49 protein-coding genes, 1 tRNA gene, 2 pseudogenes and 1 riboswitch are annotated in these 43,265 nt (G+C 72.5%); of the genes and pseudogenes, 31 read left to right on the forward strand and 21 right to left on the reverse strand.

The annotated features are described in order from the left end of the window. A partial coding sequence (locus tag QSK00_RS29940; protein WP_285597223.1) for an integrase core domain-containing protein occupies positions 1 to 132 on the forward strand: 132 nt, incomplete at its 5' end. An 18-nt stretch (positions 133 to 150) separates the two neighbouring features. On the opposite strand, the gene QSK00_RS29945 is transcribed toward QSK00_RS29940, so the two are convergent. Beyond that, positions 151 to 1,119, reverse strand: coding sequence for a D-2-hydroxyacid dehydrogenase family protein (locus tag QSK00_RS29945; RefSeq protein ID WP_285597134.1), 969 nt, complete (start codon positions 1,117 to 1,119; stop codon positions 151 to 153). Positions 1,120 to 1,159: 40 nt separating this feature from the next. On the opposite strand from QSK00_RS29945, the gene QSK00_RS29950 reads away from it, so the two are divergent. From QSK00_RS29950 to QSK00_RS29965, 4 genes are all read left to right on the forward strand, one after another. Further along, positions 1,160 to 1,828 carry a hypothetical protein gene (locus QSK00_RS29950; RefSeq protein ID WP_285597136.1) on the forward strand — a complete coding sequence of 223 codons (669 nt, stop codon included), beginning with the start codon at positions 1,160 to 1,162 and terminating at the stop codon, positions 1,826 to 1,828. A gap of 134 nt (positions 1,829 to 1,962) precedes the next feature. Further along, the gene (locus QSK00_RS29955; RefSeq protein ID WP_502872099.1) at positions 1,963 to 3,237 is read left to right on the forward strand and encodes a cytochrome P450; all 1,275 of its coding nucleotides are present in this window, start codon (positions 1,963 to 1,965) and stop codon (positions 3,235 to 3,237) included. A gap of 74 nt (positions 3,238 to 3,311) precedes the next feature. After that, a complete protein-coding gene (locus QSK00_RS29960) occupies positions 3,312 to 3,752 on the forward strand; it encodes an SRPBCC family protein (RefSeq protein WP_285597141.1) in 441 nt (146 codons plus the stop codon). A 2-nt stretch (positions 3,753 to 3,754) separates the two neighbouring features. Continuing rightward, positions 3,755 to 4,510, forward strand: a complete 756-nt coding sequence (locus tag QSK00_RS29965; RefSeq protein WP_285597142.1) for an alpha/beta fold hydrolase — start codon at positions 3,755 to 3,757, stop codon at positions 4,508 to 4,510. Positions 4,511 to 4,738: 228 nt separating this feature from the next. Here QSK00_RS29965 and QSK00_RS29970 read toward each other — a convergent pair whose 3' ends face one another. From QSK00_RS29970 to thiO, 3 genes are all read right to left on the reverse strand, one after another. Next, a complete protein-coding gene (locus tag QSK00_RS29970; protein WP_285597145.1) occupies positions 4,739 to 5,494 on the reverse strand; it encodes a thiazole synthase in 756 nt (251 codons plus the stop codon). A 1-nt stretch (position 5,495) separates the two neighbouring features. Then, on the reverse strand, positions 5,496 to 5,696 hold the full coding sequence (thiS, locus tag QSK00_RS29975) for a sulfur carrier protein ThiS (RefSeq protein WP_285597147.1): 201 nt from the start codon (positions 5,694 to 5,696) through the stop codon (positions 5,496 to 5,498). Then, on the reverse strand, positions 5,693 to 6,799 hold the full coding sequence (gene thiO, locus QSK00_RS29980) for a glycine oxidase ThiO (protein WP_285597149.1): 1,107 nt from the start codon (positions 6,797 to 6,799) through the stop codon (positions 5,693 to 5,695). Before thiO ends, thiS begins: the two co-directional genes overlap by 4 nt. Next, a riboswitch (TPP riboswitch) is annotated at positions 6,793 to 6,902 on the reverse strand. Its footprint overlaps the gene before it by 7 nt. 32 nt (positions 6,903 to 6,934) lie before the next feature. Here thiO and thiE point away from each other — a divergent pair. Both thiE and QSK00_RS29990 read left to right on the forward strand, forming a co-directional pair. Continuing rightward, positions 6,935 to 7,573, forward strand: a complete 639-nt coding sequence (thiE, locus tag QSK00_RS29985) for a thiamine phosphate synthase (RefSeq protein ID WP_285597151.1) — start codon at positions 6,935 to 6,937, stop codon at positions 7,571 to 7,573. Positions 7,574 to 7,606: 33 nt separating this feature from the next. After that, positions 7,607 to 8,380 carry an alpha/beta fold hydrolase gene (locus tag QSK00_RS29990; protein WP_285597153.1) on the forward strand — a complete coding sequence of 258 codons (774 nt, stop codon included), beginning with the start codon at positions 7,607 to 7,609 and terminating at the stop codon, positions 8,378 to 8,380. Between the two features lie 73 nt (positions 8,381 to 8,453). On the opposite strand, the gene QSK00_RS29995 is transcribed toward QSK00_RS29990, so the two are convergent. After that, positions 8,454 to 9,620, reverse strand: a complete 1,167-nt coding sequence (locus QSK00_RS29995) for a hypothetical protein (RefSeq protein ID WP_285597155.1) — start codon at positions 9,618 to 9,620, stop codon at positions 8,454 to 8,456. Between the two features lie 207 nt (positions 9,621 to 9,827). Between QSK00_RS29995 and QSK00_RS30000 the strand changes: the two genes are divergently transcribed. Continuing rightward, positions 9,828 to 10,589, forward strand: coding sequence for an SGNH/GDSL hydrolase family protein (locus tag QSK00_RS30000; RefSeq protein WP_285597157.1), 762 nt, complete (start codon positions 9,828 to 9,830; stop codon positions 10,587 to 10,589). A gap of 68 nt (positions 10,590 to 10,657) precedes the next feature. On the opposite strand, the gene QSK00_RS30005 is transcribed toward QSK00_RS30000, so the two are convergent. After that, complete coding sequence (locus tag QSK00_RS30005; RefSeq protein WP_285597159.1) at positions 10,658 to 11,284, reverse strand: TetR/AcrR family transcriptional regulator; 627 nt, start codon at positions 11,282 to 11,284, stop codon at positions 10,658 to 10,660. 152 nt (positions 11,285 to 11,436) lie between these two features. Here QSK00_RS30005 and QSK00_RS30010 point away from each other — a divergent pair, with 152 nt between their 5' ends. Continuing rightward, positions 11,437 to 12,201, forward strand: coding sequence for an SDR family NAD(P)-dependent oxidoreductase (locus QSK00_RS30010; RefSeq protein WP_285597161.1), 765 nt, complete (start codon positions 11,437 to 11,439; stop codon positions 12,199 to 12,201). An 81-nt stretch (positions 12,202 to 12,282) separates the two neighbouring features. On the opposite strand, the gene QSK00_RS30015 is transcribed toward QSK00_RS30010, so the two are convergent. Genes QSK00_RS30015 through QSK00_RS30025 form a run of 3 tightly spaced genes read right to left on the reverse strand, consistent with a single transcriptional unit; the run spans position 12,283 to position 14,167 of the window. Further along, positions 12,283 to 13,002 (reverse strand): DUF3159 domain-containing protein, encoded by a 720-nt coding sequence (locus QSK00_RS30015; RefSeq protein ID WP_285597163.1) that lies wholly within the window; start codon positions 13,000 to 13,002, stop codon positions 12,283 to 12,285. 20 nt (positions 13,003 to 13,022) lie between these two features. Further along, positions 13,023 to 13,454, reverse strand: coding sequence for a VOC family protein (locus QSK00_RS30020; protein ID WP_285597165.1), 432 nt, complete (start codon positions 13,452 to 13,454; stop codon positions 13,023 to 13,025). 56 nt (positions 13,455 to 13,510) lie between these two features. Continuing rightward, positions 13,511 to 14,167, reverse strand: coding sequence for a TetR/AcrR family transcriptional regulator (locus QSK00_RS30025; protein WP_285597224.1), 657 nt, complete (start codon positions 14,165 to 14,167; stop codon positions 13,511 to 13,513). A 77-nt stretch (positions 14,168 to 14,244) separates the two neighbouring features. Here QSK00_RS30025 and QSK00_RS30030 point away from each other — a divergent pair, with 77 nt between their 5' ends. After that, complete coding sequence (locus QSK00_RS30030; RefSeq protein WP_285597167.1) at positions 14,245 to 15,129, forward strand: AurF N-oxygenase family protein; 885 nt, start codon at positions 14,245 to 14,247, stop codon at positions 15,127 to 15,129. A gap of 71 nt (positions 15,130 to 15,200) precedes the next feature. On the opposite strand, the gene QSK00_RS30035 is transcribed toward QSK00_RS30030, so the two are convergent. Beyond that, positions 15,201 to 16,163 (reverse strand): TauD/TfdA dioxygenase family protein, encoded by a 963-nt coding sequence (locus QSK00_RS30035; RefSeq protein WP_502872098.1) that lies wholly within the window; start codon positions 16,161 to 16,163, stop codon positions 15,201 to 15,203. 160 nt (positions 16,164 to 16,323) lie between these two features. On the opposite strand from QSK00_RS30035, the gene QSK00_RS30040 reads away from it, so the two are divergent. Continuing rightward, positions 16,324 to 17,415, forward strand: a complete 1,092-nt coding sequence (locus QSK00_RS30040; protein ID WP_285597169.1) for a glycosyltransferase family 4 protein — start codon at positions 16,324 to 16,326, stop codon at positions 17,413 to 17,415. Between the two features lie 32 nt (positions 17,416 to 17,447). Here QSK00_RS30040 and QSK00_RS30045 read toward each other — a convergent pair whose 3' ends face one another. Genes QSK00_RS30045 through QSK00_RS30055 form a run of 3 tightly spaced genes read right to left on the reverse strand, consistent with a single transcriptional unit; the run spans position 17,448 to position 19,053 of the window. Further along, positions 17,448 to 17,981 carry a DUF4334 domain-containing protein gene (locus tag QSK00_RS30045; RefSeq protein ID WP_285597172.1) on the reverse strand — a complete coding sequence of 178 codons (534 nt, stop codon included), beginning with the start codon at positions 17,979 to 17,981 and terminating at the stop codon, positions 17,448 to 17,450. Positions 17,982 to 18,003: 22 nt separating this feature from the next. After that, positions 18,004 to 18,285: a hypothetical protein gene (locus tag QSK00_RS30050; protein ID WP_285597176.1), complete on the reverse strand. Its 282-nt coding sequence runs from the start codon at positions 18,283 to 18,285 to the stop codon at positions 18,004 to 18,006. 51 nt (positions 18,286 to 18,336) lie between these two features. Continuing rightward, on the reverse strand, positions 18,337 to 19,053 hold the full coding sequence (locus QSK00_RS30055) for an alpha/beta fold hydrolase (RefSeq protein WP_285597227.1): 717 nt from the start codon (positions 19,051 to 19,053) through the stop codon (positions 18,337 to 18,339). Between the two features lie 315 nt (positions 19,054 to 19,368). On the opposite strand from QSK00_RS30055, the gene QSK00_RS30060 reads away from it, so the two are divergent. Continuing rightward, a complete protein-coding gene (locus tag QSK00_RS30060; RefSeq protein WP_285597178.1) occupies positions 19,369 to 20,457 on the forward strand; it encodes an SPL family radical SAM protein in 1,089 nt (362 codons plus the stop codon). A gap of 78 nt (positions 20,458 to 20,535) precedes the next feature. On the opposite strand, the gene QSK00_RS30065 is transcribed toward QSK00_RS30060, so the two are convergent. Then, positions 20,536 to 21,237, reverse strand: a complete 702-nt coding sequence (locus QSK00_RS30065) for a DUF4190 domain-containing protein (RefSeq protein WP_285597180.1) — start codon at positions 21,235 to 21,237, stop codon at positions 20,536 to 20,538. A 211-nt stretch (positions 21,238 to 21,448) separates the two neighbouring features. Here QSK00_RS30065 and QSK00_RS30070 point away from each other — a divergent pair, with 211 nt between their 5' ends. The 3 genes from QSK00_RS30070 to QSK00_RS30080 are packed head-to-tail and all read left to right on the forward strand — an operon-like array spanning position 21,449 to position 24,135. Further along, entirely contained in the window at positions 21,449 to 22,303 is an 855-nt protein-coding gene (locus QSK00_RS30070) for a hypothetical protein (protein ID WP_285597183.1), read from the forward strand. 39 nt (positions 22,304 to 22,342) lie between these two features. Further along, a complete protein-coding gene (locus QSK00_RS30075) occupies positions 22,343 to 22,972 on the forward strand; it encodes a TetR/AcrR family transcriptional regulator (RefSeq protein WP_285597185.1) in 630 nt (209 codons plus the stop codon). Further along, the gene (locus QSK00_RS30080; RefSeq protein WP_285597187.1) at positions 22,969 to 24,135 is read left to right on the forward strand and encodes an FAD-dependent monooxygenase; all 1,167 of its coding nucleotides are present in this window, start codon (positions 22,969 to 22,971) and stop codon (positions 24,133 to 24,135) included. Before QSK00_RS30075 ends, QSK00_RS30080 begins: the two co-directional genes overlap by 4 nt. On the opposite strand, the gene QSK00_RS30085 is transcribed toward QSK00_RS30080, so the two are convergent. The 3 genes from QSK00_RS30085 to QSK00_RS30095 form a co-directional block, all read right to left on the reverse strand. Next, positions 24,102 to 24,464 (reverse strand): nuclear transport factor 2 family protein, encoded by a 363-nt coding sequence (locus tag QSK00_RS30085; protein WP_285597189.1) that lies wholly within the window; start codon positions 24,462 to 24,464, stop codon positions 24,102 to 24,104. The two genes, QSK00_RS30080 and QSK00_RS30085, sit on opposite strands and share 34 nt — an antisense overlap. Positions 24,465 to 24,580: 116 nt before the next feature. Then, positions 24,581 to 24,862, reverse strand: coding sequence for a hypothetical protein (locus QSK00_RS30090; protein WP_285597190.1), 282 nt, complete (start codon positions 24,860 to 24,862; stop codon positions 24,581 to 24,583). Between the two features lie 286 nt (positions 24,863 to 25,148). Further along, positions 25,149 to 25,997: a DUF2127 domain-containing protein gene (locus tag QSK00_RS30095; protein ID WP_285597192.1), complete on the reverse strand. Its 849-nt coding sequence runs from the start codon at positions 25,995 to 25,997 to the stop codon at positions 25,149 to 25,151. 1,136 nt (positions 25,998 to 27,133) lie between these two features. Between QSK00_RS30095 and QSK00_RS30100 the strand changes: the two genes are divergently transcribed. The 3 genes from QSK00_RS30100 to QSK00_RS30110 are packed head-to-tail and all read left to right on the forward strand — an operon-like array spanning position 27,134 to position 30,128. Continuing rightward, complete coding sequence (locus QSK00_RS30100; RefSeq protein WP_285597194.1) at positions 27,134 to 28,402, forward strand: rolling circle replication-associated protein; 1,269 nt, start codon at positions 27,134 to 27,136, stop codon at positions 28,400 to 28,402. A gap of 14 nt (positions 28,403 to 28,416) precedes the next feature. Continuing rightward, complete coding sequence (locus QSK00_RS30105) at positions 28,417 to 29,313, forward strand: TRADD-N-associated membrane domain-containing protein (protein WP_285597196.1); 897 nt, start codon at positions 28,417 to 28,419, stop codon at positions 29,311 to 29,313. Further along, positions 29,310 to 30,128 (forward strand): trypsin-like peptidase domain-containing protein, encoded by an 819-nt coding sequence (locus QSK00_RS30110; protein WP_285597198.1) that lies wholly within the window; start codon positions 29,310 to 29,312, stop codon positions 30,126 to 30,128. The genes QSK00_RS30105 and QSK00_RS30110 overlap by 4 nt, the downstream gene beginning before the upstream one ends. A gap of 28 nt (positions 30,129 to 30,156) precedes the next feature. On the opposite strand, the gene QSK00_RS30115 is transcribed toward QSK00_RS30110, so the two are convergent. Beyond that, positions 30,157 to 30,579: an NUDIX hydrolase gene (locus QSK00_RS30115; RefSeq protein WP_285597199.1), complete on the reverse strand. Its 423-nt coding sequence runs from the start codon at positions 30,577 to 30,579 to the stop codon at positions 30,157 to 30,159. Positions 30,580 to 30,657: 78 nt separating this feature from the next. Between QSK00_RS30115 and QSK00_RS30120 the strand changes: the two genes are divergently transcribed. The 8 genes from QSK00_RS30120 to QSK00_RS30155 all read left to right on the forward strand — a co-directional run bounded on the left by QSK00_RS30120 (position 30,658) and on the right by QSK00_RS30155 (position 35,519). After that, positions 30,658 to 31,434 (forward strand): GntR family transcriptional regulator, encoded by a 777-nt coding sequence (locus QSK00_RS30120; RefSeq protein ID WP_285597201.1) that lies wholly within the window; start codon positions 30,658 to 30,660, stop codon positions 31,432 to 31,434. A 103-nt stretch (positions 31,435 to 31,537) separates the two neighbouring features. Beyond that, positions 31,538 to 31,948, forward strand: coding sequence for a hypothetical protein (locus QSK00_RS30125; protein WP_285597203.1), 411 nt, complete (start codon positions 31,538 to 31,540; stop codon positions 31,946 to 31,948). Further along, positions 31,945 to 32,304 carry a WhiB family transcriptional regulator gene (locus QSK00_RS30130; protein WP_285597204.1) on the forward strand — a complete coding sequence of 120 codons (360 nt, stop codon included), beginning with the start codon at positions 31,945 to 31,947 and terminating at the stop codon, positions 32,302 to 32,304. Before QSK00_RS30125 ends, QSK00_RS30130 begins: the two co-directional genes overlap by 4 nt. Continuing rightward, positions 32,301 to 33,539 (forward strand): hypothetical protein, encoded by a 1,239-nt coding sequence (locus QSK00_RS30135; RefSeq protein WP_285597206.1) that lies wholly within the window; start codon positions 32,301 to 32,303, stop codon positions 33,537 to 33,539. The genes QSK00_RS30130 and QSK00_RS30135 overlap by 4 nt, the downstream gene beginning before the upstream one ends. Next, positions 33,536 to 33,763 carry a hypothetical protein gene (locus QSK00_RS30140; RefSeq protein WP_285597207.1) on the forward strand — a complete coding sequence of 76 codons (228 nt, stop codon included), beginning with the start codon at positions 33,536 to 33,538 and terminating at the stop codon, positions 33,761 to 33,763. The genes QSK00_RS30135 and QSK00_RS30140 overlap by 4 nt, the downstream gene beginning before the upstream one ends. Further along, positions 33,760 to 34,107: a hypothetical protein gene (locus QSK00_RS30145; RefSeq protein WP_285597209.1), complete on the forward strand. Its 348-nt coding sequence runs from the start codon at positions 33,760 to 33,762 to the stop codon at positions 34,105 to 34,107. The genes QSK00_RS30140 and QSK00_RS30145 overlap by 4 nt, the downstream gene beginning before the upstream one ends. A gap of 3 nt (positions 34,108 to 34,110) precedes the next feature. After that, entirely contained in the window at positions 34,111 to 34,293 is a 183-nt protein-coding gene (locus tag QSK00_RS30150; RefSeq protein ID WP_285597211.1) for a helix-turn-helix domain-containing protein, read from the forward strand. Continuing rightward, positions 34,293 to 35,519, forward strand: coding sequence for a tyrosine-type recombinase/integrase (locus QSK00_RS30155; RefSeq protein ID WP_285597213.1), 1,227 nt, complete (start codon positions 34,293 to 34,295; stop codon positions 35,517 to 35,519). The genes QSK00_RS30150 and QSK00_RS30155 overlap by 1 nt, the downstream gene beginning before the upstream one ends. A 63-nt stretch (positions 35,520 to 35,582) precedes the next feature. Here QSK00_RS30155 and QSK00_RS30160 read toward each other — a convergent pair. Beyond that, positions 35,583 to 35,658, reverse strand: a tRNA-Thr gene (locus tag QSK00_RS30160). Positions 35,659 to 35,874: 216 nt separating this feature from the next. Here QSK00_RS30160 and QSK00_RS30165 point away from each other — a divergent pair. After that, positions 35,875 to 37,317: a threonine/serine exporter family protein gene (locus QSK00_RS30165; protein ID WP_285597215.1), complete on the forward strand. Its 1,443-nt coding sequence runs from the start codon at positions 35,875 to 35,877 to the stop codon at positions 37,315 to 37,317. 335 nt (positions 37,318 to 37,652) lie between these two features. Here the strand turns inward: QSK00_RS30165 and QSK00_RS30170 are convergent, their stop codons facing one another. Continuing rightward, positions 37,653 to 38,744, reverse strand: a complete 1,092-nt coding sequence (locus QSK00_RS30170) for a LacI family DNA-binding transcriptional regulator (RefSeq protein WP_285597217.1) — start codon at positions 38,742 to 38,744, stop codon at positions 37,653 to 37,655. 178 nt (positions 38,745 to 38,922) lie between these two features. Here QSK00_RS30170 and QSK00_RS30175 point away from each other — a divergent pair, with 178 nt between their 5' ends. Genes QSK00_RS30175 through QSK00_RS30185 form a run of 3 tightly spaced genes read left to right on the forward strand, consistent with a single transcriptional unit; the run spans position 38,923 to position 41,599 of the window. Next, positions 38,923 to 39,867: a metal ABC transporter solute-binding protein, Zn/Mn family gene (locus tag QSK00_RS30175; RefSeq protein ID WP_285597218.1), complete on the forward strand. Its 945-nt coding sequence runs from the start codon at positions 38,923 to 38,925 to the stop codon at positions 39,865 to 39,867. A gap of 11 nt (positions 39,868 to 39,878) precedes the next feature. Further along, positions 39,879 to 40,688 carry a metal ABC transporter ATP-binding protein gene (locus tag QSK00_RS30180; protein ID WP_285597220.1) on the forward strand — a complete coding sequence of 270 codons (810 nt, stop codon included), beginning with the start codon at positions 39,879 to 39,881 and terminating at the stop codon, positions 40,686 to 40,688. Beyond that, positions 40,685 to 41,599: a metal ABC transporter permease gene (locus tag QSK00_RS30185; RefSeq protein WP_285597222.1), complete on the forward strand. Its 915-nt coding sequence runs from the start codon at positions 40,685 to 40,687 to the stop codon at positions 41,597 to 41,599. The genes QSK00_RS30180 and QSK00_RS30185 overlap by 4 nt, the downstream gene beginning before the upstream one ends. Here the strand turns inward: QSK00_RS30185 and QSK00_RS30190 are convergent. Next, positions 41,569 to 42,402, reverse strand: a pseudogene (locus tag QSK00_RS30190) (MEDS domain-containing protein); the annotation flags it as partial. The gene QSK00_RS30185 and the pseudogene QSK00_RS30190 sit on opposite strands and share 31 nt — an antisense overlap. Before the next feature lie 76 nt (positions 42,403 to 42,478). Between QSK00_RS30190 and QSK00_RS30195 the strand changes: the two are divergent. Beyond that, positions 42,479 to 43,265, forward strand: a pseudogene (locus QSK00_RS30195) (adenylate/guanylate cyclase domain-containing protein); the annotation flags it as partial.

Genomic DNA, 43,265 nt, shown 5'->3' on the forward strand with positions numbered 1-43,265 from the left:
CTCAGCGAATCCCAGCGCCGCAAGGCGCTCCCGGGGTGGCTGCACGAGTACAACCACCACCGGCCCCACAGCGCCATCGGCAGGCAGGCCCCGATCACCCGCTTGACCAACCTGTCCGGTCAGTACAACTAGTCCGTGCTCTGACACGGATTAGTGCTCACCTGGCGGAGCCACAATCACCCGCGGCACCGGCCGCCCGGCCGCCCACTCCTCGATGTCCTCCAGGGCGTCGGCGTACATCGCGGTGTAGGTCTCGGCCGTGACGTAGCCGAGGTGCGGGGTGAGCACGGCGTTCGGGACCGAGCGCCAGGGCGAGTCGACGGGGAGCGGCTCGATGCCGTAGACGTCGAGCCCGGCGCCCCCGATGCGGCCCTCGGTCAGGGCGGAGAGCAGCGCGTCCTCGTCGACGATCGGGCCGCGCGAGGTGTTGACCAGGATCGCGTTCGCCGTCATGAGGTCGAGCTCGGCACGACCGACGAGGCCCCGGCTGCCCTCCGAGAGCTTCATGTGGATCGTGACCACGTCCGACGTCGCGAAGAGCTCCTCCTTGCCGACCGGCTCGACGCCGACCGAGCGCGCGTCGTCGGGGTCGAGGTGCCGGCTCCACCCGACGACGTCCATGCCGAACGCCTGCCCCACCGCGGCGACCGGCTTGCCGATCCCGCCGAGCCCGACGACGCCGAGCTGCCGGCCCTTGAGGTCGCGGCCGAGGGTCTGCTGCCACCCGCCGTCGCGGAGCCGTCGTTCCTCCGCGGGCAGGTGGCGCGCCGTGGCGAGGATGAGGGCCCAGGTCATCTCGACGGTCGGCGCGTTGTCGGACACCCCGCCGGTCCCGGCGAACACGATGCCACGTTCCGCGACGGCGTCGGTGTCGACGACCGCGTTCGCCGGCCCCGTCGTGACCAGCAGGCGCAGGTTCGGCAGGCGGCGCAGGACGTCGGCCGGGAACGCCGTCCGTTCGCGCATCGCGACGACGACGTCGAAGGGCTCCAGCGCCGCGACGACGCCGTCGGGGCCACCGAGGTGGTGGTCGAAGGACACGACCTCGGCGTCGAGGCGGGACCAGTCGGCCATCGAGCGGGCGAGACCCTGGTAGTCGTCGAGCAGCGCGACCTTCATGGTCGCGTATGCCCGGGCCGCGCAGGGCACACACCGGGACGTGAGCCTGTACCCGCCGCCGCGCCGCACCCTGCTGGTCTACGCCGAGCGTCCCCGCCGGCGGATGCTCCAGGTCCTGTCCGACATCGCGGTCCTCGTCTGGGCCGCGCTGGTCGTCTCCGCGGCGATCGCCCTGCACGACCTGGTGCTCACGCTGCAGGCGCCGGGCCGCGGCCTGACCGACGCGGGCGAGCGGGTCCGCGGCGTCTTCAGTGGCGCGGCCGAGGCGGCGGGCGGGGTCCCGTTCGTGGGCGACCGGCTGGCGGGCGCCTTCTCCCCGGGCACCGACGCGGGGACCTCGCTGGCGGACGCGGGCCGCGCGCAGGTCGAGGCGGTGGCGGCGATCGCGACCGGGCTCGCGTGGCTCGTCGTCGTGGTGGCGGCCTTCCCCGTCATCACGACGTGGTTCTGGCTGCGGCTGCGCTGGATCCTGCGGGCCCGGCACGCGGTGGCGGCGCGCTCGCTCGACGTCGACCTGCTCGCGCTGCGGGCCCTGACCCGCGGGTCGCCGGGGCGGATCCGGCGGGCGGCGGGCCCGTCCGGGGACGCGGCGGGCGCCTGGCGGCGCGGTGAGCTGCCGGTGTTGATCCGGCTGGCCGACGTCGAGCTGAAGCGGATGGGACTGCGGGGGGCGACCTCGGTGACGTCGGGTCTCCCACGAGACCAGTGACACGGTGACCCTCACCCGTGCGACACGCCGGGACGCCCTACCCTGCACCCCGACGTCCAGGTCGGACCGGTCCGTACGGGAAGGTAGGGGGCGTGGTGACCGTGAACAGGACGGGGACCGCGCTCACGCGCGGCCTGGACGCGGTGCGCTCACGGGCAACCGGTTTCGTCGCCCGGCACTACCTCGCCTGGCGTTCCCGCCGCGGGCTCGACCCGATGTCGTTGATCCCCGACTACGCCCTGATGCCGCTGCGCCGCGACGGGCTCGACCCGGTGCCCGACCTGCGCGAGGCCCGCGAGGACCATCCGGTCCGCGACTTCCCGCTGCCCTTCGGGGTCAAGGCGTGGCTGGTCACCGGGCACGAGGAGGCCCGCGAGGTCCTCGGCCGCACGCACGGCATGTCGACCGACTTCGGGAACCTCGTCGGCCGGGCCGGCATCGGCAGCGGGCAGAACCCCGGCGGCCTCGGCTTCACCGACCCGCCCGACCACACCCGCTTGCGTCGGCTCCTCACCCCCGAGTTCACCGGACGGCGGCTCTCCCGGCTCGGCCCGCGGATCGCCGAGATCGTCGACGGCCGGCTCGACGCGATGGCCGAGCTGGCGGCGCGCGGCGAGGAGGTGGACCTGGTCCGCGACTTCGCGACGCCCATCCCCTCGCTCACCATCTGCGAGCTCCTCGGCATCCCCTACGACGAGCGCGACGAGTTCCAGGCCCTCTCCACCGCCCGGTTCGACCTGCTCGCCGGGGCCACGGCCGCGTTCGACAAGATCTCCGAGTCGCTGGTCTACCTGCGCGGGGTCGTCGAGCGGCAGCGCGTCGAACCCGGCGACGGCCTGCTCGGGATGCTCATCCGCGAGCACGGCGACGAGCTCGACACCGACGAGCTGGCCGAGCTCGCCGACGGGCTGCTCACCGGCGGCCTGGAGACCTCGGCGTCGATGCTCGCGCTCGGCGCCGTGATCCTGCTCCGCGACCCGGAGGTCGCGGCGATGGTGCGCGACGAGCCCGAGTCCGTGCCCGGGTTCGTCGAGGAGCTGCTGCGCTACCTGACGGTGGTGCAGATCGCGTTCCCGCGGTTCGCCACCGAGGACATGACGATCGGCGGTGTCGACATCGCCGAGGGCGACGGCATCCTCGTCTCGCTCTCCGCCGCCGACCGCGACCCGAAGCTCACGCCGAACCCCGAGGTCTTCGACCCCCGGCGCCCGCCGTCACCGCACCTGGCGTTCGGCCACGGCATCCACCGCTGCATCGGCGCCGAGCTCGCCCGCATGGAACTGCGCACCGCCTACCCGGCCCTGCTGCGCCGTTTCCCCGAGCTCGCGATGGCCGTCGACGAGCGGACCCTGCCGCTGCGCGGCACGTCGATCGTGTACGGGGTGGACGCGTTGCCGGTGACGCTCTAGTCGCTCGTGGCAGGAAAGCGTCGTTGCCGGCATCCAGCGGCAGGAACGCCGCATCCTCACTAGGCTCGCCGCCCGTGAGCACCCGCCAGGTCAGCCGCGACATCGTCATCGACGCCCCGCCGTCCGCGGTCTTCGATCTCCTCGCCGACCCCCGCCGGCACGGCGAGTTCGACGGGTCCGGCACGGTGCGCTCCGCGATCACGGGCCCGGACCGGCTCTCGCTCGGCTCGTCGTTCGGCATGAGCATGAAGCTCGGGGTGCCCTACACCATGACCAACACGGTCGTGGAGTTCGAGCAGGACCGCCGGATCGCCTGGCGCCACGTCGGCCACCACCGCTGGCGCTACGAGCTCACGCCGGTCGGCGAGCACGCCACGAAGGTCACCGAGACCTTCGACTGGTCGGAGTCCCGCGCGCCGGTGGTCCTCGAGCTGCTGCGCTACCCGGCGGCCAACACCCGCGCCATCGAGAAGACGCTGCCCCGCCTCAAGGCCTACCTCGAGGGGCGTTCCTGACGATGCCCTTCGCGCCGCTCGGGCCCGTGGACCTCTACTACGAGGAGCACGGGTCCGGCGGTGTGCCGCTGGTGCTCGTGCCCGGCGGCCACCTGACGATCGACCTCAGCTTCTCGTCGGTGCTGGCTCCGCTCGCGTCCCGACGCCGGGTCGTGGCGCTCGAGCAGCAGGGCCACGGCCGGACCGCCGACGTCGACCGGGACCCGACGATCGACGCGCTCGCGGGCGACCTGCTCGGACTGCTCGACCACCTCGGGCTGGAGCAGGTCGACCTCTGCGGCTTCTCGCTCGGGGCGCTCTCGGCGCTGGAGCTCGCGATCCGGCATCCCGCCCGGGTGCGACGGCTGGTGTTCGCGTCCGGGTTCGTCCGTGCCGGCGGCTACCACCCCGACATCACCGACCCCGACCGCTGGGCCACCTCCACCCGCATGCCCACCGAGGCGGACTTCGCGGCCATGCGGCGCGAACACGAGCGGCTCGCCCCGGACGGTGCGGCCGACCTCGACGACGTCATGGCGAAGCTCGGGCCCGTCGTCATGGGCTCCGCAGGCTGGTCCGACGACGAGCTGCGACAGGTGACCGCGCGGGTGCTCGTGCTCATCGGCGACCACGACTTCGTGACCGTCGAGCACGCCGAACTCACCCGCGACCTGCTGCCCGACGCCACGCTCGCCGTCGTGCCGAACGCGACGCACAACGCCCTGATGCACCGCGCCGACATCGTGCTGCCGCTGATCGAGGACCACCTGGCGGGTTGACCCCCTCCCGGTGGCAGGAAAGCGTCGTTGCCGTCATCCGGTGACAGCAACGACGCTTTCCTGCCACGCAGAGCGGGCCCGGTCCACCGACGGCGAGACGTCACTGATCAGGCCGACGGGCCCCGCTCAGCCCGATGGGTGACGTCTCGCGGACCAGACCGGCCCGACGATGGGGCTTTCCTGCCACTGGATGACAGCAACGACGCTTTCCTGCCACGGAGGAGACGGTCAGTCCACCGCCGGCGACGACGCGTGCGCCCAGTACCGGCGCGGGATCCGACCGGCGCCCCGGGCGAGGCGGCCCGACTCGACGGCCAGGCGCATCGCCGTCGCCATCGCCTCCGGGTCGGACGCGCGGGTGACGGCGGTGGCCAGCAGCACGGCGTCGCAGCCCAGCTCCATCGCCTGCGCCGCCTCGGAGGCGGTCCCGATCCCGGCGTCGAGCACGACCGGGACCGACGCGGCGGCCACGATCATCTCGATGTTGTGCGGGTTGCGGATGCCGAGGCCGGTCCCGATTGGCGAGCCCAGGGGCATGACCGCGGCGCACCCGGCGTCGGCGAGCTTCGCCGCCAGCACCGGGTCGTCGTTGGTGTAGGGCAGCACGGTGAAGCCGTCGTCGACGAGCTGCTCGGCGGCGTCGAGCAGCTCGATCGGGTCGGGGAGCAGCGTGCGGTCGTCGGCGATGACCTCGAGCTTCACGAGGTCGGTCTCCAGCGCCTCGCGGGCGAGCCGCGCCGTCAGCACCGCCTCGGCCGCGGTGTGGCAGCCGGCCGTGTTCGGCAGCGCCTCGATGCCGAGCCGTTCCAGCAGCGCGAGCACCCCCGGCCCCCCACCCGCGTCGAGCCGCCGCATCGCGACCGTCGTCAGCGCCGTGCCCGACGCCACCAACGACCGCTCCAGCACGGCCAGGTTCGCCGCCCCGCCCGTGCCCATGATCAACCGCGAGCCGAACTTCCGTCCGCCGATCACGAGATCGTCCATCTCAGCCTCCCTGCACCGCGGTGAGCACCTCGACGACGCTCCCGTCGCGCAGCGCCGTCGAGCGCCACTGGGCACGCGGCACCACCTCGCCGGACACCGCGACGGCGACCCCGCGCTCGGGCACCCCGCGGGCGGCGAGCACGTCGGCCAGCGTCGCGCCCGGCACGATCTCGGTCACGTCCCCGTTGACCAGCACGTTCACGTCGTCACCTCCACGAGGGTCCGGACGTCGTCCGGGACCGGACGATCGGCCAGGACCGCCGCCATCACGTCCGCCGTCAGGGCGGTCAGCAGGATGCCGTTGCGCCCGTGCCCGAAGCACGCGACGAGTCCCGCCGGGCCGCCGGGCACCGGCCCGAACACCGGCAGGTTGTCCGCCGTCCCCGGGCGGAACGACGCGGCCGACTCCTCCAGCGCGTAGTCCCCGATCCCGGGCAGGACGCGTTCGGCGTCGGCCAGCAGGTCCCGGACGCCCGCGACGGTCACGTCCGGGTCGAACCCCACCTCGTACTGGGTCGCGCCCAGCACCAGACGGTCGTCGTCGCGCGGGACCGCGTAGACGGCCCGGCCGGACACCTGCGCCCGCACCGTGTGCCGCGGCGGCGGCAGGGACCCGGCGCGCGCCCGCAGCCGCAAAATCTCGCCCTTCACCGGGCGCACCAGGTCGGCCAGCGCGGGGTGCAGCGTCGCCGACCACGCGCCGGCCGCGACCACCACCCGGTCGGCCGCGAGCGGGCCCGACGCCAGCTCCACCCCGCCGTCGACCACGGCGTGCACGGTCTCCGCGCGCTCGACGACGCCCGCGCTCCGCGCCGCCTCGCGCAGGGCCGCGAGCAGGAGTCGGTTGTCGACGGCGAGGTCGTCCGGCACCGCGATCCCCGCCCGCACCGCCGGCCCCAACGCGGGTTCCCGACGACGGGTCTCGCGTCCGGTCAGGCGCTCGGCGGCGCGGCCCCAGTCGCGCAGGTGGGCGACGATGCGATCGAGGTCCTCCCGGTCGGCGGCGTCGACGACCACCGCGAGCGTGCCCTCGGTGCGCAACCCGACCCGTCGTCGGGACGCCCGTTCGACCTCCGCGGCGAAGGCGGGCCAGCGAGCGAGGGAGGCGGCGCCGAGCTCGAGCACCGCGCGCTCGCCGGGCCACGCCTCGGTGATCGGGGCGAGCATCCCGCCGGCGACCCACGAGGCCCCGGACCCGGACGCCGGGTCGACGAGCACGACCTCGGCGGCCGCGTGGTCGCGCGCCGCGACCCAGGCCGCCGTGGTGCCGACGACCCCGGCCCCGACGACGACGATGCGCTCCACCGACAACCCCTCCCTGCGCCGGCATGACCCGGATCAGGTTCGACGGTCGGGACCCTCGTGCGGTCCCCTCTCAGCCCGTGTCCGGGCTCCCGTGGTTCTTTGCGTCTTCACCCTACGCGCTAGCGTCGGGCCCCGATGGACACGCGCGCACGGCTGGCGGACGCCCGGCTCTACCTCTGCACCGACTCCAGGGCCGACCGCGGCGACCTCGCCGAGTTCGCCGACGCGGCGCTGCGCGGCGGGGTCGACGTCATCCAGTTGCGGGAGAAGGGCCTGGAGGCCCGCGACGAACTCGCGGCCCTCGAGGTCCTCGCGGACGCCGCCCACCGCCACGGCGCGCTGTTCGCGGTGAACGACCGCGCGGACGTGGCCCTGGCCGCCGGCGCCGACGTGCTGCACCTCGGCCAGGACGACCTGCCGGTCGACGTGGCGCGCCGGATCGTCGGCGACGAGGTGGTGATCGGGCGCTCCACGCACGACGTCGACCAGGCCCGCGCGGGCGCGGCGGAGCCCGGCGTCGACTACTTCTGCACCGGGCCGTGCTGGCCGACCCCGACGAAGCCCGGTCGCCCCGCCCCCGGCCTGGACCTGGTGCGCGAGACCGCCGCGTCGGGCACCGGGCGCCCGTGGTTCGCGATCGGCGGCATCGACCACGACCGGCTGCCCGAGGTCCGGGCCGCCGGCGCGACGCGCGTCGTGGTGGTCCGCGCGATCACCGGGGCGGACGACCCGGAGGCCGCGGCCCGCGCGCTGGCGGAGGCCCTGCGCTCGTAGCCGGGCTCACGGCCGATCGGGCAGCATGCGCACGTGACCGTCCACCTCGCCACGACCGTCGAGGGCTCCGGCCCGCCGCTCGTGCTGCTCCACGGCATCACCGAGGACGCCTCCTTCTGGGCGCCGGTGGTCCCGCTCCTCACGCCCTGGGCCACCGTGGTCTCCGTCGACCTCCGCGGGCACGGCGCCTCGCCGGACGCAGCGGACTACGACCTCGACGCGATGGCCGACGACGTCGCCGCCGCGCTCGACCTCGAGGAGCCGCCGCTGCTGGTCGGGCACTCCCTCGGCGGGCTGCTCGCCGTCGTGTTCGCCGCCCGCCACCCCGCCCGCGGCGTCGTCGACGTCGACCAGCCGCTCGCGCTCGCCGGCCTGCAGGCGGGGGTGCAGCAGGCCGCCCCGATGCTGCGGGGGTCGACCGAGCAGTTCGAGGCGTTCATGGCGGGCCTGTTCGAGTCCATGCGGGGCAGCACCCCCGACGACGAGGCCGCCGCCCTCGCGACCCGTCGTCGCCCCCGGCAGGAGGTGGTCACGGGCATCTGGTCACCGCTGCTCGACGGCACCCCCGAGGACCTGTCGGCGTACGTGGAGCGCACCGCGGCGGCCGTCCGGGTGCCGGTCCTCTCCCTGCACGGGCTCGACCCGGGCCCCGACTACGCGGACTGGCTGACCGCCCGCATCCCGACGGCCACCGTGGAGCACTGGACCGACGACGCCGGCGCCGACCTCGGCCACCACCCGCACCTGCGCGCGCCCGAGCGGTTCGCGGCCCGGGTCCGGGAGTTCGCGGCGACCCTCCCGGCATGAACGAACGGCACTCTCGCAGCATCGATGTGCGCGAGAGTGCCGTTCGCTCGGGACGGCGGTGCGGCCGGACGGCCTAGTTGCCCGTCGAGCCGCCCTGCTCGTTGAAGCGCGGGACCAGGCTCGACAGCGGGTTCTGCGGGGCCTGGGAGGTGCTGGTCGACGGCGCGCGGGTGGTCGTGGTCGACCGCTCCGCGCCCTCCTGGTTGCCCGACCCCTGGTCCGACGACGTCGTCGTCGTGGCGTCGGAGCTACCCGGGTCCTGCGTGTCGGAGGACTCCGTCGTCGCGGGTGCCTGGGTGTTCTGCCCGAAGATCGAGCCGACCGACGTCCCGGAGGTGCCGCCGGAGAGCGGGTGCCCCGTGGCCGACTCGACCGCGAAGCTCGCGAGCAGACCGATGGCGAAGACACTGGCCGCGACCCCGCCGAGGGTCACCCAGGTCTTCCACCCGAAGCGGCGGTACCAGGGCGTGCTCTCCTCGACCGCGGACGCGAGCGCCGTCGGGTCGTCCCCGCCGGGCCCGTGCGCGAGATGGGCGGTCGGCTGGCCACCGGAGGGCGGGAAGGACCCGCCCATCGGCATCTGCCGGGTCGGACCCGCGAGCGGACGACCGTCGGGGCCCAGCGGCGGGACGACCTGGGTCGGGTTCCCGCCACCCGGGGTGCGGCTGTTCGGGATGCGCCGGGTCGGGTCCACGGGCTCCCCGGTCGGGCGGCCGGCGGCGTCGAGCCGGGTGACGACGGTGCGACCGCCGCCCCGGAGCTGCTGCGTCGCGACCGGCACCACCACACCGTTGGCCAGCCGGCGGGTCGGGACGCCGGGCGGGACCGGGGCGCCGGGCGGGATCGGGGCGCCGAAGGGCGGCGACATCATCGGGCCGGGCTGCCCCGGGACGCCGGGACGGGGTGGCATCCCGGGTCGGGCCGGGTTCGGGGGCCCGGCCTGCGGTGCGGCACCCCGGGCGACCTTGGTGCCGGTCATCGCGTTGACCACGAGCCGGGACTTCACCGCGTCCCGGGTGCGCTCCAGGGACCTCTGGTAGAGCGCCGACCCGACGGTCGAGATCACCGACGCGGCCGCCGCCCCTCCGATCGTGCCGATCACGCCGAGGAACGAGCCCAGGATCGCCGCGGTGGCGGCGGCGAGGGCTCCGGCGATGATCTGCGGGAGGGTGAGTCCGGTCGCGGAGGCCTTCGTGGTGGTCTCGGGCTCGGCGGGGCTGCTGGTCGTCGCGTCGGGCATGGCTCCCAGGGCTCGCGGTACGTCGGGGTGCAGGGCTGGGTGGTCCCTTCCAGGTTCACCCACGTCGCAGGACGCTCCCCACGATGCCAGCGTGGCCATGGGGTGAGAACGTTCACCCCGTCGCCCGGCACCCCCGGCCGACGGATGCACCGATTGGGCCGGTCGGGCCAGCACGACGGCGGGTCGGCGACGCGAGAGAATCCGGGCATGTCCTGGAGCACCTTCGTCGCCGTGGGCGACAGCTTCACCGAGGGCGTCGGTGACGTCGACCCGACCACGGGCGCCGAGCGCGGCTGGGCCGACCGGGTCGCCGAGCACCTCGCGCGGCAGGAGCCCGACCTGCGCTACGCCAACCTCGCGGTCCGCGGGCAGCTGCTCGAGCAGATCGTCCGCGAGCAGGTCGACCCCGCCATCGCCATGTCCCCCGACCTGGTCAGCATCTGCGCGGCGGGCAACGACCTGCTGCGGCCGACCGCCCGCCCCTCCGACCTGGCCGACCGCCTCGACGCGGCGGTCGGCCGGCTCGTCGCGACCGGCGCCGACGTCCTCGTGTTCACCGGCTTCGACACCCGCTCGACCCCGGTCGTCGACCTCGTCGGCCGCCGGCTGGCCACGATGAACGAGCACATCCGCGAGATCGCAGCCCGTCGCTCCGCGCTGCTGGTCGACCTCTGGACGATGGACACGCTCGCCGACCCGCGGGCCCGCGCCGAGGACCGGCTGCACCTCAACGCCGAGGGCCACCGCCGGGTGGCCGCCCGCGTGTGCGAGGTGCTCGGGGTGCCGACCAGCGAGGACTGGCGCGACCCGTGGCCCCCGCTCGCGCCGACGCCGTGGATGCGCCGCCGCGAGGAGGACATCCGCTGGGTCCGCGGGCACCTCGTGCCGTGGGTGGGCCGCCGGCTGCAGGGGCGTTCCACCGGCGACGGCCGCCCACCGAAGCGCCCGGAGCCGGCACCGGTCCGCTGAGCCCTGCCTCCGAGTACGTCGCCGGCGCTGATCCCGTGCTCGGTCCTGCAGCAGCGGGCGCAGCCGGGTCAGGTGAGCGCGTCGTCCCGGGAGGTCAGGGCGACGCTGCGCGCGATGGCGGCGACATGATCCGCGACGTCATCCGCCGTGGGGTGGCGGCGGTCGAGGAAGCCGGTCCGGAGCAGGGCCGCGTACCCGTGCGCGGCTGCGATCTGACGCTCGATGAGCCGCAGGGCGGCGCGGGCATCGCCATGGGTCACCGTCATCGCGGTCGGCACCAGCGCATCCATCACGGCCCGACCGGCCTCGAGCAGATCCCGGTCGTCGAGCCCGTGCAGCTCGTCCGAGAAGATGAGGTCGAGCCCGGCTCCGTGCTCGATGGTGAATCTGGTGTAAGCGGCCGCCGCTCGAGCGGTCACGTCCACCGCATCGAGGTCGCCGAGCGGCTCGTGGAGCTCGGGCAGGACATCCCGCAGGCTCGCTGTGAGGCGGTGTGCCATCTCGACCGCGGTCGCCGCGAGCAGGGCCGGCCGATGGGCGAAGTGGCGGTACGGCGCCCCGCTGCTCACTCCGACGCGGCGCGCCACCTCGGCGACCGACAGGGCACCGATCCCCCGCTCGGCCACGAGCGCCAGCGCGCCCTCGACGAGCGCGGCCCGGAGGTTGCCGTGGTGGTACGTGCTGCGCGAGGCCACGGGCCGCACCTCCTCACGACGATGTAAGCAGTCTCTCACGCCCGAGCAGATGCAGGCGGCCCCACGTCTTGTGTCAATGAGAGAGGCCGCTTACTTTTCGGTGAGAGGGCACGTACATCCTGTGCTCCGGGCACCACGAGGAGGAACGAGCCATGTCCGAGTCCCTGCAGTCGGCGATCGCGATCGTGACCGGAGCGTCCAGCGGCATCGGGGAGGCCACGGCAACGCGCCTGGTCGACGAGGGCGCGGCGGTCGTGCTGGTCGGCCGCCGGCGGGACCGTCTCGAGGCCCTGGCGACGTCGATCGACGCGCGGTCCGGTCGGGCCCTGGTGGTCGAGGCCGACATCGCCCGCGCCCAGGCCGCAGCCGACGTCGTCGACACGACGATCGCGCACTTCGGGCGCATCGACATCCTCGTGAACGCGGCCGGGGTGATGCTCAACGGTGACTCCCTCCGGGCCCGGCTCGACGAGTGGGACCAGATGGTCGACGTCAATCTCAAGGGGCTGATGTACATGACCAAAGCGGCCTTGCCCCACCTGCTCGAGGCGCCGAGGTCCAGCTCCCGCCGCGTCGCCGACGTCATCAACGTCAGCTCGGTCGCCGGGCGTGCGGCCGCGCCCACCGTGGCGATCTACAACGCCACCAAGTTCGGCGTGACCGCGGCGACCGAGTCGTGGCGCCAGGAGTACGCCAGGTCGGGCATCCGTTTCTCGGTGATCGAGCCCGGCGCGGTCGAGACCGAGCTGTTCGGTCACCAGCAGCAGCACGCCCAGGACATCGAGGCCGAGCGGTTCGCCGGGGTCGAGAGGCTCCTCCCCGAGGACATCGCCGACGCTGCCGCCTACATCGCCACCAGCCCCCGCCGACGCGCCGTCAACGAGGTCGTCGTCCGCCCGACCGACCAGGCCGCCTGAGACCCTTCGGTCGGCGCCTCCCCGGAGGCGACCCCGGCCCCGCAGGACCATCGTCTCCGTCAGGTGGGCGGACGGCGCCGCTCACGCGTCCGGGGGCCGGCCGGCCTGTTTCCGCTTCGACCCCCTGTCGGCGTGCTCGCCGCCCGGTCCGGGGATGGGGACGACCGGGTGCCGCGGCCCGGGGTGCCCGGCCGGGAGCGCGCTGCGGACCAGCGGCCAGGACCCGAGGACGCAGAGCAGGACCAGCGGCCACGTGAGGGCGATCTGGGCGATGCCGAGCGCCACCGTGGCTCCCGCCGCCCAGAGCGGGAGGAAGACGACGAGGCGCAGGGCGTACTGCCCGGCCCAGAGCCAGCTGGCGCGGCAGTAGCCGCGGACGAGGTCGGGGTCGTCCCGCCACGCCCGCGGCCGGCCCAGCGCCGCCCCGACGACGAGCCCGAGCAGGGGCCAGCGCACCGCGATCGACACGAGCCAGGCGGCCAGCGACCCGGCGTTGGCGACGATGCGCGGCAGGAAGAAGTCCTGCGCGCGGCCGGTGTAGAGCGCGAGGAGGGTCGCGCCGACGGCGATCAGCAGCCCGACCGCGGCGGCCCGGGGACGCTCGCCGCCGCGCCAGCGCATCACCGCGATCAGCAGCGCCACCAGCACGGACGCGAACCCGCCGAGCAGGATCGGCTCCCACCAGCCCAGCGCGGTCGACCCCAGCCAGACGACGACGAACGCCGCCGACGGCAGCACCGCGTCGACGACGCCACGCCCGGAGGCGGCGAGGATGTCCCGGAGCGGGTCGTCCCGAAGCACGCCTTCAGCTTAGGCTCGCCTCAGTCCCGCAGGACGCCCGCGCCCATCGAGCGGAACTCCGGCGAGGGCGTCGACGGCGACGAGACGTCGACGAGGAGACCGTTCGGGTCGGTCACGAGCATCCGGCGCCGCCCGTAGAACTGGTCGCGCGGCGGCGCCACCACCGGGATCTGCTGGCGCCGGGCCTCGACGTGCAGGGCATCGACGTCGTCGACGACGAACGTCAGGACGATGCCCGCCGGGTCGGCCCGGTAGGGCGGGGGCACCATCTCGTGCCCGACGGCCCAGACACCGAGCTCGCACACCGCCCCGTCGTCGTCCTCGGGCGTGCGCAACGCCACGTAGAAGTCGCTGTCGAACGCGACCTCGAAGCCCAGCAGACGCACGTAGAAGTCGCGGGTCTCGGGCAGGCGGTCCGAGAGGATCGTCGGGAACGCGCGGCGCAGCGCCATCGGCAGGCCCTCCTGGCGAGCGGGTGGGTCGCCCCCATCATGGGTGATCGGGCCGATCAGGCCGTGTCCGCCCCCACCGAGCCGAGCCCGTCGATGACGTGGGAGCCGACGGTGACGCGGATGACCGCCCAGCAGGCCTCGGTGAGCTGCGCCCCGAGCGCCTCCACCGACGCGCCGTGCGGCTCGTCGAGCCAGTGCGCCGCGGCGGCGTCGACCATCCCGACGAGGCCGTAGGCCAGCGGGTGCGCGATCGCCGGCTCGGTCTCCGCGCCCAGCGACCCGTCGATCAGCATCTGCGCGACGTGCGCGGAGACGACGCTGCGGACGTTGGTGCTCGCCGACTCCACCGAGTCGCCGCCCGAGGGCAGCGAGTTGCGCTTGAGGTAGAGGTAGACGTTCGCGTGCTCGGAGAGCCAGCGCAGGTGCGCCGCGAGCGCCCGTTCGAGCATCTCGCGCGGGCGCCCGGAGGGCCGCCACACGGGCTCGAGCTCGGTGACGAGCCGCTCCACCGAGCGGGCCGCGATGGCCGCCTGGAGGTCGTCCTTGCCGTCGAAGTGCCGGTAGAGCCCGGGCCGGGACACCCCGGCCTGGCCGGCGATCTGCTCGGTGGTCACGTCGGGCCCGTGGGCCTCGATCGCGGCCACGGCAGCGTCCACCAGCTCGAGGCGTCGCGCCTCCCGATGCCCCGCCCAGCGTCGTGTCCTGCCATCCATGGTCACCACAGCGTGACCCCGACTCGCGAGTAACGACAACTATGCGAGACACGGTGTACGGGGTACAGTCGGTCACCATGACGATCCTGGACCGGGACGCCACCGCGACCCGCCTGCTGACCGCCAGCGCCCGGCACACCCTCGACCCCGCGATCGAGGTGGACTGGGACGCTCCGGTCGACCCGCAGGGCTGGGCCGTGCCCCCGGAGCGCGTGTCGCTGTACGGGACGCCGCTGTGGGACTCCCTGGACGCCGACCAGCAGCGCACGCTGGCCCGCCACGAGGCCGCGAGCCTGCTCTCGGTGGGCCTGTGGTTCGAGGTGATCCTCATGCAGATGCTGGTCCGCCACGCCTACGACCTCGACCTGCGCCGCCCGCACTCCCAGTACGCGCTCACCGAGGTCGGCGACGAGACGCGGCACTCGGTGATGTTCGCCCGCGCCGTCGACGCGCTGGGCTGCCCCGACTACCGGCCGCACGGCCTGCTGCACCGCCTCGGCGGCGTCTACGGGCACATCGGGGCGGGTGCCTCGATGTTCGCGTCGGTCCTGGTCGCCGAGGAGGCCACCGACCGCCTGCAGCGCGAGTCGATGCACGACGGGCGCGTCCTCCCGCTCATGCGTGCGGTCGCCCGCGTGCACGTCGTGGAGGAGGCGCGCCACGTGCGCTTCGCCCGCGAGGAGCTCGCCCGCCTCGTGCCGACCCTCTCGCGCGCCGAGCTCGAGCGGGAACGCTGGACCACGGCCCTCGTGTCCAGCGAGGTGGTCAACTCGCTGTGGCAGGCGCGGCTCTACCGCAGCGTCGGCCTCTCCGGGCGCACCGGACGCCGCGCCGCGCTCGCCAACGAGCAGCACCGCGAGACCAAGCGGTTCATGACGGAGAAGGTACTCGGCTTCCTCGACGAGGTCGGGATGATCGGCGGGCCGTCCGAGCGGGTGTGGAAGCGGGCCGGGCTGCTCTGAGCTCCTCGAACTGAACGAACGGCACTCTCGCGCACATAGATGCTGCGAGAGTGCCGTTCGCTACGAGGGCCTCAGTACGGCTTCCCGCCCAGGATCGCCACGCGCTCGGCGACCCGGGTGTGCGAGCCGTAGTCACCGACCGCGTAGTGCTGGGTCGCGCGGTTGTCCCAGAACGCCACGGTGCCCTCGGTCCAGCGGTAGCGGACCTGGTACTCGGGGGTGTGCGCCTGGGCGAACAGGTGCCGCAACAGCGCGTCGGACTCGGCCTGCTCCATCCCCACGATCCGCGTGGTGAAGGCGCCGTTGACGAACAGCGTGCGGCGACCGGTCTCCGGGTGGATCCGGACGACGGGGTGGGTCACCGGCGGGAACGTGTCCTCGAGCCTGCGGAGCTTGTCCGCGTCGAGGAACCGCGCGAACCCCGGGACCATGTCGTGCACCGCGACCGCGTCGTCGATCCGCGCCCGCACCTCGTCGGCCAGGTTGTCGTACGCGGCGGCCATGTCGGCCCACAGGGTGTCCCCGCCGAACGGCGGCGTCGTGATCATCCGCAGCACCGCCCCCATGGCGGGCGCAGGTCGGAACGACGTGTCGACGTGCCAGATGTTCTCGTAGGTCTGCGGGCCGTCGCCGCCCTTGGCGAAGCGCACGACGCTCGGGTCCTCGCCCGCCTCCAGCAGCGGGTTGGTCTCGAGCTCGCCCCACTGGCGGGCGAAGGCGCGCTGCTCGGTCGAGGAGATGTGCTGGTCGGGGAAGAACAGCACCTTCCAGTCGAGCAGGGCCCGGTTGAGCTCGATGCGCAGCGCGAAGTCGAGCGGCCGCGCGAGGTCGACGCCGCGGACCTCGGCGCCGAGCGTCACCCCCACCGGGGTCAACGCGAAGCCCTCGTAACGACACCGCTCCGGCCCGTCGCCCTGCAGGGGGCGCAGCGAGCGCCGGCCCTCGAGGAGGTCGATGGCGGGGGTGGCACGGGGACGGCCCGTGCCCACCTCGCCGGTGGGGTCACCGGAGTCGAGGAGGGTCGTCACGAGCACTGATCTTGCGTGCTGGCGCCGTCGTTCACAACCGGTCGCCGTGCGGGGCGCGCCGGTGGGCGTCCGACATCCGCCCCGAACCCCGCCGACACGTGAACGACACGTGAAGACGATCATCTGAACCGGACCGGGGGGACGAGCGACGCGAGGAGTACGACCGGTGACCGACGTGCAGGAGGCCCCCGAGACGGCGGGCGTGACCGCCCGACCCCGTGCCCTGGTGGTCGGCCCCCGCGCGCAGGCCCGCGGCGGGATCGGGAGCGTGCAGCACGTCCTGGAGCGACACCTGCCCGCTCATGCCGACCTCGCCGTCGTCACCACCCACACCGACGGGCCGGACCGGCTCGCCACGATGGTCCGCGGCACCGTCACCGCGGCCCGGCGCATCCGCCGCGACCGCCCCGACGTCGTGCACCTGCACGTCTCCCAGCGGGCGTCCGTGCTGCGCAAGGGACTGCTCGGTGCGGTGGCGCGGCGGACCGGCTCCCGCGTGGTGATGCACCTGCACGGCTCGCAGTTCCTCGACTGGTTCGACGCGCTCCCCCGCCCGGCCCGCGCCCTCGTCCGGGGCCTGCTGCGCCCGCACCGGCTCGTCGTCCTCTCCGAGACCCTGCGCGCGCCGTACCGCGAGCGGCTCGGCGTGCCGGCCGACCGCGTCGTCGCGCTGCCCAACCCGGTCGAGCTCCCGCCGTCCCCCGAGGTCCACGACGACGGGTCGGTGCGGGCGCTCTTCCTCGGCCGCTTCGGGGTCCGCAAGGGCATCTACGACCTGATCGACGCCTGCGCGCGGCTCACCCCCGCCCAGCGGGCGCGGCTGCGGCTGGTCGCGGCCGGCGACGGCGAGATCGACCAGGTCCGCGAGGCGGTCACGACGGCGGGGGTCGGCGACGTCGTCGAGGTGGTCGGCTGGATCGACCGCGCCGAGCGCGACGAGCTGCTGCGGCGCGCGCAGCTCCTGGTGCTGCCGAGCTCGCACGAGGGCCTGCCGATGGCGGTGCTGGAGGCGATGGCGCACGGCATCGCGCCCGTGGTGACGCCGGTGGGTGCGCTGCCGGAGCTGGTGCACGACGGCGTCAACGGCGCGGTGGTCCCGGTCGCCGACCCGGCCGCGCTCGCCCGCGCGCTCGGCGACCTGCTCGACGACGACGCACGCCGGCTCGCCCTCGGCGCCCGGGCCCGCACGGACGTCGAGGCGTACGCGGCCCCGCAGTGGGCGTCGCGGCTGGCTGCGGTGTGGGCTGCGCCCAGGTGAGCACTAATCCGTGTTCAGACACGGATTAGTGCTCACCTGCGAAGCACAAAAAAGTACGGCGCCGCGTCCCGCAAGTCCATGCAGCCCAGCAGGGTCGTCGCGTCGACGCGGTGGAACACGTCGTTGATCGGGCGGGCGTCGTAGATCATCGTCGCGCTGGTGACCCCGCGGTACTCGGTCATCCGCAGGCGCGCGGTGTACTTCGAGGTGCCCATCACGGGGCGGCCGAGGGTGATCACCTTGTGCAGCCAGGGCTTCCGCGCAGCCGTCGGGAGCGGCAGGTTCATCGGCACGAGCGCGGGGTCGACGGCGAAGACGTCGCTGCGGTCGGCGTTCCAGAACAGCAGTGGGTGGACCTCGTCGGCCGAGTCGAAGCGCTTGCCCGCCCAGCCGGTCGCGGCGAGCAGGCCGTCCATCGGGTGGCCGGTCGGGAACTCCGAACCCCACCACTGCCCGATCATCTCGTCGACCGACACCGGGTCGAGCGAGTCGAACAGCGCGAGTGCCTCGTCGGTCGACACGGGCGTCCGGGCGAGCAGGGTGGTGAAGTCCTCGACGGCCGTCATAAGAAACAGTCTGCCGTGACCGTCAAGAGAGCCGCGCACTCCGCGCGATGAGGTCGTCGAGGGTCACGACCAGCCCCTGCGCGGTCAGCCCGACCAGGTCGTCGAGCACGTCGCGCAGCCGGCACAGGTGCGGGAAGGGGTCCTGGCACGCCCGCGCGAACGGCGCGACGGCGAGGGCCTCCGCGTCGTCGACGAGCGCGTCGACCGCAGCACCTCTCAGCCCCTCGTCGACGAGCGACTCGATCTGGACCAGCACGGTGCGGGCGACCATCCGGGTACGGGTCGCGTCGGAGATGACACTCACGTCGAGTGACACTAGAGCTACGCATAGTGAACAGCATCGACGTTCACCTGATCAGGACGGCGTGTGCAGCGCGAGGAATCCCGCGATCGACTCCCGCGCCGCGTCGTTGTACTCCGGCGCCTTCCACCGCTCGATCAGCGTCGCGTCCGGGGCCACGTCCGCGAGCATCGACGACGCCGACGCGGGGTGCGGCTCGTCGCCACCTGCGAAGACCAGCAGCGGTACGTCGAACCGGGCCACGGCCTCGTCGGGAACGCTCCAGAGCACGTGGTCGGCGCCGTAGAGGTGGTCGCGGAACGACGCCCAGTCCTGCGCGGTCGCCTCCGAGTGGTGCTCGCCCTGCTTCGCGGCGAAGTCGTCGAACGTGCCGTGGAAGAGCTCGCGGTTGCCCTCCAGCCCGACCGGCTGCAGCACCACCGCGGAGGTGACGCGCTCCGGCGCCCGCTGCAGCAGGTTCGCGATGAACGCCCCACCGATGCACATCCCGAGCAGGTGGCAGCGCTCGATCCCGAGGTGGTCGAGCAGGGCGAGGTGGTCGTCGGTGTAGCTGTCCCACCCGTCGTCGGCGCGGACGGGCGCCCGCGACTCCCCAGCGTTCCGCTGGTCCATCAGCACCACGCGGTAGTCGCCCGAGAGCGCCTCCGGGATGTCCCACGGGGCTGCGGACCAGAATTCGATCGACGACTGCAGCCCGCCCGGCGCGAACGCGAGCACCGGGAAGCCCTCGCCGCGCTCCTCGAAGTGGATGCGGACGTCGCCGTTCTCCATGATCGCCACGCCTCCGACTTCCCGACGTCGGGTCGGGGCAAGCGTCGAGGCGCGGCGTCACCGGCGTGCTCCGCCCGGTCCGGGCCGAACCGCGCCGGTTCATCCGAGTCACGCCGACCCGGTCCGCCGGACCCGCTCCGCCCGCGACCCCGGCCGGGACGGAGCCGGCGCAACCGGGTCGCGACGACCTGATCCGGCCCGGTCAGCGGTCGAGCGACTCCCGCCCGCTCACGTGCCGACCGTGCCCTGCGGAGCGCGCCCCACAGCGGGGTCCGAAAGAGGGGGCGAGCGACCCGACGCCGGGTACCCGTCCGGATGGCCGCCCCCGCTCGTCCCGCGACGCCGCGCCCGCACAAGCCGTGGGTGCCGAAGCACGTCCGCGTCACCCGGGCCGCGCAGGAGCACGCGCACGCCGACGAGATCGTCCGCCGCTGCGAGGCGCTGGGGTGCGACGACATCGAGCTGCTCAAGGTCGACCGGATCACCGGCGTGAAGGGCGGGACCGAGCGCGAGACGTACGCGCGGGCGAAGGCGACGCTCGCCGTCGTCGTGAGCCCGGACTCCGCACGGAAGCTGGACCCGATCCCGCCGTCGGCGGACTGGCGCGTCGACCTGGCACGCGGCTGTCCGGCGCACTGTCAGTACTGCTATCTCGCCGGGTCGCTGACCGGTCCGCCGATCACGCGGGTCTACGCCGACCTCGACCGCATCCTGGCCAACCTCGACGGCTACGTCGGGCAGGGGCACGTGACGTCGACGTCGCAGGCCCGGGCGCACGAGGGCACGACCTTCGAGGCGTCCTGCTACACCGACCCGCTCGGGATCGAGCCGGCGACCGGGTCGCTGGCCGCGGCGATCGCGCACGTGGGGACGCACGACTGGTCCGGGCCCGTGCAGCTCCGGGCCACGACCAAGTTCGCCGACGTCGCCCCACTGCTCGACCTCCCCCACCACGGCCGCACCCGGCTGCGCTTCTCGCTCTCGCCGTGGCCGCGCTACGAGGGCGGCACCGACCCCGTCGCCGCCCGCGTGGCCGCACTCGGGACGCTGGCGTCGGCCGGCTGGCCGGTCGGGGTCACGCTCGCGCCGATCATCCCCGACGAGGGATGGGAGGCCGCGTACTCCTCACTGCTCGCGGACGTCGCGGCGGCCGTGCCGGCGGACGCCGACCTGACGATCGAGTGCATCACCCACCGCTTCACGCCGGGCAGCCGGGAGACGCTCGAGACCTGGTACCCGGCGTCGAAGCTGGAGATGGACCCCGAGCAGCGCAAGCAGAAGCGCGGAAAGTTCGGGGCGGTCAAGCACGTCTATCCGAACGACGTGATGGACCACCTGCGCTCCACGATCACCGACCGGATCGACGAGCACCTGCCGCACGCCCGGGTCCTGTACTGGACCTGATCTCTCTCGACCTGCACGAACGGGCCGCCCATCACGGTCCTCCGTGACGAGCGGCCCGCTCGGGTCGACCTGGGCGTGCTACTTCGCGCAGGACACCGAGGCGTTGGGGCCGGTGGCCGTGTTCTGAGCGACCTGCACGCCGTCCTCGCGGATGGTGCAGGTGATCGTGTCCGCGCGGCCCAGGTGATCGACGTCCGGGCTGAGGGTGGCGGTCATCGTCGGGCCGACGAGGCCGGAGACCTGGGCGTCGGCACTCCACGGCGAGGCGGTGTCGCCGACCGAGGCCATCGACAGGTTGTCGTTCCGCGACTGGCTGTAGGTCACGGTCACGTTCGTCTTCTTCGCCGTCGTGACCTCGTAGGTGACCTGGTGCACCGCCGCGCTCTGCTGCGCGACGGAACTGACGCTCCCGACGAAGACCGCGGTGTAGAGGATGCACATGACCAGGGCGACGACGCCGAGCACGATTCCCGCGATCGACTTCCCGCGACCGTTCCGCGCCTTCGTCGACTTCACCAGGCCGACGAGCGAGAGCACCAGCCCGATCGGCGCGAGCACCCAGGAAACCGTGCCGACGAACGGGATGAAGGACAGCACGGTGGCGACGATCCCGATGACGAGCCCAGCGGTCGCGAGGCCGTTGGCCTGCGGCGGGAGCGGCTGGACCGGCGGCTGCGGCGGTACGGACGGCGGCTGCTGCGGCGCCACACCGCGCTGCATCGGGACCTGCGGACGGGCGGCGGGAACGGCCGACCGCGGAATGCGAATCGGCGTCGTCATGGCGTCGTCGAACGGCGAGTCCGCGGTCTGTCCGACGTGTCGACCGTGCCGCGGCCCTGCGATTCCCTGCGTCATGCCCGTGCCCCCGAATTCCGTGCGGTTGATGCTCCCTCTCTCGCGGAGAACCACCCTCGCCGTTACCGGAGCGCGACCGATCCGAGATGCGTCACCCTTTCGGGCGACATGGCTCGACGTCTGCGAATCTGACCCCATGCCCACCCCCCGCGCCGCCTTCCCGCAGGTCGAGGAGCACGAGGCCACCGGTGCCCTGGCCGAGGCCTACACGAGCATGCGCGACACCCTCCGCGTGCCGTGGGTGATGTTCGCGGCCCGGTGCATGGCCCGCTTCGGCGACTACGTCCCCGCCGCGTGGGAGGCGGCCCGGCCGGTGTTCGGCACCGTCGGGCTGGAGCGGTCCGCCGACGAGATCCGCGCGCTGGCCGCCCTGCCCGAGCCCCCGCCCCGCGTCGACGTCCCGGACGACGTACGCGCGGCCGTGCGCGCCCTGCACTACGGCAACGCCAAGTACCTGCTGCTGATCACCGCGTGGTCGGAGGGCCTGCACGGGCGGTCGTCGGGGGGTCACGACGACGGGTCCTGGGACGGCACCGCCCTCCCCGACGGCGCGCCCGCCGACATGCCCGAGCTGACGCTCGTCGACCCGCGCACCGCGGGCGACGACGTGCTCAGCCTGCTCGACCGCATCGTCGACGACCACCTCCACCACGGCCCCGCCAGCGACTTCCGCGTGCTCGCCGCCTGGCCCGAGCAGCTCGCGACCCTCCACGACCGCGTCCTCGCGCCCGTCGTACGCACCGTCGACTACGACCTGCGCGCCCGCGACCTGCTCCACCGCGCCCGCGCGATCGTCCGGGGGTTCCCGACGGCGGCCGGCCTCTCGCCCGCCCGGGCCGGCGAGGTCGTCGACGACACCCAGCGGGCCGCGCTGGTCGCGATGCTGTCGATGTTCCAGCGCTTCATCCTCGACGTCACGATGGACACCACACGGCTCGCCCAGGCCCTCGACGGTCCCGACGAGGCCTTGCGGAGCCCGTTCCCGAGCTGAAAGTTGGAGTAACCCTAGAGTTCGTGTCACCCTAACTCCGTGACAGGACTGCGGGAGCGCAAGAAGGCCGAGACCCGACACCGGATCGCCGACGTGGCGGCGCACCTGTTCGCCGAGCACGGGTTCGACGACGTGACGATGACCGACGTCGCGGGTGCGGCCGACGTCGCCGAGCAGACGGTCTACAACTACTTCCCGGCGAAGACCGACCTCGTCCTCGACCGGGCGGAGGAGATTCGGCAGCGCCTGCACGACCTGGTCCTCCACCGCTCCGCGGACACCAGCCCGGCGCAGGCCCTGCAGGTCGTGGCGCTCGAGGACATCGAGCGCGCGCGGACGGACGATCTCGCGGAGCAGCGGGGGCAGTTCTTCGCGCTCTGCGTCAGCAGCCACGTCGTCCGGCGGTTCGGACTGGAGGTCCGCGACGAGCAGGTGGCCATGGTCCGCGCCGCCCTCGCTTTCACCGACCCCGCCCTGAACCCGGGACTGGCGCACGTGCACGCCGCCGCACTCGTGGCGGTGCTGCACCTGGTCGGCGACACCATCGGCGGTGCGGTCGTGCGCGGGGACTTCCCACCCGACGTCGGGGAGCCCCTGGAGGAGACCGCGCGCCTGGCCTTCTCCGACCTGGATGCCCACTACCGCCGCCTCGTGCAGGCCGCGTCGTGACGCGCGTCCTGATCAGCGGCGCCGGCATCGCCGGCCCCGCCCTCGGCCTCTGGCTCGCGCGCTACGGCTTCGAGGTCACGATCGTCGAGCAGGCGCCGGCCGTCCGTCCCGGCGGTCAGGCGGTCGACTTCAAGGGCGAGACCCACCTGACGGTGCTGCGGCGGATGGGCCTGCTCGACGACGTCGAGCGCCTCGCCACCGGTGGCGGCGACGACGGGCGGATCGTCGACGCGGAGGGCCGGACGATCGGCATCACGCCGGCCGCGTTCAGCGGCGGTGACATCGAGATCCGTCGCGGCGACCTCGCGCACCTGCTCGTCGAGCGGACCGCCACGACCTGCCGCTACGTCTTCGACGACTCGATCACCGCGCTGCACGAGACGCCCGACGGGGTGGACGTGGCCTTCCGGCGTTCGCCGTCGCAGAGGTTCGACCTGGTCGTCGGTGCCGACGGCATCCACTCGACGGTGCGGCGTCTCGCGTTCGGTCCGGAGTCGGACTACGTCACGCACCTCGGCCACTACTACGCGCTGCTCGAGGTCGGGGGCCGGTTGGTCGAGGGCGACGAGATGTACAACGAGCCGGGCCGTATGGCCTCGACCGGCGGGCCGAAGGCGCCCGCGTTCTTCGTGTTCGCGTCTCCCCCTCTCGGCGTCGAGCGCGGGGACGTCGAGGCCCAGAAGCAGGCACTGCGCGACGCCTTCGTCGGCGCCTCGTGGAAGGTCCCGCAGCTGCTCGACGCCCTGCCCGACGCGCAGGGCTTCCACCTCGACTCGATCAGCCGCGTGCGCGTCGACCGGTACTCGCGCGGGCGGGTGGTGCTCGTCGGCGACGCGGCGTACGGCAACGCCCTCGGCGGGTTCGGGACGGGTCTCGCGCTCGTCGGCGCGTACGTCCTCGCGGGGGAGCTCATGACGGCGGGTGGGGACGCGTCCCGCGCGTTCGCCGCGTACGACGCGAAGTTCCGGGGCTACGCGAAGGTGGCCGACAAGGTCAACGCGGGCGCGTTGTTGGCGCCTCCGACCCGCACCCGCATCTGGTTGCGCAACAAGCTCTTCTCGGTCGCGCCGCTGTTCCTGGGCGTCATGGCGCTGATGGACCGCTTCGCGACCGACATCGAGCTCGAGGACTATCCGTCGGCGGCGCCCAGCAGCACCGTGTAGAGCCGCGCGACCTTGCCGTCGACGACGAGGCTCATGTCGACGCCCCGCACGACCGGCTCTCCGTCGGCCGGGCCGAACGTCCACGGCGCGTGGATGAGGTCATCGAGGACGTGTGCGGGACCGGCCTGGGTGAACACGAACCCGGGCGCCGAGTCCAACAGGCCCTGCACCTTCTCGCTGATGGCCACGTGCCCGTGCAGCGACCCCTCGACGTCGGTGAACACGATGTCGTCGGCGTAGACCTCGGCCATCGCCCGCAGCCGGGCCTCCGGGTCACGTTCATTGAACACGAGCAGGGTGGCGTCGACGAGGGTGTCGATGTCCGGCACGGGGCTCCTTCTGCGATGGCGGGGCGCGCGAGGCTACTGCGATCGGCGCGTCCCCTCCCCGCAGGTCGGCCTGTCCGCGGCCGTCCTGCAACGGACGAGGACCCGCCCCGGCGGGATCAGCTCGCCGAGCGCCCGACCTCGAGGTTCCGGTGTGCGGAGATCACCGTGGCCGGCGAATGCGCGTTGTCGGCCACGGTCTCGTTGCGCCGACCCGACACCCGCTCCACGGCGCCGTCGAGCAGCTCGGCGACCCGAGCGAAGTCGTACAGGACTCCGTTCGCCCACTCCTGTGAGTCACGCCCGGGCGGGCAGAGGTCACGCCCGTGTTCCGCGACGTGCAACAACTCCCCGACAGCGCGGCGAACCGGGTTCGTTCCGTCTTCAGTCGCCTCGCCCACCGTTGGTACGGAGTCTTCCGTCGCTCCGCAGCGCCAGGGTGGCCCGGCCTGCGCGTGTGTGGCGACACGCCGATGGGGCGCGGCGTGTCGCCGCACGAGTACGAGCCGCGCTACCGCGGCACCCGCATCCGTCGTCGGGAAAGAGGCTCTGGCCTGGAGCCGGCGCGGGGCCGAAGCCCGGACCACCCGCTGACGAGATGCCCTGGACCTACCTCTATCGGGCTCGGACACGACCCTGCCGGGGTGTCGGTCGGCCGACTCCCTCTCATCGTGATCGGCGAAGTCCTCAGACTCGCACCGGGCTGTCGGGGAGGTGGCGGGCCAGGGCGTCCCAGCTGATGTCGTGGTCGCGTTCGGCCTTGACGGCAGGGGCTCCGCCTCGGAGACCGAAGAGGCGCTTGGAGACGAGCAGGTAGACCACGACCGCGATGTTCACGACCATGCCGATGATCGTCCCGGGGCTCATCGAGCTGGTGAGCTGCAGGACCTCGGGGACCAGCAGCAACGTCGTCATGACGAAGGTCAGGTACTCGCCCCACCGGGTGGCGCGCCACAGTCCGACGCCTTCGGCGGTCTCGACGGCCAGCAGCGCGAATATGCCGATGGCGATCAGCCAGAGCGGACCTGCGCCGCCGGAGAGCACGCTCTCCACCTCGCCGACGAGCTGTCCTCCGAGCACGGCCTGGAGGGCGTCGGCGTTGGCGAAGAGGTCGTCGCGCAGCGAGGTCTGGTTGATCAGGACGGCGACGGCACCGCCGAGGACGAGCAGGAGAACGAGCACGTTGAAGGCTCGGGTCAGGGCGATCAGGCGCAGCACGTAGCGGCTCTTGAGGGGCTCGCCGCGGGCAGGCAGGACGATCTCGTCCCGGCCGGGCGGGCGGTCCCGGGTCGGCGCGTCGGGGAGCGGGAGCAGCGACCAGGCGTCGCAGCGCAGGCACCGGTGCCACCGCGTGGCGCTCCCGGCGGGTCGTGCCACCAGGGCGTCGTCCTCGCTGATCTGGGCGGCGTCGGTGCCGACGAGTCGGTGGCCGTTCCAGGCGCAGCCGAGGAGTTCGAAGCGCACCCGGTGGCGTCGTCGACGCTGCTCGACGCCGGGCGGGGACTCGAAGTCCTCTGGGCGGTGCTGGGAGACCATCTGCGTCGTCTACCCGATCCCCGAGCATCGAACGGACGCAACTTCATCTCGCCCTCGACCGGGCCATACCGGCGTGGATCTGCGGACCAACCCGTCGGATGTCGCATCGACCATGATCGAGACCGCAGGTACGACACGTGCTGCGGTGCCGGCGCCGCCGTCGACCCGAGCAGCGCGCCCACGACCCGCCGTCGGGAAGGGGCTGCTGAGCTGGAGCCGGCGCGGGGAATCGAACCCCGGACCTTTCGCTTACAAGAGCCGTGCGGCTCGTCTAGAGGAGTCTCCTCGACGACGTCGCTCGGTACGGTTCCGCTCGTCGGACGCTGCCGGACGGCCGTGAACGCCAGGCCGCCGCTACACGGCTGCTACACGGCGCTTCTCCCGAGAACCGGCCTCGGGGTCTCTCCCTCGGCGGCGCGGGGTCGCCTCGGACAGATCGATCGTGCCGGGGCAAGGGCCACCTCCTCGACCTCACCGGCAGCGCTCCTCCAGAGCGTGGCCCTTGCGCTGGTGCGGGCGGGCTGTCAGACCCCGGGAGCGCCGACGAGGGAGAGACCCCGTCCCGACCACCACCGCACCCTCCGCCACATGCTCGACGAGGCTGCCTCCTCTCCTGAGGTCGGTGTCCTGGTCCAGGGCGGAGCGCCTGGTCGCCGAAGGCTCCCCCTCCCTGCGCCGCTCCCCCGCCCGCTGACTCCGACCGTCGCCGTCTCGCTGCTCTGACCACCAGGGCCGCGAGACGGCCCTTCGGCGTGCGCACCGCAGAACCACACCGGGTCTTGCGGCGATGACGCACGCCCGCCCCCGGCCAGCACGCACGCGAGACGGCCTCTCCGAGAGGCCACGTCATGTCGTCGCACCCGTCCAGCTCGAGCAACCCGCCTACCTCGCCGTCCTCCCCGTCGCGCTCTCGGTTCCGGGCGCTGCCTGATCCGTGGCGTTCGTACAGCCCGTCGCCGCGTTCCTCTGCTGCGTCTGTGGCGGCCGTGGGAGGCGTGGCCGGCCCGCCGCAGCGGGTCGAAGACAGGAGCGCCCGGCGGGAGCCGGGCGCGTCCGACCCGGCCGCCGCCCCGGCGCCAGCCGAGGGCCGCGCGCCTGGGCTTGTTCTATGTGCCATATCGGGCCGCACGACCCCCGTGCAGCACCAACAGACAGAGTCGATCCCGGACACCGTTGCCGGGCTGTGGTCCCCGTCGTTCCCCTCGCCCGAGCTCGTCGACGCCGCTGCCGCGATGCTGCCCGCGATCCGCGAAGAGCCCGGCGCCCTGGCGGAGGGCCCGCGATGGGAGCTGACGGTGGGGCCGGGCATCTTCGCCGTGGCGTGCCGGGACTGGTCCAAGCGGGAGCGCACTGAGGAGCGGGCTCGCTCAGCCCGGGTGAAGGACGTGGACGCCGCGGTGGCCGCGTTCGTCGCGACCGGTGAGTGGCCGGAGCCTCCGACGCCACGGACGGCGATCACGTCCTGGTCGCGGAAGTCCCGGGCGAACATGGTGCGGCGGCTCTGCGAGCTCGACTACACCCCGCTCTATGAGGGTGGGCGGCTCCCGGCGATGGTGACGCTGACCTATCCCGGGGACTGGCTCACCGTCGTCCCCACCGGGGCCGTGCTCAAGCGGCACATGAAGGCGCTGCGCAAGCGGTACGCCCGGGCGTGGGGTGAGGAGTGGGCGTGTGTGTGGAAGCTGGAGTTCCAGCGCCGGGGCGCCCCGCACCTTCACATGCTTTGCACCCCACCGCACGGGACCGCCGCGACGACAGGCGAGCGGTTCGCGGCGTGGCTCTCCGCCGCGTGGGCCGACGTCGTCGCCCACCCCGACCCCGAGCAGCGCCGCCGCCACGAGCTGGCCGGCACCGCCCTGGACTACGCCGAGGGCCTACGCGCGACCGACCCACGCCGGGTCGCGGCGTACTTCACCAAGCACGGCCTCGTGGCAGCCAAGGAGTACCAGCACGACGTCCCGCCGGAGTGGTCGCAGCCAGGCACCGGACCCGGCCGCTTCTGGGGCGTCTGGACACTCCGACGTGCCACCAGCACCGTGCACGTGACCGCTGAGAATGGCATCCGCGCTGGGCGGATCGCACGCCGCTGGGCGAAGGCGCAAGGCCGGGTTCACACGCGGTGGGTCCAGCGCGTCGACCAGTCGTCCGGCCGCGTCTACTACCGCCGTAGCCGCACCCGCGTCCGCCTCATGACCAACGGCAACCGCGGCTGGATCGCCCTTAACCACGCGCCGAGCTTTACCGCCGTGGTGGCGGGTTGCTTAGAACACGCCGACGGCTCTACTGGAAGACACTGCCAGCAAGGACTTCGACGTGATCCAGATGGCTCAGTGCGTGGAGCCGGTAGGCCGTCTATTGTTGCGCCGCTGCCCGTCACGTCGGGACCCAAGTGCGGAACTGTCTAGAGTAAGCGAGCCCAATGTTGCTCTCCCTGGCGTTACAGGCGGCCAGCCCTGAGGACAGCGGCTCAAGCGCGCAAGTCACGGCACTGGTCGCGTCAGCCGGAGGTCTTCTCGCGTCAATCCTTACTGTCTACACTACGTTTAGGGCACGATCAAAGGCGGAGAGGGCAGAGAGAGCAGCGATCGAGAGCCTTGCGTCGAGGGCGAAAAGCATAGATCGCGGAGAGTCAGGTAAGGCTCGTTCCGTAGCGGAGCTACTCGCAAAAGCTGCGAGGGAGCGCAAAGCAGCCGAACTGAGAGACGAGGGTACGGACCGGCGCGAGGTCGGAAACGAAGTGGACGTCTCGATCTCCTCAGGTAGTGGTCAGGCTGACGATGCGGACGACTGGGTCGATTACACGTTCACAGGACCGGGCCTGGATGCCGCGCAGGTTGACACTCCTCCGCTCGTTGATGACGACGGCACATCAGAGAAAAAGGCTACATACTACTTAGAGCATCACCGGGCAGCCGTCAGTCAGCAGAAGGTCAGCTTCTACGCGAGCCTCGTACTCGGTGCTGTCGCGGCGATACTGGTACTTGTCGGCGCGGCGATCGTTGTACTGACTGGCCAGGACGCTGGGACTATCACTGCACTCTTCGGCGCTCTGCCGGCCGCCCTCAGCGGGCTACTCTTTTTCCAGTCGAGAGACGCCGGAAAGCGGAGCGACGAGAGCGCAAGACAACTCGCTAAGAGTGTAGAACAAGGTGAATCAACCGCACGGGCGATGAAGATCGCCAATAGTCTTCGCGACCAGACGGTAAAAGAGAAGCTGCTCGGAATCGCCGCTCTGCAGCTAATCTTTCCGGATGCCGTACCAAGTCAGCTCGGCTCCATATTGGAGCGCCAAGACGAGCGGAAGGCGATCGAATGAAATCTGGCTTCCCGATAAACAGTACGGCACGAGCACTGCTGTTCTGCACGGCCATTATTCAGAGTGACGGCCCTCGCGGAAGGCAGACCGGAACATGCTTCTTCTACGAAGCGTCTGAGACAACCGAGCACAACATTCCCGCTCTGGTGACAAACAGGCATATTGTTGAAGAGTGCACCGGCGGCACGATCAGACTCGTCCGCGCCGACGACGAGGGCAACCCTCTCTTGGGGCAAGAGGTAACCGTCAAATTTAGCGGAGAGGACTGGACCCACCACCCAAGCTCGCGAGTCGACCTCTCAGTAGCCGCAGCCGGTCCATTCTTGAACGCACTACAGGCGCAAGGTCAAGCCGTGTGCTTCCGAATGGTTGCCCGCGCCATGGCTCCATCCGAATCGCAACTTGAGACCTTCGACGTGTTCGAATCCATCACTTTTGTTGGATACCCCAACGCATTGCACGACAGAGTCAATCTCACACCTATCGGCCGACGGGGATTTACTGCAACGCCCATTCAGCTGAACTACGGTGGCGACCCGTCCTTCCTGATCGACGCTTCGGTTTTCCGGGGCAGCAGCGGCAGTCCAGTTTTCAGTCTCAGTGACGGCGTGTATCGAGAAGGAAATACCGTGATAACTGGCGACCGGGTTCTATTTCTAGGTGTAGTAGCAAGGGCGCACTTGGTAAAGGGCGCAAGCGAGCTTGCTCCGGAGCTGGGTTACGAACAAATGCTGGACCTCGGTGTCGTCTTCAACTGGATTTCCGTCGAAGAAGCCGTCCGTCACAAATTTCGAGAACTTGACATATCAAGCTAGCAATTGAGGAAAGCACACTGAGAGTCTCTCAATACAGGCGTACCCCGTCGTGTGACCTACTCGCAGAAGTCTCACCTATAATAGCGTCTTCGACTCGGATCGCATAAACGTCGTCCATTCCAGAAATCGCGTCTGCAAAGCTCTTCCATTCGACGCGAACTGTCTCATCTGAGACTCGTGGAGACCCAGCCTCGGCCGTACATCGATACACCAGTGCGACCACGCCACGGGAAACATTCTTATACACGCCACTCAGACTCTTCACCGAAACCTGAATGCCTGTTTCTTCGAAGACCTCCCGTCGCACGCCGTCCTCCGGAGTTTCTTCGAGTTCCAGCACACCTCCGGGCGGTTCCCAGTGGCCGTTGTCGCGGCGCTGGATGACAAGGACGCGGTCCTGGTCGTCGACGACGATGCCGGCGACGCTCACCGAGTGCTTGGGCGTGTCCACCACTGTCGCCTCCTGACGGTTGCTGACGTTCGGTAGCGTTCGGAATCGATCGTAGAGGTCCAGTCGTCTGGAGGAGCCGTGCAGCTCGGGGCCATCGACCGCGCGAGCGACCGGCCGCCCTACCGGCAGATCGCCGACCAGCTCCGCGAGCTGATCGACCGCGGCACCCTCGTGGCTGGCGACAAGCTGCCGAGCGAGGCAGAGCTGATCGAGCACTATGGCGTTGCCCGGATGACGGTCAGGCAGGCCGTCCAGGAGCTGCGCAACGAGGGCCGGGTCGTGGCCGAGCACGGCAAGGGCACATTCGTCCGGCAGCCGGTCCAGGTGCGACGGCTCGCCTCCGAGCGGTTCGCGCGGCGCCACCGAGAGGCTGGCCTCGCGGCGTTCAGCGTCGAGGCGCAGAAGACGGGCTTCACGCCCAACGTCGACCAGCTGGAGATCGCTACCGGCCCTGCCGCACCGGAGATTCGAGACCGGCTGCGCCTGGGTGACGACGAGGAGGTCGTGAGCCGGTCCCGGCGCTACCTCGCTGACGGTCAGCCGGTCGAGACCGCGGTGTCCTACCTGCCCGCCTCCGTGGCGGCCGGCTCCCGCATTGTCGAGGCGGACACAGGCCCGGGCGGCATCTACGCGCGCCTGGAGGACATGGGGTTCGAGCTGGACCACTTCACCGAAGAGGTCTCGGCCCGGATGCCCACCGCTGAGGAGCGGCGTCGGCTGCAGCTCACCGACGGCGTGCCGGTGGTCGTCCTCGTCCGCACCGCCTACGACACGGCCGGCCGTCCGCTGGAGGTCTGCGACACCCTCAAGGCGGCCCCCGCGTACGTGCTGGAGTATGAGGTTCCGGCCCGCTGAGCAGACGAGGTCACGTCTCCACAACACCCCTCGATACTCCTCTAGACGACTAAGCCAGAACTGCTACAGTTGACTTGTCTAGAGGAGCTACCGAGGAGAGTCCGTGATCCAGAACTTCGCCATCGACCAGGCCGCGACCTTCGAGTCGCTGCTGTTCCTGTCCTGCGAGCCCAAGACCGCGTTCGGGGACTCGTTCCGGCAGGAGACCACCAAGGACGGCCTGCCCAAATGGGAGGCCCAGTTCGTCGCCCGCTTCCGCCAGTTCGGCCGGGCCACCAACGAGATCATCAAGGTCGGGCTGGTCTCCGAGCGCGCGCCCGGCGCCGACCTCGCCCCGGCCACCCCGGTCGAGCTGGTCGGCTTCGAGATCGGCGTGATGGACAAGAAGGACCGCAACGGCAACGTCACCGGCGCCCAGGTCTGGTACCGCTGCCAGGAGGTTCGTTCCACCGCCTCCACGGCGCCGCGCTCGCGCGCCGGGCAGGGCTCGACGTCCGAGGCGGCGGCGTCATGACGTGGCAGCGGGACGCGGCGTGTCGGGATGCCGACCCGGAGCTGTTCTTCCCGCCTTCGGACGACGACACGACGGTGATCGTGGCCCGCCACCGCATCGCCGTCGCCCCGATCTGCTCGGCCTGCCCGGTGGCTACCGAGTGCCTGCGGTGGGCGCTGGACTCCGGGCAGGACCACGGGCTGTGGGCCGCGACCACGCCCACCGACCGGCGCATGATCCGCCGGGCCCGCATGGCCGGCGTTCCGGACCCGGTCGCCGACCACGAGCCGATGTGTTCGGCGTGCTCGCTGCTGTTCCCGATGCCGGTCGTAGACGGCGACATCTGCTCTAGGTGTCTAGGTAAGGAGTCGGTATGACGTTGACGGTTCGCACGCCTGCGCTGCGGGAGCCGGTGCGTTGGTACACCGGTGGCCCTGGCGGAGCGCGGCGTCTGATCAACCGCCTTCGGGCTCGGGCCGCCGAACAACAGCGCCTCGCCGCGCTCGCGATGCTCGAGGCGGACATGCGGGGCCTGTGGCGCGAGGCGTGCGCCGGAGTCGGGCTGTGCCAGCTCGTCGACAACGCCGCCGGGATGACTGTCCGCACCCCACGCTTCGGTGGGCTGCGGGTCGGGCCGGCGGGAACGTCGTTCACCGTCGAGCTGATGCCAGGCGGCGAACCCACCGACATCGAGACCCACGCCCTGCGCCTCGCCCACTCGCTCGGCTTCGCCGGACTCCGCGTCACCCCGATCGGCGCCCGCTGGGTGCGGGTCGTGCTGTTCGAGGTCGACCCACTCGCCTCCACCTTCGCACTCCCCCACGACGTCGTGGGCCGAGCCGACGATCCGATCCTGCTCGGGCGCCGCGAGGACGGCGCCCTGGTCGAGCACGCCCTGGCCTCGCCCGGGCACATCGCCGTGCAGGGCCAGAACGGGTCCGGGAAGTCGCAGCTCTCCTACGGGCTGCTCGCACAGCTCGCCGCCGCCGGAGACGTCGTCATCACCGGCTCCGACATCACCGGCCTGCTGCTCGGGCGCGCGTGGGACGGCACCGTCCACCGCGAACACCAGGTCACTGGCTCGAAGGACCTGCAGGCACATGCCGCCCACCTCGACCGGCTCGTCGAGTGGATGGACGACCGCCTCGACACCATGCCGCCCCGCGTCGACAACGTCGTCCCGACCGTCCAGACACCGCTTGTCCTGGTCGCGCTGGAGGAGTTCCCCGGGCTGCTCCGCGCTGCTCAGGCCAAGGACCGCAAGCTCGCCGAGCGCATCACGTCGTCGGTGCTGCGGCTGCTCTCCGAGGGGCGCAAGGCGGCGTTCCGGGTGCTGATGCTGGCCCAGCGGTTCGAGGCCAACGCGGTCGGCGGTGGCTATGCCCGCGACCAGTTCGCCGTCCGGCTCTCCTTCCGGGTCCCCGCCGAGTCGCTGGCGATGCTGCATGGCGACGACGCCCGCCGCCTCGGCTCGGAGCACGCCAACACCGCCCCGGGAATCGCCTACCTCTCCGCGCCCGGCCAGGACTGCGTCCGGCTCCGCGCGCCCTACCTCGGCGGCTACGGCTCGTACTGCGACCGCATCGCCCGCGACGCCCGGAGGACCGCGTGAGCCCGCTCGCCCTGGTCCTCATCGCAGCCCTCGTCACCGCCCTGCTCGCCAAGAGCCACAAGGCCGGCCCCGCCGTCCTCGCCGGCGTCGTCACCGTCTGCCTGCTCTTCGCCGCGATCCCCGCCCTCGGCCCCGCCGTCACCAGCAGCACCGCCGAGTTCGCCCGCCAGCTCGGCGACGCCTCCCAGCGCGCTGCCACCGTCCCCCAGGAGGCCAGGCCATGAGCATCGCCGAGCACGTCGACCAGGCCGCCGAACAGCTCCGAGCGGCCAACCACGCCGCCCATCACGGCCCGCTCGACGGACCGTCGGCCGCCGTCGTCGTCGGGAACCTCCGAGAGCTCGTCGCCCGGCTCCCCCAGCTCCTCGACCACTTGCGCCGCTCCGCCCGACGGGCGGACTTCGCCGCGCACTACGACGACCGCCCCGGCGTCCCAGTCGTGCGCACCTTCGGGTTCGCGATGGACCACCTCGACGACTCCCGCCAGCTCGCCGACGCGCTGCACGACCAGCTCGCCGCCGCGCACAACGACCTCGGCCACATCGGCCGTCACCTCGTGGAGGACTGACCCATGGACGCGCTGCTGTTCACCGCCGAGGAAGCCGCGGAGCTGCTCAAGATCAGCCGGTGCAAGGTCTACGACCTGCTCCGCAACCACGACCTGCGGTCGGTCAAGATCGGCGGTTCCCGCCGCATCCCGCGCTCGGCGCTGGAGGAGTACGTCGCCCGGCTCCTCGACTCCGAGGTGGCGTAATGGCCGGCGAGAAGCGAACTCGGCGCGCGAACGGGGAGGGCTCGATCTATCAGCGGTCCAGTGACGGCAAGTGGGTCGGGAGCGCGTACGTCTACACGTCGTCCGGGCAGATCAAGCGGCGCCCGGTGTACGGGTCGAGCTTCGACGAGGTGCGGGCCAAGCTCGACGAACTCAAGGTCAACTCCGCGAACGGCGTGCCCGTCCCCGACCGCACGTACAGCGTCGCGCAGTGGTTCGAGCGCTGGTTGGTCGCCGTCCGCGAGGAGCGCCGCCCGACGACCTACGTCGGCTACGAGAACGCGGTCCGGCTCTACATCGCGCCCGGCCTGGGCAAGAAGGCGCTCCGCCGGCTCACCGCGGCCGACGTGCGCGCGTTCATGGCCGGGGTGCGCGAGCGGTGCCTCTGCTGCGCGCGGGGCTACGACCTCCGCCGCTCCGAGGAGGACCGGCATTGCTGCGCGGTCGGGCGCTGCTGCCACCGCCGCCCCTCGCAGCGGCAGGTCCAGTACGTCCACGCCGTGCTCCGCAACGGCCTCGCGGCCGCCGAACGCGAGGAGCTGGTCACCCGCAACGTCGCCAAACTCGTCAAGGTCTCGGTGCCGCGCTACAAGGTCGGCAAGGGCCTCACCGTCGACCAGGCGCACAAGCTCCTCGACGCGGCCAAGGACCGGCGGCTCTACGCGCTCTACGTCGTCGCCGCGACGCTCGGGCTGCGCCACGGGGAGCTGCTCGGGCTGCGCTGGCAGGACATCGATGAGGAGCGGGCCGCCGTCACCATCGCCCAGACCGTGCAGCGGGCGGACGGCCGGCTCTACATCGCCGAGGCCAAGACGGAGGCGTCCGAGGCGACGATCCCGCTGCCGAAGGTGACCCGGCGCGCCCTCGAGGAGCACCGCCGCCGTCAGGACGAGGAACGCACCAGGGCCGGGGACGTCTGGCAGGAGCACGACCTCGTGTTCGCCTCGACCATCGGCACGCCCACCGAGCCGCGCAACCTCGGCCGCGACTTCGAGAAGGTCCGCGAGCTGGCCGGCCTCCCCGGCGTCCGGCTGCACGACCTCCGGCACACGGTCGTCAGCCTGCTCCTCGGTCTCGGGACGCCGCCGCACGTCGTCCAGGCGATCGCCCGCCACGCCCACATCGACGTGACCATGTCGATCTACGCGCACACCAACCTCGACGCCATGCGCCAGGCCCTCGACGCGATCGAGTGGAGGGAGCTGTGAACGCCATCGCTACACGCGCTGCTACATCGGCACCGACCCGCCGTCGGGAAGGGGCTTCTGAGCTGGAGCCGGCGCGGGGAATCGAACCCCGGACCTTTCGCTTACAAGGCGAGTGCTCTGCCGATTGAGCTACGCCGGCACTGGGGCACCATCGTAGGCGAGGGCCGGGTCACACCGCCCGTCGCCCGGTCGGTCGACAACGTCGTCCGCCCCGCCCGCGTCCCACGAGGTGCCGAACATGAAGTTTCCCGGGCTCGGTCCGCGGGATCACCCTGCGGCCGAACCGGACCCCGAAGAAGTGGAGAGTCAGCCCGTGGGGGTGACCCAGCGAGCGCGCGGCTCGCTCCGTCGTCACGTGCCGATCCCGACCGCGGAGGACCTCCGCCGGAGGGCGGCCCTCGACGCGCCGACCGTGCGCGAGAACCTCCTGCCCGCCGTCACCGGACCGCAGGTCGCCGACGACGCCTTGGTGCTGCGCGTGCTCGACCTCGCGCTGCGCATCGGGGAGGTCCAGCTCGCGACCGGCGCCGGCGCGGCAGCCGCCCACGACACGATGCTCGCCATCGCCGGCGCGTACGGCCTGCCGACCTGCGACGTGGACATCGCGTTCTCGACGATCACGATGTGCTGCCACCGCGGCGTCGAGGCCGGACCGGTGACGACGATGCGCAACGTCCGCTACCGCACCCAGGACTACACCCGCCTCGCCACCGTCGACGCGCTGATCAAGGACATCGTCGACACCGACTCGCCGGTGTCGTCGTCCGAGGCGCTCACCCGGCTCTCGGCGGCGGTCGCGGCGAACCACCCCTACCCGCGCTGGATCGCCGGGCTCTCCCGGTCGGTGTTCGCGAGCGCCGTCGCCGTGCTCATCGGCGGCGGGTTCGGCGTGGCCCTCGCCGCCCTCGTCCTGACCGGTGTCGTCTGGGGGCTCGCGCGCTACCTCGGGCGCCACGGCGTGCCGATGTTCTTCCAGCAGGTCCTCGGCGGGGCACTGGTGACGACGACCGCGCTCCTCCTCGCCTCCTCCGGCCTCCTGCTCGACTCCCCCAGCCTCGTCGTCGCCACCGGCCTCATCGTGCTGCTCTCCGGGCTCTCGCTGGTCGGGCTCGTGCAGGACGCCATCACCGGCTTCCCGTTGACCGCGGCGGGCCGGGCCGTGGAGGTCGTGCTGGCGTCGGCCGGGCTGCTGGTCGGCGTCGTGGTGTCCATCAAGGTGATCGGGCAGATCGGCGGCGACGCCGTGTTCTCCCTCGCCCAGGACTTCTCCAACCTGACCCCGCAACCCGACGTGAAGTCCCTCGTCGCGGCCGCGGCCGCCGGCGTGCTCTTCGCGCTCTCCGCCTACGCCCCACTCCCCTCGCTGCCGGTGGCAGGGCTCGCCGGGGCGGTCGCGTGGGGGTTCTACGCGTACGGGTTCGGGACCCTCGGCATGGGCCAGGTCGTCGCCAGCGCCGCCGCCGCCGGGTTGCTCGGCCTCATCGCGATGCTCATGCCGGCGCGGGCGCAGATGCCGCCACTGGTCCTCGTCATCGCCGGCATCACGCCGCTGCTGCCCGGTCTGCTGCTCTACCGCGGCTTCTCGCAGCTCGCGCTCGTCGGCGAGACCTCGAACAACGTCCAGCTCAGCAACGGCAGCCTCGCCACCGGCTCCGTGACGATCCTGCTGGCCCTCACCGTCAGCATGGGCATCGCCGCGGGCGTGTCCTTCGGCGAGCAGATCGGCTGGCCGGTGTCGCGGATCTGGCGGCGACGCAACCCCTCGGCCCCGCGACGCGCCCGCCCGCGCATCTTCTAGCCCCTCCCTGCCTTGTCGCGGCCTCCCACACACCCCTCCCCGCCTTGTCGTTCTGATTCACAACGACAGGGCGGGGCGCCCGAGTGGATTCCCCGCGACAAGGTCTCCGGACGACCGGTCGGGGCGCCCGCCGACGTCGTTCCGCCGGGGAGCGAGCGCGGGACCGGCGCTCGCCCGCGGATCTTCTTTGCTGACAGCCGGTCGCCCCGTTCCCGACGGCGGGTACGGCGGCACCCGCCGTCGGGAACGGCTGTGTGGCCTGCCGCGCTCGTCACGATGCGGCGTTCCTGCCGCTGGATGACAGCAACGACGCTTTCCTGCCACCCGGAGGGGGCTCAGCGCGCCGGCGGACCCGACGTCGCGCGCACCATCAGCTCGGTTGGCAGCAGCAGGGTGCGCGAGCGCTGCCGGTCGCCGCGGTCGAGGAGCAGTTCCCCGGCGGCGCGGCCCTTGTCGAGGGAGGGCTGGCGGACGGTCGTGAGCCCGGCGCGCTCGGCGGCGGGGACGCCGTCGAAGCCGGTGATCGTCAGGTCGCCCGGGACGTCGCGGCCCGCGGCCCGGGCGCCGCGCAGGGCACCGAGGGCGAGGATGTCCGAGGTGCACACGACGGCGGTGACGTCCGGGTGGCGCTCCACCAGCTGGTCGAACGCGTTCGCGCCCGCGGCCTCGGTGTGGTCGAAGCGTTCGACGACGGGGACGCCTCCCCAGTCGACGCCGGCAGCGGTGAACCCGTCGCGCAGGCCTGCGAGGCGCCGGCGCTGCACCTCGTAGCGGGCGTGGTCCTGCCGCGAGACCGAGGCGAACCCGTCGTTGCGGTCGGTCGACAGGCGCATGCACAGCACCCCGACCTGCCGGTGCCCGAGCCCCGCGAGGTGCTCGGCGAGCTCGACCATCGCGGCCTGGTCGTCGATGCCGACGCGGTCGACGTCGGGGACGTCGGTCGGCTGGTCGCACACCACGACGGGGACGGGGCGTTCGAGGACGGCGGCGAAGTGCTCGTCATCGTCGGGCATGGAGTAGACGACGAACCCGTCGACGCCCGCCCGGGCCACTGCGCCGACGTCCTCGGCCTCGGGGCTCACCGGGACGAGCAGCAGGCCGGAGCCGTTGTCCTCGCAGGCCAGCGCGAGGCCCTCCAGGAACTGGATGGCGACCGGGTCGCGGAACGCGTAGGACAGCGCCTCGGTGAGGAGCAGCCCCACCGCGCCGGCCTTGCGGGTGCGCAGGGAGCGCGCCACCGGGTCCGGTCCCGGGTAGCCGAGCCGCCGGGCCGTGTCGAGAACCCGACGTCGCAACGCCGGGGAGAGCTGGTCGGGCCGGTTGTAGGCGTTCGAGACCGTCGTCCGGGACACTCCGAGCTCTGCGGCCAACGAGGCCAGCGTCGCCGTGCGCCGCGTGGACCTCCGCCCCTCGAGTGCCTCTGCCACCTGCGCAACGTAGCGACTGTTTCGATCTAGGGCCACCGGTCGCGACCGAATGCGAACCTCGTTCGTGTCGCGGACACCACCTGCGGGCACCTCGCGACTGATAACGGCAACGGTTATCGTTTGCCCTCTCGCCCTTCCGGGCGACAGCAACCGCTTGCGTCCCGAAGGAGTCGTGCCCATGCCCGTCGTCCGCCGTGCCGTCCTCACCGCCGGGGGCGCGCTGACCGCCCTCGCGCTGGTCGCGGGCTGCGGGAGTTCCGGGAACTCCGCCGCCCCGTCCGCCGCTCCCTCGTCGTCGGCGGCCGCGTCCGGCGGGACCCTCACCGTGGTCGCCACCACCAACGTCTGGGGGGCCGTGGCGAAGGCCGTGGCGGGCCCGGACGCCGACGTCAAGGCGATCATCAGCGACCCGGCGGGCGACCCGCACTCCTACGAGTCCACCCCGGCCGACGCCGCGGCGATCACCTCCAGCGACATCACGATCGCCAACGGCGGGGGCTACGACGAGTTCGCCGAGAAGATCGCGGACGCCGACCCGGCCGCGAAGGCGAAGATGATCACGGCGTTCGACCTGCGCCCCGACAAGGCCGACGACAACGAGCACGTGTGGTTCGACCCCACGACCGTCAAGGCCGTCGCGAACCAGATCGCGCAGCGCCTCGCGCAGGCCGAGCCGACGGAGGCCGCCGGACTGACCCAGCGCGCCCAGGCCTTCGACGCCCGCGTCGACCAGATCGCGCAGCAGACCGCCGCCATCGGCGCCTCGCGGCCCGGCACCCGGGTCATCTCCACCGAGCCGATCGCCCACTACCTGCTGCGGACGGCGGGCGTGGCCGACGTGACGCCGCAGGACTTCGTCGAGGCCATCGAGAACGAGACCGACCCGTCCGCCGCGTCCCTCGTCGAGGTGCGGAACGCCCTGACCGCGAAGCAGGTCACCGCGCTGGTGTTCAATCCGCAGACGGAGACCCCGGTCGTCGCGGGCCTGCGCGACACCGCCAACGCCGCCCAGGTCCCGGTCGTCGAGGTCACCGAGACGCTGCCCGCCGGCGTCACCGACTACCTGCAGTGGGTGGACTCCACGCGCACGGCCCTCGCCCGGGCCGTCGGCGCTCCCGCCTAGGAGGCTTTCTCATGGATCCGGCCGTCGAGCTGTCCGGTGCCGAACTGCGCCGCGGTCCCCGCACCCTGTGGTCCGGCCTCGACCTGCAGGTCGCGCCCGGCGAGTTCATCGCCGTGCTCGGGCCCAACGGCTCGGGGAAGACGACGCTGCTGCAGGTCCTGCTGGGGCTGCTCGACCTCTCGGCAGGCTCCGTCGCGATCCACGGGTCGCCGCCGCGGCGCGGCAACCCGACGGTCGGGTACGTCCCCCAGCAGCGGGCCCTCGACCCGCTGACGCCCCTGCGCGGGCGCGACCTCGTCGGCCTGGGCCTCGACGGCCACCGGTGGGGCCCCGGCCTCGGCGGCAGGACCCGTCGTCGGGAACGGGTGGCGGAGGCGCTCGCGCAGGTCGACGCGCTGGAGTACTCCGACGCGCCGGTCGGGTCGCTCTCCGGCGGGGAGCAGCAGCGGCTGCGCGTGGCGCAGGCGCTGGTCGGCGATCCGTCGTTGCTGCTGGCCGACGAGCCGCTGCTCTCGCTCGACCTGGCCCGCCAGCGCATGGTCGTCGACCTCGTCGACCGGCGGCGCCGGGAGCACGACACGGCCGTGGTGTTCGTGACCCACGAGCTCAACCCGGTGCTGCCCGTCGTCGACCGGATCCTCTACCTGGTCGAGGGGGAGTTCCGGATCGGGACGCCCGACGAGGTCATGACCTCGGAGAACCTCTCCGAGCTCTACCGCACGGAGGTGGAGGTCGTGCGCGTGCGCGACCGCATCCTCGTCGTCGGCGCCGAGGAGTCGCCGCTGCACCACGAGGAGCCGGTCGAGGCGGGCGTCCGATGACCACCACCCTCGAGCTCCTGCAGCTCGACTTCGTCCGCGACGCCCTCATCGCCGGCGGCGTGCTCGCGCTGCTGGCCGGGCTGCTCGGGCCGCTGGTCGTGGGCCGTGGGATGGCGTTCGCGGTGCACGGCACCTCCGAGCTGTCGTTCGCCGGGGGCGCTGGGGCGCTGCTGCTGTTCGGCGCAGGCGCGGTCGGGTGGGGCGCGCTGGTCGGCGCGGTCCTCGTGGCGCTGGTCTTCGGCGCGCTCGGGTTGGCCGCGCACGAGCGCGACTCCGTGATCGGCGTCCTGCTCTCGTTCGGGCTGGGCCTCGGCGTGCTGTTCCAGTCGCTGTACACCGGGCGGTCGGCGAACAAGTTCGGCCTGCTCGTCGGGCAGATCGTCGGCATCGACACCGGCGACCTCGTCTCGCTGGCCGTCACCGGCCTCGTCGTCGTGGGCGTGCTGGCCGTGACCTACCGGCCGCTGCTCTTCGCCTCGCTGGACCCGACGATGGCCGCCGCGCGCGGCGTCCCCGTCCGGCTGCTCTCGATCGCGTTCGCGGTGCTGCTCGGTGCGACGACGGCGCTCGGGGTCCAGATCGTCGGGGCGCTGCTGGTGCTCTCGCTGCTCATCACGCCCGCGGCCGCCGCGGCGCGCGTGACGGCCTCGCCCCTGGTCGCGACCGTGCTGGCCGTCGTGTTCGCCGAGGTCGCCGTGCTCGGCGGGATCGTGCTGTCGCTGGCTCCGGGGCTGCCGATCAGCCCGTTCGTCGCGGGGATCGCGTTCGTGATCTACCTGGTCTGCCGGGTGGTCGGCTCGGCGCGCACCAGGCGCCGCGCCAGCCGCACCGTGGTCCCGTCCGCGTCCGAGGCGACGTCGACCTCGTCGCAGAGCGCCCTGGCCAGCCAGAGGCCGCGCCCGCGGTCCTGATCCACCGGCGGCGGCACCACGCCGGGGAACGGGTCGGTGATCCGGCCCGCCCCGGCGACCTGGCAGACCACCTCGTCGTCCGCGGTCCACGCCCAGACCGTGCCGTTCCCCCCGCCGTGCTCGACGGCGTTCGTCGCCACCTCGCTGCACGCGTAGACGAGGTCCTCGCCCGCGTCGTCGTCGAGTCCCGACTCGCCGACCACGACGGCGAGCTCGCGGCGCAGGTTCCCGAGGCCCGCCCCGTCGAAGTGCCAGCTCCGCGCGTCCACGGGCGCCGGGGCCGGTGCGGGCGAGGGCAGGCCCCGCACGACGTCGGTCGGGGTCCGGTAGGCGGTGTTCGGGTGCGGGCCGGTCATCGGGCCGACCTCGCTGTGGCACTGCGAGTAGGCCGGCGCGCCCGTGCGGTAGAGGCACCAGAGGGTGGCGGGCAGCCCCTGCAGCGCCGCGTCCACGGCCGCCTCGAGGCGGAGCCAGTAGGCGTCCGAGCGGCCCAGCGTGGGCTGGTGCTGGGTGATGAGCATGCTCGCGGTGCCGGCCCGGGCGGAGTGGGCCGCGAACGTGGCGATCCTGGCCGCGAGCTGGAAGGCGTCGGTGCGCGCCGGGCGGGTCACGTCGAGGAACCGGATGGCCTCCGCGTCGGGGCCCAGGGCGTCGCGCAGCGCTCCCGTCGTGGCGTCCTCGAGGGCCACGACGACCGACCGGCCGTCGGCGAGCGCCTCCCCCACCGGCGGGGCGAGGGCCGCGCCGAGCGCCGCGGAGTCGGTGTAGGCGATCCCGCGGTGCACGAGGTCGGGCACCGGCATGCCCGCATGGTAGCGATCACCCGACGGGGAGACCGTTCGGCCGAGCGTTGTCGGAGGCGGTCGCTAGGGTCCGCGCATGAGCGAGGGTCGAGCGGTACCGGGGCTGAGCGTGTTCACGCGCCTCGCGCTCGTGATCAACGTCGTCGTCCCGAACATCATCGGGGCCGGCGTGGTGCTCGTGCTGGCCGCCTGGGTGCTGCCCACCGAGACGCTCTCCTCCGACCCGAACGCGCTGACCCGCAACCTCGTCGTGTTCGGGCCCTACCTGCTCGTGGCCGTACTCGTCGGGGCGTGGTGGGGCCACCGCCGGATGCGGGTCCCGGCCCTGCCCGACGACGCCGACGACGAGGCCCGCGAGCGGCACTTCCTGCGCCTGCGCCGCGTGGTGCTGCGCGGGCCGCTGCGCCTCGCGCTCGTGCAGGCCGTGCTGTGGGCCGTCGCGGCCGCGCTGTTCGTACTGCTCAACGTGTTCTCCTCCGGGCGCATCGGCTTCCAGGTGGGCGCGACCGTGGTGCTGGGCGGCATCGCGACCGTGTCGATCACCTACCGGCTCGTGGAGGTCGTGCTGCGCGGGGCGGCGCGGCAGGTGCTCACCGAGCGGCCGCCGTCGGGCTCGGTGCTGCCGGGCGTGCTGATGCGGACGCTGGGCGGCTGGGTGTTCGGCACCGCCACGCCGTTGCTCGGGGTGCTGCTGGCCGGGGTCGCCGCGTTGACGATCGGGGGCTACACCCTGCAGCGCCTCGCGATCGTGGTGGTGGTGCTCGGTGGGGTGGCGCTGATCCTGGGCGGGGCGGTGATCACCCTGACCGCCCTGTCCACCGCCGCCCCCGTCCTCGCGGTCCGCCGGGCCCTGAAGAAGGTCG

Origin of the sequence: Actinomycetospora sp. NBRC 106378, from assembly GCF_030269685.1 — a bacterium.
GTDB lineage: Bacteria > Actinomycetota > Actinomycetes > Mycobacteriales > Pseudonocardiaceae > Actinomycetospora.

Excerpts from the sequence above, each read along its gene's own strand:
- QSK00_RS29945 (WP_285597134.1), bottom strand. The coding sequence starts at position 1,119 with ATGAAGGTCGCGCTGCTCGACGACTACCAGGGTCTCGCCCGCTCGATG.
- QSK00_RS29965 (WP_285597142.1), top strand. The coding sequence starts at position 3,755 with ATGCCCTTCGCGCCGCTCGGGCCCGTGGACCTCTACTACGAGGAGCAC.
- QSK00_RS29970 (WP_285597145.1), bottom strand. The coding sequence starts at position 5,494 with ATGGACGATCTCGTGATCGGCGGACGGAAGTTCGGCTCGCGGTTGATC.
- thiE (WP_285597151.1), top strand. The coding sequence starts at position 6,935 with ATGGACACGCGCGCACGGCTGGCGGACGCCCGGCTCTACCTCTGCACC.
- QSK00_RS29995 (WP_285597155.1), bottom strand. The coding sequence starts at position 9,620 with ATGCCCGACGCGACGACCAGCAGCCCCGCCGAGCCCGAGACCACCACG.
- QSK00_RS30000 (WP_285597157.1), top strand. The coding sequence starts at position 9,828 with ATGTCCTGGAGCACCTTCGTCGCCGTGGGCGACAGCTTCACCGAGGGC.
- QSK00_RS30010 (WP_285597161.1), top strand. The coding sequence starts at position 11,437 with ATGTCCGAGTCCCTGCAGTCGGCGATCGCGATCGTGACCGGAGCGTCC.
- QSK00_RS30020 (WP_285597165.1), bottom strand. The coding sequence starts at position 13,454 with ATGGCGCTGCGCCGCGCGTTCCCGACGATCCTCTCGGACCGCCTGCCC.
- QSK00_RS30025 (WP_285597224.1), bottom strand. The coding sequence starts at position 14,167 with ATGGATGGCAGGACACGACGCTGGGCGGGGCATCGGGAGGCGCGACGC.
- QSK00_RS30030 (WP_285597167.1), top strand. The coding sequence starts at position 14,245 with ATGACGATCCTGGACCGGGACGCCACCGCGACCCGCCTGCTGACCGCC.
- QSK00_RS30045 (WP_285597172.1), bottom strand. The coding sequence starts at position 17,981 with ATGACGGCCGTCGAGGACTTCACCACCCTGCTCGCCCGGACGCCCGTG.
- QSK00_RS30055 (WP_285597227.1), bottom strand. The coding sequence starts at position 19,053 with ATGGAGAACGGCGACGTCCGCATCCACTTCGAGGAGCGCGGCGAGGGC.
- QSK00_RS30060 (WP_285597178.1), top strand. The coding sequence starts at position 19,369 with ATGGCCGCCCCCGCTCGTCCCGCGACGCCGCGCCCGCACAAGCCGTGG.
- QSK00_RS30065 (WP_285597180.1), bottom strand. The coding sequence starts at position 21,237 with ATGACGACGCCGATTCGCATTCCGCGGTCGGCCGTTCCCGCCGCCCGT.
- QSK00_RS30070 (WP_285597183.1), top strand. The coding sequence starts at position 21,449 with ATGCCCACCCCCCGCGCCGCCTTCCCGCAGGTCGAGGAGCACGAGGCC.
- QSK00_RS30095 (WP_285597192.1), bottom strand. The coding sequence starts at position 25,997 with ATGGTCTCCCAGCACCGCCCAGAGGACTTCGAGTCCCCGCCCGGCGTC.
- QSK00_RS30105 (WP_285597196.1), top strand. The coding sequence starts at position 28,417 with ATGTTGCTCTCCCTGGCGTTACAGGCGGCCAGCCCTGAGGACAGCGGC.
- QSK00_RS30110 (WP_285597198.1), top strand. The coding sequence starts at position 29,310 with ATGAAATCTGGCTTCCCGATAAACAGTACGGCACGAGCACTGCTGTTC.
- QSK00_RS30130 (WP_285597204.1), top strand. The coding sequence starts at position 31,945 with ATGACGTGGCAGCGGGACGCGGCGTGTCGGGATGCCGACCCGGAGCTG.
- QSK00_RS30135 (WP_285597206.1), top strand. The coding sequence starts at position 32,301 with ATGACGTTGACGGTTCGCACGCCTGCGCTGCGGGAGCCGGTGCGTTGG.
- QSK00_RS30145 (WP_285597209.1), top strand. The coding sequence starts at position 33,760 with ATGAGCATCGCCGAGCACGTCGACCAGGCCGCCGAACAGCTCCGAGCG.
- QSK00_RS30150 (WP_285597211.1), top strand. The coding sequence starts at position 34,111 with ATGGACGCGCTGCTGTTCACCGCCGAGGAAGCCGCGGAGCTGCTCAAG.
- QSK00_RS30155 (WP_285597213.1), top strand. The coding sequence starts at position 34,293 with ATGGCCGGCGAGAAGCGAACTCGGCGCGCGAACGGGGAGGGCTCGATC.
- QSK00_RS30175 (WP_285597218.1), top strand. The coding sequence starts at position 38,923 with ATGCCCGTCGTCCGCCGTGCCGTCCTCACCGCCGGGGGCGCGCTGACC.
- QSK00_RS30180 (WP_285597220.1), top strand. The coding sequence starts at position 39,879 with ATGGATCCGGCCGTCGAGCTGTCCGGTGCCGAACTGCGCCGCGGTCCC.
- QSK00_RS30185 (WP_285597222.1), top strand. The coding sequence starts at position 40,685 with ATGACCACCACCCTCGAGCTCCTGCAGCTCGACTTCGTCCGCGACGCC.